This window comes from Paenibacillus sp. MB22_1 (assembly GCF_047200555.1).
GTDB lineage: Bacteria > Bacillota > Bacilli > Paenibacillales > Paenibacillaceae > Fontibacillus > Fontibacillus phoenicis.
Map to the genome: position 1 here is coordinate 2,186,589 of NZ_JBLADV010000001.1, position 57,671 is coordinate 2,244,259.

Consider the following 57,671-nt stretch of genomic DNA (forward strand, 5'->3'; position numbering starts at 1 on the left):
CGGAAAGGGTATCAGGATCAACAACGTCATCAGGAGAAAGTGAGAGAGGTTATTAAGCAAAATCTGCCAGATCTCATCACCGAAGAAAATATCATCATGTCAGACGGCAAACAGATCATTAAGGTCCCCCTCCGCAATTTGGAAGAGTACCGCTTCATTCATAACTACCAGAAACATAAGCATGTCGGCCAAGGCGACGGGAGCAGCGAGGTGGGAGACGTGCTAGGCCAGGACAGTCCGAAGGACAGCGGAAAAGGCGGGAAAGGCGGCAAGGCCGGCGATCAGCCGGGCTACGATTACGTGGAAGCGGAGATTAGCATCGAAGAGCTGGAGGATATGTTGTTCGCAGAGATGGAACTGCCTTATATCCAGGATAGAGACAAGACAGAAATGGAAACCGAATCCATCCGTTTTAACGATATCCGCAAAAAAGGCCTCATGTCCAACATCGACAAGAAACGCACCATCTTGGAAAACCTGCGCCGTAACGCCACCGCCGGGACCCCCGGCATTCACGGCATTTCTCCAGACGATCTCCGCTACAAAACGTGGGAGGAGGTCGTTGTCCCCCACTCCAACGCGGTCATTCTGGCGATGATGGACACATCAGGTTCGATGGGGGCGTTCGAGAAATACTGCGCGCGCAGCTTCTTCTTCTGGATGACCCGGTTCCTGCGGCGGCAGTACGAGAAGGTCGAGATTGTGTTTCTTGCGCATCATACCGAGGCCAAGGAGGTCAGTGAGGAAGAATTTTTCACCCGCGGGGAAAGCGGCGGCACCATCTGCTCTTCGGTATATCAAAAAGCGCTGGAGATCATCGACACCCGTTACCCGCCGTCCAGCTACAACATTTATCCGTTCCACTTCTCCGACGGCGACAACCTGACCTCCGATAATGAGCGCTGCGTCAAGCTGATTGGCGAGCTGATGAAGCGCAGCAACATGTTTGGCTACGGGGAAGTCAACCAGTACAATCGCGGCAGCACCTTGATGTCCGCCTACCGGACGATCAAGCAGGAGAAATTCATGTATTACGTCATTAAGGAAAAAGGCGAGGTTTATAACGCGTTAAAACGGTTCTTCCACAAGCGCGAAGGGGGTGCGGCCAGTTGAGCAGCGAATTAGAACAGCTCGAATACGCCATCGCGGAAATTATGGAAATCGCCGACTCGTTTGGACTTGATTATTATCCGATGCGCTATGAAATTTGCCCCGCCGATATCATATATACGTTTGGCGCTTACGGAATGCCAACCCGGTTTTCGCATTGGAGCTTCGGCAAAATGTTTAACAAGATGAAGATGCAGTACGATTTCGGGTTAAGCAAAATCTACGAGCTCGTCATTAACTCGAACCCGTGTTACGCCTTTTTACTGGAAGGCAATTCGCTGATCCAGAACAAGCTGATCGTCGCTCACGTGCTCGCCCACTGCGATTTCTTTAAAAATAACGTGCGGTTCTCCGCCACCAACCGGGATATGGTGGAGAGCATGGCCGCCACCGCCGAGCGGATTAGACGTTACGAATTGGCCTACGGTGCGGAAACAGTAGAGAGCTTCATCGACGCTGTGCTGGCGATCCAAGAGCACGTCGATCCGCAGTTAATCAAGCCGATGCGTTATGACAAACGGCGGCAAATGGAAGAGAAGCTTCGGCGGGCGAAGGAGGGGCGGCAAGGCCCGGTGAAGACAGGGACTTACGACGATCTTTGGACGCTGGATGAACATCCGGGCGGACGCACCGAGGAAGCCAAAGAGGTCACCGTCCACTTCCCGCCCGAACCGGAGAAGGATATCGTTTGGTTTATCCAGGAATATTCGGAAGTGCTGGAAGATTGGCAACGGGATATTATGAGCATGCTGCGGGAGGAGATGCTGTATTTCTGGCCGCAGATGGAGACGAAAATCATGAACGAGGGGTGGGCTTCGTATTGGCATCAGCGCATCATCCGCGAGCTCGACCTGACCAGTGACGAAACGGTCGAATTCGCCAAGCTGAACGCCTTGGTCGTTCAGCCATCGCGGCAAAGCCTGAACCCGTATTACCTCGGGCTCAAGATTTTCGAGGACATCGAGCGCCGCTGGGATAACCCGACCGAAGAGGAGCGCCGCCGCTTTGGCCGTGAGCCCGGAAAAGGCCGGGAGAAAATCTTCGAAGTGCGCGAGCTCGATTCGGACATTTCCTTCCTTCGCAGCTATTTGACCAAGGATCTCGTCCGCGATCTGGACTTGTACATTTTCGAGAAGCAAGGTCCAGAGTGGAAAATCACCGACAAATCGTGGGAAAATGTCCGCGACCAGCTGATCGCCTCCCGCGTCAACGGCGGCTCGCCGTACATCGTCGTCCAGGACGGCGACTACCTGCGCTCCGGTGAGCTGTTGCTGAAGCATCAATATGAAGGGATTGAGCTGGACCTCAAGTATCTGGAGCATACGCTACCCTACGTTTACAAGCTGTGGGGCCGCCCCGTGCACCTAGAGACGGTGGTGGAAGAAAAGCGGGCGCTCTTCTCCTATGACGGGCAGAAGCATACTCGGAAGATGCTTTGAGTTACATGACTTTTAAAGCGAAATAGAAATCGCTTTGGCCTTGACCCATCTGGAATGAATGGCCTGCTGGACATCGGAAGGATCCATCGGCGGTCTCTGCCGCAGGCCAATCGCATAACCGGTCCAGAAAGTGCACGCTAGAATCGCGATTGCAACTATGGTTAACATGAGTTGATCACTCTTTGCCAAGGTATCGCCCCCTATTATTTCTTCTATTAACTAACTAGTTGCTCCTGAAAAAGTCGATTTTCAAAAATAGTTTCGGGTTGCTGGCTGGGTTGTGAGGGGGAACTTTCCCTAATGATCGGTTTCCATGTTAGTTTTGGAGCATTTTTGCCGCTCTTTGCAGGTTGTGGGTCAGAATCCCGAAGCCGACCCAGCATTTTGAGCCGACAAAGCCCCGATACCTGCTGCGGTTCAAACCGTACTTCCGCTTGAGAAGACTAATCTTCGCTTCTCCAGCTGCACGGTAACGCTGCAAGTCTTTGAACCATAATTCGTTTTCGTACTCGGATCGGGCAATGCCTTTTTTGCCCTTTCGCGGCAAGCTAGCTCGCTTCACACCAAGTTCGGTAATGGCCGTTTCGTTCTTCTTGCTTGAGAAACCGCGGTCGGTCGCTACAGCTTGCGGCGCTTTGCCGAATTGCTTGATATGCGCCTGTACAGCGGGAACGAGCAGTTCATCATCCGAGGGGTTCCCCTCGTAGACAGCGTAGCCGGTCACAAAGCCGCTTTCCGTCTCGTCGATTCGCACCTTGTAGCCGAACTCAGTTCCTTTGGCCAGCTTACCTTTCTTAATCGGTCTTGCTTCCGGGTCAAAGAAACTGACGATCCGATCTGCGATGATTCGATTGCCGGAAACGACCTGTTTGGCTTGTTCCAACAACTTGCCGGTTAGCGTGACCGCCTCGGTCAGTTTCGTTTTACTTTGTCGAAGAGCAGCTTTGCCCTTGTCTTGCAGTTTCTCGATAACGGCTTGCGCCTTGTTCACAACGTTCTCGGCTACTTCGATTACGCTCCCAGTGATCCGGTCAACTTCTTCCCAAGATTCACGGGTGCGGCGACGTAGAACTTTCGCGATGGACAGAATCTTTTCCTTGATTTCTGCCGTACGATCTTCAAAGCCTTGAACAGTGTGGGAGGCGACTTTCCGGATTTTCTGAATCGTTCGAGTGATGACTTTTACGCCATCTTGCAACAGCGTAGCGTCTGTCGGGTGATGGATGTCGGATTCCACAACCGTCGTATCCGTGCGCAATTTGCGGGTTTTCAGAACGGCTTTTTCCTCACACTGCTTTACGAGTGCGGCATTGATGTCTTCGACGATCTTGTCGCCGTAGCGTTTGCGGGCATAGATGAGCGTAGACGGGTCGGGCATCGGTTCGTCGATGGCAAACCGGCAGAACATTCGCCATGTGATGCTGTCACCGACTTCCTTCACGAGTGACTCGTAGCCCAAATTGTATTTATGCTTCAGGACCATAAGACGGATGTACTTTTCAATTGCAAGCGTAGGACGGCCGCTTTTCTTGCCTTTCGGGTGCAACTCAGTAAACGGTTGAAGAAAACGGTCGTCGTCCAGTAATTGATCTATGATTGCAAGCTCGACCGGCAACTTTCTAACAGATTCCGGGAGAATGGCATCCCAGATGGTCAATTGCTCGTCTCGAAGTTTCAACATTTTCTTCACCTCTTGGAAGGATTCCCGAGGGCTTCTGTTGAACTCCTATAGCAAAGGAATTCTTCCCTCGGGGTGTGGAACTTTGTTATCTCGTCAATAACAATTTCCATTTTGAGGTGCTGAATTCCTTTTAATTATGCTCAAAACACCCTGACTTTTTCAGGGGAAACTAACTAACGTTATTGATTCCTTGGATGTTTCAATCTGGAAGAAGAGCCGCACGGATCAATTGATCTGGCGGCTCTTGTCTGTTCTGGGGAGCACTTAGGAGCAGCGTGCTGGTGTGTTGAGCCAGACGGAGCAGGTTCTGGTCTGCGAAGCACTTCGCCTTCGTGCAGCCATTCTTTCCTGCGGGTTCTTCAGGGGAGCGTGCTGGTCTGCGGAGCTCTTTAGTGCAGCTTCCTTACCTACGGGCTCCACAGGGCAGCATTCTACTTTGCGGATCCATCAGGACAGCAAAGCGATGACCAGCAGTTCGTAGAGAACCAGCGTTAAAATGGTCTCATCGCTAGGACTTAGCCCCCAATAAGGAGCGCCAATGGCACGCTGCCCCCCTTGCCGCGGAACAGCCAAATGCAGTAACCCGCCTTGGCAGCCAACGATTCGACCAACATGCACATGACCTTCCATCGTTTCAATGCGCACCCGCTGATTGATATGCTGCCGGCAGATGTCGTGTACCCGGTCACGAACCGTCCGCAAATGATGGACGTGTTGCGGATCAGCCTGATAAACGATACGATGCTGAGAATAACCCCATGGTTGAACACTCATTCGTTATTCGCCTCCAACGTTTCAATTCAAATTATCGTATGCGAATACCCAGTAGGCGGTGAAGCTTGGCGTGGGAATCCGGCTCCTCTTGCCAAATGCCTTCGGGCGGCGGAATAAGTTAGTTAGGAGGTTCGACGCTTGGAGTTCGGAGCTCGGACGGGAATTAGTTGTAAAAACTACTGTTAATTTTGCTCATTTTGCACTTGGGAGAAGATTAGCTGTAAAAAGTAACGTTAATTTTGGCGGTTTCGCGGGTTTGGCGAGTTTGATGCGAAATTAGAGGTACTTTTTCCAGTTAATTTACTCAAATGGCCTTCTCGGCTCGAAATTAACGGTAGAAAATCCAGTTAGTTGGGTGGAGGAGCGCGACGGGCGGGAGGTGAATCCAGTTCGTTGGTGGGGGAACGCGACGTGGAGGGACATGAATCCAAATAAGTTAATGGGAGAGCACGACGTGGTGGGACGTGGAGTGACGTGATGCACACCCAAGCACGCCAAAAAAGGTGGAGGGATCTCCCCCCACCTTACAGCTGCCACGCTTTACCGGTTCAACAAACTGCCGACATAACGCAGCAGCTCGTTGGCGCACACCGGGCAGTAGCCGTGCTCGTCGATCAGCCGCTTGCTGACCTCGTTGATGCGTTTCAGTTGGTTTTCGTCCGGCGTTTTGGTTGAGGTTGTGATTTTGACGATGTCCTTGAGGTCGGCGAACAGCTTCTTCTGGATCGCTTCCCGCAGCCGGTCGTGGTGATTATATTCAAATTTCTTCCCTTTACGCGAATACGCAGAGATGCGGATCAAAATTTCCTCCCGGAACGCCTTCTTCGCGTTTTCCGAGATGCCAATTTGCTCTTCGATCGAACGCATCAACCGCTCATCGGGATCCAGTTCCTCGTCGGTAAGCGGGTCGCGGATTTTCGTCCAGTTGCAGAACGCCTCGATGTTGTCGAGATAGTTCTCGAACAAGGTGCGCGCCGATTCCTCAAACGAGTAAACGAACGCTTTTTGCACTTCTTTCTTGGCAATCTCGTCGTATTCCTTACGGGCAATGCTGATGAAGTTCAGGTAACGCTCGCGTTCCTCCTTCGTGATGGAAGCATGCTGGTCAAGACCCTCTTTGATCGCCCGCAAAATATCAAGTGCACCCATGCAATGCAAGTCCTGCTTAATCAGCGCGCTGGAAATCCGGTTGATGACATAACGCGGATCCACGCCGGACATGCCTTCTTCCAGGTACTCGTTTTGCAGCTCCTTCAAATCGGCGTCCTTGTAGCCCTCGACTTCTTCGCCGTCGTAGAGGCGCATTTTTTTCACCAGATCGACGCCTTGCTTCTTCGTCTCCTTTAACCGGGTCAAGATGGAGAAAATCGCTGCGGACCGCAGGGCATGCGGAGCAATATGAACGTGATTCATATCGCTTTGGCCGATCAGCTTGGCGTAAATTTTCTCCTCCTGTGACACCTTGAGATTATAGGGGATCGGCATGACGATCATCCGCGACTGCAGTGCTTCATTTTTCTTGTTGGCAATAAACGCTTTGTACTCCGCTTCGTTGGTGTGCGCGATAATCAGCTCATCCGCCGAGATCAGCGCAAACCGCCCCGCCTTGAAATTCCCTTCCTGGGTCAACGACAAAAGATTCCATAGAAACTTCTCATCGCATTTCAGCATTTCCTGGAACTCCATCAGGCCGCGGTTGGCCTTGTTCAACTCGCCGTCAAAGCGGTAGGCCCGCGGATCGGATTCTGAACCATATTCGGTGATTGTGGAAAAATCGATGCTGCCGGTCAAATCGGCGATATCCTGGGATTTCGGATCCGACGGGCTAAACGTGCCGATGCCAACCCGTTCCTCTTCGGACAAGAGTACCCGCTCGACCCTGACATTCTCGATGTCGCCGCCGTATTCCGTCCTCAGCCTCATCTGGCAAACGGGGCATAAATTGCCCTCAATTCGGACGTTCAGCGTTTTCTCCACCTCCGGCCGGAGCTCATGCGGAACGAGGTGAAGCGGGTCCTCATGCATCGGGCACCCGGCGATGGCGTACACCGCCCCTTTATCGGTCCGGGAAAACTTCTCTAGCCCACGCTTCAACAGCGTCACAATGGTGGACTTGCCCCCGCTGACCGGCCCCATCAGCAGCAAAATCCGCTTGCGTACGTCGAGCCGGCGGGCGGCGGAGTGAAAATACTCCTCGACCAGCTTTTCGATGGCCCGATCGAGCCCGAAGATTTCCTGCTCAAAAAATTTATACCTTTTCCGGCCGTCTTCCTCTTCGATGCCATAGGATTTAATCATTTCATAGACCCGGGCATGGGCGGTCATCGCCGGCGAAGGGTCTTTGGCCAACAGTTCAACATAATCTTTAAATGTGCCGCTCCACGACAAGGAGTCGCTTTCCGCCCGATAAGCCGCTATTCGCTCAAAAATGTCCATGTTAGGTACCTCCTGTACTCCCGCTTTAGGGGTTCTCCCGCGTCCCCATCTTTAGAACTGACGTGACCAGATTATGGAGCATCCACGATAAAAAAGTGTATTACATACCTATGCGCCGGTGAGGGAGAAGTTGACCGTTTTTCCGATGAAAATATTCAGATGGAAAAAGTAGGAATTCGGCTTTGTGATATAATCTTGAACAGGATCATGGGAACGATGAGGAAAAGGGGATCGTCATGGCGGTACAGCATGAGACGGAATTGTACGCTCCGTTGAAGGCTTTTTTTGAGGAGCGAGGGTATGTCATTAAAGGGGAAGTGCGGCATTGCGACTTGGTTGGCGTTCGGCCTGACCGCAACGAGCCGCTGATTGTGGAAATCAAAAAGACGTTTAATCTTCCTCTGCTGCTGCAGGGGTTGGAGCGCCAGCGCCTGAGCCCCGAGGTGTATCTGGCCGTGGAGCGGAACCGCGCCAAAAAGGGGGCGCACAACCAGCGGTGGAACGAAATTACGATGCTTTGCCGCCGGCTGGGACTGGGGTTGATCACGGTAACCCGGTATAAAACGAAACCCGCCTTCGTGGAAGTCCTATGCGAGCCGGGGGACGGAGCCTTATACATGCCGGGGCCGAAGGTGGTTAAACGCCGAGTGGATAAGCTGCTGCACGAGTTCCACGAACGCAGCGGCGACTACAACGTCGGCGGCAGCACCGGCACCAAGCTGGTGACGGCCTACCGCGAACGGGCGCTGCGCGTGGCGCTCGCCATCGAGGAGGGCGGCGGCGAGATGTCGCCCAAGGACGCGCGCGACCGCAGCGGCGTTGGCAGCGCCGCCGCGATCCTACAGCGCGACTACTACGGCTGGTTCCGCCGCGTCGTCCGCGGGCGCTACGCGCTGACGCCGGCCGGCGCGGAAGGGCTGCGCCAGTACGCCCACGTCGTGGACGGGTGGCGGCGGACGGCGGCGACCGCAGAAAAGAAACAGGAGTAGGCACCTTCCCTAGTGGAGGGACCTTAAATAAGCTCAGGACATGTTCCTGAGCTTATTTATTTTGCGCTGGCTCTGGGATGGCAGTCATTTTCAGTCTCGAATCTGCCCGTTTCACTCTAATCCTTATCGCTTGGCTCTTTCGGGTCCGGGATTTGGCTAAGCCCTCTCATGAACAACAGATACACATAGATGGCGAGCCCGATACCGGCAATAAAAAGAACGAATTTACCGATTGCCCACAACGTCTCCATGGTTACTTCTCCTTTGGTAGGATTGGGGTGGTCTGGTTCTGGTTTAGTCCGCAGAGCGCGCCGTGAATTCGGCGAGGGCGGCGGTGAGACGCGCCAGCCCTTCGCGCAGCCGCGCAGGTTCATGCGCGGCGACAGTGAGCCGGATGAAGCGATCATCCGGCTCTTTGGCATAGCACAGCGTCCCCGGCAGGAACGCTGTGCCCTCCAGCAGCGAAGCGCGCAGCAGCGCTTCGCTGGAGACCCCGGCGGGCAGGCGCAACCAGAGGAACAGCCCGCCGCCGGGGTCTTCCACGCAGGCGCCGCGCCAAGCGGGCGCCTGCAGCAGCTCCAGCGCGAGCGCGCGCCGCGCGGCATACGCCGCCGCAGCTTCGGCGGCGGCGGCGCGCCCGCGCCCCGGCGGCTGGGCGAGCCAGGCGTGAAGCCGCCGGGCTCGCTCGGCCACGGCCGCACCCGCGGCGCTGGAGCTGCCAGGCGATGGAACATGGCGCAGCCGTTCCATCGTTTTCGCTTCGCCGCGCAGCCAGGCCAGCGGCAGCTGCGGCGTCAGCGTCCGCTCCAGGGAGCCGAGGCTGAGGATCTCGGCTCCCCACAGTCCCGCTTGCTGGCGCAGCACATATAGCGATGTGGTGGTGTCCGCGCCGGCCCCAGCACCGTCGGCCAAGTACTCAGCCCGGTTCTTTTCCTGGGCTTCTTCACCCTCGAACAGGCTGACTGCCTCGCTCTTGCCATCATCTCCTTCTGCTTTCACTCCACTCGGTTCAGTCCTCGGGTCCACGTCCGGTTCCCCACGTTTGCCTCTGCTCTTGTTGTCCTTCTCACTCCTATTCACCATCTCGTCCTTGTTCCCGGCTTCATTCCAATTGCCCACATCGTCCGCCTGGCTGCTGCGCTCCTGCCTGGCCTCTCTGTCCTCTGTGCTTCTTCTCTCACTCGCCGCACCGATCACTGCTTCCTTCTTTTGCTGACGCTTTGATGCATTATCCTCTAGGATGGATTCCACCTTAGACCCAGCCTTATCCTCGCGTTTGGTCGTCTCCACTACTTGGATATACTCCTGCTTCTGGCTTCCCCGCTCGCCGCCTTCGGGTTTCGGACTTGCCTCTGCAGCAGAACCCCCCATCCGCTTCATCCCGTCTGCCCTTCCTGAGGCAAAAGCCCCCTCCGCGAGCGGCACCAAACACGCCGTATCATCCTCGACGATCGGCAACCCCAACCGCTCGCTGATCTCCAGCAGCGCCAGCTTGCGCTGCCGGCTCCACACCCGGCCGGACGGGTTGGCATAATGCGGCGTCACGTACACGAAAGCTGGCCTCCCCCCGGTCGGCTCGCATTTCCGCCGCAGATCGTCCGGCAGCATGCCGTCCCGGTCACAGGCCACCGGGACCGCCCGGATTCCGCGGCGGCGCATCAGCTCCAGCGCCTCCGGCGCGGCCGGCGTCTCGACGAGCACCGTGCCGCCGCCCGGCACCAGCACCCGCAGCAACAGATCAAGCGCCCCGTCGGCGCTTTCGGCCAGCAACCATTGCTGCGGGTCCGTGCGGATGCCTTCGGCCTCTTCATAGGCCTCAGCCAGCCATTCCAGCAAGGCGCCAGCACCGCGGCGCCCTGCCTTCGATCCGCCTTGTCCTTGGCCGTCCGCAGCGGATTCCCATTCCAGCCGCACGCCGCCCCCGTTCCCTTGCAGCCCAGCCAGTGAAATGAGGCGGCCTCCCCGCACCCCGTCTTCGATTTCCCGGGCGAAGACCGGCGGCAGCCGGCGTTTTAGCATTTCCAAGCCCGTGTCCACAAGAACACCCCGCTTCCCATTCGCTTGTATCTGCAATTGTACTGCAGGACAAATTTTCCAGACAACAGGAGCCAACCCCTGCATCGTGCTTGATTTTGACGAAGGATTGCCAAATCTATCATTTTTGCGAACCTCGTGTCGACATGATAGAATGAAAGCTGCACGAAAAGCGCATGAAAATATGTTTAGAGGTGATTTCCCATGCCTTACTCTACGGAACCTGCAACCGTCACCGAACCAAGTCGCAGCAGGAGAACACGGCGGCCTTCCGTAGCCCTGATTATACTGATTTGGATTCTGCTGATCGGTGCCGGCGTCACTGCGGCCTATATGTATAGCAACCATTTGAAGCAGTCGATGATTGACCAGCTGGACGCCAAATGGCAAAGCGAAGCCGAGCAGATGAAAGCCGATTATACAGCCCAGCTCACCGCTTTGTCCGACGAAGTCCAGGAATTGCAAAACAAAGTGCAAACGTTCAACGAATTGCTCGAATTCACCAAGGACAACACCAGCGAAAAAACGGATAACAGTAACAAATTGTTTTCGCAATTAAGCGAGGTCAAGGAGCAGTTGGCCGCGCTTCAGAAAAAGATGGATCTGCTGAAATGATCACGCCAGTTAAACAAATCAACCGTTTTTTCCTGCTGGCTACTGGCCCCTTGATTGGATTGCTGATCGCTCTCTTCATCAGCGGGGCCGCGATTGATTGGAACCGGTCACCGCACCCCATCACGCCCGAAGCGGACGTCTTCCAAACCACCGCCTCCATCTCGGAAGGATTAACCAAAGCGGAGAAAGACGCCAAGACGACCATTTCCTCCATCCGAAAGACGGCCGAGCTCTACCAGAAGACCACCCAAACCATGAGCGACATCGTCAAAAATGCCAGAACCGCTTCCGCCAAACCCGAATCCATCTACGATCGGCGGATCACATCCAAGTTAGGCGTACCTTTTGAGACGATTCAAAGCGACCGGATTCGCATCGAGCTCTACAAAGTGAACCCCGGCACGTACCGCGGGTATGCGATGAAGATTCGACTCAAGTCGCCGGATGCCATGAAAATGACGCTGGGCAAAGATCGGCTGGGCGGAGCGGAAACGACTATGCAAGCGGTGCAACGCTACGGCGCGGTTGCCGGCATTAACGCCGGCGGATTTGCCGATTCTCGCGGGCAACGTTACCCCTTGAGCACCACGATCCTCAATGGGCAATATGTGAACGGCTTTGAGCCTTCCTATAAGGATTTATTTTTCGTTGGACTTAATCAATCGGGGCAACTGATCGGCGGCAAATTTCAAAACAAAGAGAGCCTGGACAAGCTGAAACCGAAGTTCGGCGCATCTTTTGTCCCGATTCTGCTGCAAAATGGAGTCAAGCTCCCGATCCCGGACAAATGGAAGACATCCCCGCTGCGAGCGCCGCGTACGGTGATCGGAAATTACAAGGATGATCAGCTGCTGGTGCTGGTCGTCGATGGCGATAACGAAAAGGGCCGTTCCGGCGCAACGCTGGAAGAACTGCAAAACAAGCTGGCAAACCTGGGCGTACAGGACGCCTACAACCTGGACGGCGGAGGCTCCTCCTCCCTGGTTGTCAATGGCCGGGTGATCAACCACCCGTCCGACGGTACACTTCGTCCTGTGCCAACGCATTTCTTGTTTTTTAAATGAGTCGCTACCAACCGTCTTCCTCCGATAACAACTCGTCTATGAAATCCATCACATTTTGATTTATTTTTGGACGATAGCCGGGTATAATAGGGGAAGGAGTACAACGTGGAGGTGTTCGGCTTGTCATTCTCTTTAACATTCTGGATTATTGCACTCGTTATGGCGATGTTTTTGTGCGGGATTTTGACTGCATCCTATAACGACGATAAAACCAAAGGCCTTTAGAGGTAACTCAAAAAGGCGGCTTCCCATCACGAAGTTATTCAAAAGAAGAAGGCTCGGCGTCGAATCTTGAATTCAGCCGGGCCTTCCGTTGCTCTCGTAGCACTTTGCTACGCTCCGCTACTCAGTCCCTAAGCTTCATCCAACCTTCTCGGTGCTGAAAACCCGCTCTTTTGACTCTCAATTGAACCGGTAACTCAAAAGGGCGGCTTCCCATCACGAAGTCATTCAAAAGAAGAAGGCTCGGCGTCGAATCTTGAATTCAGCCGGGCCTTCCGTTGTTTTCGAATCGTCTCAAGCAACGCCCACTCTCCCCCAGCTAACGGACATCAGAGACGTTATTGCTCCCATCGGTGGACTTACCGAATTCTAACGGACTGAGAAGGCCTTATTTTGAAGAAAATACGCATCATCTCTGCTCTAAAAGGCCAATAAGGTCATTGGAGTCCGTTATATTGGGAAATAACCGGGAAATCGTCAAATAAGGTCGCTACGGTCCGTTAGGATCAAAATTCCACCATCCTCCGCCCCCTCTGTGGAGACCGACCCCGTATGAGCAAATTCGACAAAATAAATAAGCTTCCCGCACGGGAAGCTTATTTAGGCTTATGCTCTGAGGCCGTTAAACGCATCAAATGTCCTGGATGGAGACTAGGACAGTTGGCTCATTTCGACCAGGCATTGATTGCAAATGGACCGCTCTTTGAAGTCGCTTACGCTTTCCATCGATCCGCAGAATACACATTTCGGCCGGTAACGCTCCAAAATGATGTGATCCCCTTGAACCAAAATCTCGACGGGATCTCCCTCGTTCATTTGATATCTCTTGCGAAGTGACTTAGGCAACACGATTCTCCCGAGTTGATCCACTTTACGGACCACACCAGCAGGTTTCATAAAATTGTACACCTCTCCTGAAAAATAGTTATGTAAGAATAGAACCAAATACCTAATCTATTATAATTCGCTATTTTTTTTGGGATTCCTGCTACAGTTCCATGTTTTTAAATTTTTTCCGGGAATGCCTGCAATGACAACTCCTTTGGCACTCCGCCAATGGCTATTGCGTCGGCCCATTCCCCGCTTGATCGCCAGCAGTTATGCCGTGGGAAAGAGATCAACATTTCAGCTGCCAATCCCTGCAACTTTGCTCTAGGTTCATCATCTGTCCTCTATCCTACACCAAGTTGCATGTCAGCGAAGGTTGATTCTTCCCGCATCAGCCTGCGGGCCCGGGAGCCAAGCAGCCGCTGGCTCCGCGTCCCCCATGCGCAGCCCCTTCCCCGCGCTGCTAATCGTATTTACTGCATCCCTGGAAAATCAAGCTGCCGCAGCGCCTCATACACAATAATCGCCGCCGAGTTGGACAAGTTCAGCGAACGAACCTTGTCGGTCATTGGCATGCGCATCGTCGTGTCGGGATGGGCTTCCAAAATCTCCGGCGGCAAGCCCTTCGTCTCTTTACCAAAGACAAAGAAATCTCCGTCCTGGAACTTGAAATCCGTATACCGCTTCTTGGCTTTGGTCGTGGCAAAGAAAAACCGGCTTCCCGCGTACTTCTCCTCCACTTCCTGAAACGAATCGTGGTATTCAATATGCACCGCATACCAATAATCCAAGCCGGCCCGCTTCAGCGTAGCATCGTCTGTCCGGAACCCAAGCGGACGCACCAGGTGCAAATGTATGCCCGTCGCGGCGCACGTTCTCGCGATATTTCCCGTATTGGCCGGAATTTCCGGCTCCACCAGCACAATATGTAAGGCCATGATGATCGAACTCCTCGTCCTAGAAAAATAAACCCGGCCCGTCATAGACCGGACTTGATCATTATATCAAATTTTGACTGTAAAAAACCCCGAACCGCCTGCGAGCAGGCGAGTTGGGGGTTCTCAGGAATAGCAGGGGTCTTCCAGCGGAAGCCCCGCTGCGATCTTTATCCGTGCGTTTTTTGGAAGTGTTCCATGAATTCGACAAGAGCCTGAATGCTGGCTTTCGGAACCGCGTTATAAATCGAAGCGCGCAGGCCGCCGACGCTGCGATGGCCTTTGAGTCCCACGAAGCCTTCCTTCTCCGATTCCTTCACGAACAGCTTCTCCAGCTCATCGTTCGCCAGACGGAAGGTCACGTTCATGATCGAACGGCTCTCCGGCCGGACACAACCACGGTAGAAACCGCCGCTAGCATCAATCGCTTGATACAGCAGATCGGCCTTGTCCCGGTTCTTCTTCTCGATCCCCTCAAGCGAACCTTGCTCTTCAATCCATTTCAGCACTTCGTTCACCATATAAATCGAGAAGGATGGCGGAGTATTGTACAGCGAGTTGTTCTCAGCATGCGTATCGTAACGGAACATCGTTGGCAGATGCTTTGGCGACTCCCGCAGCAACTCCTCGCGAGCGATCACCACAGTTACGCCAGACGGTCCCAGGTTCTTCTGGGCTCCGGCATACACCATGCCGAACTGGGTCAAATCAAACGGACGGCACAAAATATCGCTGGACATATCGGCGATCAACGGAACGCTGCCGGTGTCCGGGAACTCGCGGAATTGCGTGCCTTCGATCGTTTCGTTGGAAGTGACATGCAAATACGCGGTATTCTCCGGCAGATTCAAGTTGCTCAAGTCCGGGAGGGACATGTACTTATCTTCCTCCGAGGATGCGGCAACAAACGTCTCGCCGATGAGCTTGGCTTCCTTTATCGCTTTGTTCGCCCAGCTGCCCGATTTCACATAACCGGCCGTCTTGCCTTCCGTAAGCAGGTTCATCGGGAGCATGGCGAATTGGGTGGAGGCCCCGCCTTGCAGGAACAGCACCTGATAACCGGACGGTTGGCCGAACAGCTTCAGCAACCGTTCAGCTGCCTCGTTATGAACCGACTCATAGACGGCTCCCCGGTGGGACATCTCCATAATCGACATGCCTGTCCCGCGGAAATCAACGAACTCGGCCTGGGCCCGTTCCAGGACCTCCAGCGGCAACGCGGCTGGGCCCGCATTAAAGTTATAAGCTCTGTTACTCATTTCTCCCCATCCTTCCCTTTACAATCGATGTCTGGTTTCGAATACAATTATCGATTATCATAGCAACTATTCGATCTCCCAGCAAGCCGTTATTTCGCAAAAATTCACCATTTTGCAGAATTGACACATTAACGCTTCATCAAGGGAAAGGGGTGATCGGTTTTTCCAGGTCTTGCTGCATCGCTGGCCATGTGAACTTCACTAAGATCGATCACTCAAGGAATCTCACTAAACTCATAACTTCGCGTCCAGCTTTGCCGTTCCCCTGGTGCCACATGGACCGTAACGAACATTTCCGGGGAAATGACATGGCCGTGCCCCCAAACAGCGGCTGAGCTTAACGGAAGCTTGCTCCGCTCACGTACAGTCAGTCCGCTGGGCCGATGCTGCAGCTCCCACAGCCAAGGGGTTTCACGCCCGTCGAAGGGGGTCATTCGGAAATAGAAGTCCTTCTCTGGACGGCGCTCCCAGGTCACTTGATCCCCCTCAAACACCAAGCCCTCCAGCGTCGATGGATCATCGCTCCAGATCTCCGGAGCAAACGGCAGCTTCAGCACGTAATCCGGCCCGACCGCATATCCGTCAATACCGAGAAAGTTATGGCTGTATTCGTCGGTCATAATCACTCGGCTCCCAGTGTTCTCCAATATGTAAGTGACGGACAGAAGGTTGCCGGAGATTTTGATGCTTTTTTGCATACGCATGGCGTATCCCCGGCATTCCACAGGCTCGGTCGTAAAACAAATCTGCTGCTCACCACTTTGCTCCACCCGAGTCTCAAAACGCTGGCAGGCGTAATCCCTGTAAAAAAAGTACTCCGCATCATCCGGCCGTGTGAGCAAGCCTACACCCAGCTTGGGGAACCGTTCACCCACCTGAGTTTCCTCATACCCAATCGCTTCCTTGATGCCAAATTCGCTGCAAATTCCAATGCCTCCTGTTCCGGTTCCGGGTGTCAGGCTTTCCGGCACGCAGAATTGATGTTGTCCGTCCAGCTTAACGCCTGTGATGATTCCGGCCCCGTCGAACCGGGTGCCTTGGTACACTTCGCCGAGTTCGGCAATTTCAACGTGCAATCGGTCGTTTTTTAAATGATAAGCCATGGGTTCCCTTCCTATCTATTACGCGGTTAACGTAATTTCTATCCGGTGAACGGCTCCTTCCTGCAGCGCCTCGATCTCTTGACGCGGAATAAGGCAGCCCCCCTCACGAGAGCTGGAATCCAGCGATACGCCATTTACGGTAACGTGACCGATTCGATACTTCCCGTATTCGGCACGCTCCAGGTTACGATAAACGATCTGCAACTTACGTCCGGCGAAGCTGGTGATCACCGACGCTTCTCCCGCTGCATCAAATTGCTCTGCAGTCAGCTTCGGTTCCAGACGCAGATCTCCGTAATCGCCTTTGACCCCATATACTTCCGTCAGCAGCGTCAACAGCAGCCAGCTGGCCGATCCCGTTAAATAAGTATACATGCCGCGGCCCCGTTCGTTAATATATTCCGGAATCCCGGGATACATCCGACTGCGTTCAAAATCCGCGGACAAGCGGTAAACGGAATCCAGCACCTGCTTGCCAGCCTGGACGAATCCGCGCTTATAGAGCGCATTGGCGTACATCACCGTCATGTGGCTGAACATCGCCCCGTTTTCTTTATGGCCAAAAGCAAACCCAAACGCCCGCCCCAGATTCTGTTGAATTTCACCAAACCGTGAGTTCAGCCGGTAACCGATGCGCTCATCCTTGAGATACCGATCCACCGCTGCTGTGATTTTGCCAACTTGCTCCTCGGTCGCAATGCCGCCCATGATTGTAAACACTTGACCGGTTAACGTCATACGTACCCCGTTTGGATGGTCTCCTTCCACCCGTACGGCATCGTTGTTGTAATATCCGTTAAACCACTCGAACCCTTCCGCACTGCGGATCCATTCCTGCTTCCGTAAATGTTCAAACGCCCAATCCGCTTTCCGCCGAAGATCCTCCGCCACCTGCTGCACGCTAAACTTCCGCTTCCGCCCGCTGACGGCCGGCACAACGGAGTCAAAATAACGTTCCAGCAGCTCCTGCTTCGCCGGAATGCTGTCGTAGTTAATCGGCGTTCCCAGGCTATCCAGCAACACAGCGATTTCTTCGGCAATCTCGATCGTATCCGTTCCGCCCGGCGCTTGTGCTAACCGAGGAATCAACTCGGAGAGCTCCAGCAAATTGCTGGCATAAAATGCTGTAAACGCAACGCTCTCTCCACGTGCCGGCGCCATATCCAGTCCGTCGTTCCAGTCCGCGCCTTCCAGCTTAATATTGCCATTTTCGCCTACGTTAAAGAACGCCACGATATTTTGCAGCAGAATATGCTCCAAAATGCTCCCTTCGTAAATACGCCCATCTTGCGACAACAGCTTGTTCCCCTGCTCCGGCGTCCAGGCAAGATCACGTTCCTTACAACGTTTGGTGAAAATATCGCGGAAATACGTCTGCGGCTTCAGCAAAAAGCCAAGGTCCCCGCTTTGATGAATATACAGTAGCGTCGTTAACAGCGGCCAAGCCCCATGGTCCATCCATACCCGCGGAATATTGTTGCGGTCAGCGATAAATTCGCCCGGTTTCGCGCCGATAATCGTCGCATTACTGCCGTCGATCCGCACGCCGGCATAGTTGTTGTAAAGCAAATGCCCCACTTCATCCGGCTCCATCACCAGCAAGGCCAGACAGTCCTGCCATAAATCGCGCCAGCCTCGTCCGCCGCGCCCATAATCGTGATACGGGAGGAACGAGTTTCCATATAAACGGCGTAAAATCGGCTGTAGCGTCACCCACTTCAACCAAAGATCATGTTGTTCATCTCCGGATTGAAAAGCGAGCGTATCCAGCTTGCCCCGCCAGTAAGTTTCGTTTTGTTCCAGCAGTTCATCAAATCGGGCCTCTGACAAATATGCTGCAGCAATGCGCTTCGTATCGATCCGGTCATCAGCGATCATCATGGCTACAACATAGGACACCGATTCCCCCGGCGCTAGCTGGGTTGTGGCAAACTTGAGCGCACCAACCGCTTCATACCCCTCGATTTCGGCGCCTGCTTCAACATCCGGCTGACGATTGGCGACCACCGCCTGCGGCCAGTCTAAAGCCCCGCCTTCGCCGATGAAGTCTTCGATCACCGGGAAGAATCCAATCGGAGCAGTCCCATCCTGCGCGGCTCCAAATACGCCGTAGGCCGTTTTGTTCACGCGATGCCCGCGCTCATCGAACGACAGTGCCGGTTGAACCTCTACGCCGTGAGCGGAGGTATATATCCGGTGGAGCAACGAGGTAACATGCCGGTGATCCCGCAGATCGTCAGCAGAACGCGCATACAGCGGAATCGCCGCGGTAGGTGTAATGGTGAGTTCCGTATCCCCGGTATTGGTCAGCCGAACCTTCATCAGTTCGATTTTATCGTCCGTCACGGGAACAAAGCTGGTGCTTTCGGCTCTCAAGTTCAGATTGGCACTTTCCCGCGTGATCTTATGCCATAAGAACCCGGCCTCCAGCAAAGTCTTCTCTTTCTCCTCTGAAAATAACGCCGCGTTTTGCCGCGCCGAATTCCCCGTCACGGACCAGGCCCCATAACCATCAAGATAGATCCAAAAATTCCGCGCCGCTTTAGAGTTATGCAAACTCTCCACCGAGATCGGCTCCAGCAGAAATGAGTTATGCCCCGTTGTCGCTTGCCCATGCAAATTCGGTGATACCGAGGACATCATCCCCGCATCATTAACCAAAGGAAAATACAAATAACTGCTTAACTCAGGCTGTTCAAGCCGAAACACACCCTCCTTCCCATGGAATTTCCAGCCGCTTGTCGCCATTTCCCTCATCCTTTCCGTTGAAATCAGATGTTCCGAAATGATTCGGAACCCCAAATCATCCAAGAGTTCAAAAAACCAATTTCATAAAGCAACGAAACCGGTTTCGATATCTTCATTATCTGATCTATTCCTCGGTTTGTAAAGGGTTTCAGTTCGCAAAAAAATAAACCTCCCCATCCAACGGATAGAGAGGTTGTTCGTATGATAGCTACTCGGCTTACAGATCGTAATAAAGACCAAATTCGTAAGGATGTACACGAACTGCAACAGCTCTGGCTTCGGCGCGTTTCATTTCCACGAAGTTGTCGATGAACGCTTTCGTGAAGACTCCGCCTTGAGTCAGGAACTCATAATCGCTTTCCAAAGCGTCCAGCGCTTCGTCCAGGGAGCCCGGAACGCTGCGAATCGATGCTTTCTCTTCATCCGACAGCTCGTAAATGTTCTTGTCGAACGGTCCGTAGCCCAGTTTCACCGGATCGATTTTGTTCTTGATGCCGTCGAGGCCAGCCATCAGCATAGCGGAGAAGGCCAAGTACGGGTTAGCCGTGGAGTCTGGCGTACGGAATTCGATACGGCAGCCTTTTGGCGTTACGGCAGCAACCGGAATCCGGATAGCAGCCGAACGGTTCCCCTTCGAGTATACCAGGTTTACTGGAGCCTCGAAGCCAGGTACCAAGCGTTTAAACGAGTTCGTGCTTGGGTTCGTGAAGGCGATGATCGCCGGTGCATGGTAGAGGATCCCGCCGATGTAGTTCAGGGCGATTTCGCTCAGGTTAGCATAAGCACCTTTTTCGTAGAACAGTGGAGTATCGCCGTTAAAGATCGATTGGTGTACGTGCATCCCGCTGCCGTTGTCACCAAACAGCGGCTTAGGCATAAACGTTGCCGTTTTACCAAATTGAGCGGCGGTATTATGCACGATGTATTTGTAAACCATCAGGTTGTCAGCCGTTTTCAGCAGCGTGTCGAAACGGAAGTTAATTTCCGCTTGACCGGATGTTGCTACTTCGTGGTGGTGACGTTCAACGCGAATGCCGGCTTCTTCAAGCAAACGGCACATTTCGCTGCGGATGTCTTGTTGCTTGTCGGTTGGTGCTACCGGAACGTAGCCGCCTTTAACCGGCACTTTATAACCCAGGTTGCCGCCTTCTTCTGTACGGCCGGTGTTCCAAATCGCTTCCTCGGAATCTACCGAGTAGAACGTTTTGTTCATACCGCTCTCGAAACGAACATCGTCAAAGATAAAGAATTCGGATTCCGGAGCAAAGTATGCCGCGGTACCGACACCGCTTTGTTTCAAATACTCTTCTGCGCGAACCGCTACGCTGCGCGGGTCACGCTCATAACGTTCGCCGTCCGGCGTATAAATATCGCAAAATACGTTCAACGTCGGATGTGCGGTAAAAGGATCAACAAATACAGAACCATGGTCCGGCATCATCACCATATCCGATTCTTCGATACCGCGGAACCCAGGGATCGAGGATCCGTCGAAAGCAACGCCGTTTACGAAGGTGTCCTCATTCACTTCTTTCGCCGGAAGCGTAATGTGATGTTGACGTCCCGACAGATCAACAAAGCGGAAATCTACCCACTCGATTTGCTTTTCCTTGATTGTTTTTAAAACGATCTCTGCTGACATACTCTTTCCTCCCAAAATCACGAACATTAAATCTTATTTTTGCGTTTAACGTTCATCCTTTAGTATGATTATGTCGTCATTATAGGACTATGAAGGCGAAGTCGTCAATACTTATGTAAGGTATTTTTACATGCGATATAAGGTATTATTACGCATAGTACAAATTAATAGACAAATAGTATAAAAGCCCACTCACCGCATGGCGAATGGGCTTTCGGATTTTGTCTATTCTGTGAAAGCGCTGCACATGTCCGTCTATCTTACACGCGAAGTGCAGCTTTTGGGGTATCAAAACGTTTACCTACCAATGGTGCCAATTTCTCCAAATCTTGCAGTAATGCAGCGAATTGATCCGGGAACAAAGACTGTACGCCGTCACCGGTCATCGAGTTGTCTGGATCGGTGTGCATTTCGATAATTAGACCGTCTGCCCCGGCAGCCACGGATGCTTTTGTCATCGGTTCCACCAGCTCACGGCGGCCCGTGCCATGGCTCGGGTCAGAGATTACCGGCAAATGGCTCAAGTTCTGCAGCACCGGAATGGCCGACAGATCCAGCGTATTGCGCGTGTACGTTTCAAATGTACGGATCCCGCGTTCGCATAACATAACGTTCGGGTTCCCGCCCGCCAAAATGTACTCGGCCGCGTTCAGGAACTCGTCATAGGTTGCGCTAAAGCCGCGTTTCAATAGAACCGGCTTGTTGCAGGTGCCCAGCTTGCGCAGCAAATCGAAGTTCTGCATGTTGCGCGTACCCACCTGCAAAATGTCCGCATATTCAGCACACACATCCACGTATTCCGGCGTCATGACCTCCGTAATGGTCAGCAGACCGTGCTTCTTGCCGGCCTCCGCCATCATGATGAGGCCTTCCACACCGATGCCCTGGAAGCTGTAAGGACCCGTACGCGGCTTAAATGCACCGCCGCGCAGCACCTGTCCGCCGGCTGCTTTCACGAGACGCGCAATCTCGTCGATTTGTTCCGGCGATTCTACGGCACAAGGGCCGCCCATGACAACCAGCTCGTCTCCGCCAATCTTAACGTCGCCGATCGAAATGACCGTATCCTCAGGATGGAAGTCCCGGCTAGCCAGCTTGTAAGATTTCGAAATTTTAATGACGTTCTCAACGTCCTTCATTTGACGAAGGTGCTCAGCAAGCTTTGGTTCAATCGTACCGATCAATCCGATCACAGTCCGATCTTTCCCACGAGATACATGAGTCTGCAGGCCTTCCTTCTCGATGACAGCGATAATTTCCTGAACGCGCTCCTCTGGGGTTTGGTTTGAAGTAATAACGATCATTTCGATCCCATCCTTTCTCCTATTAGGCGATGCGTGTACGAGCTAAAAACAAATATTCGAATGCACAATCACTGTTTCGCTTGAACGCTTGTGCGCTTTTAAGCTTTTAACCACTAAAGTAACTATAGCCGAATTTACCTCGCCCGTCAACCCTAATCGGCGTAGGTATATGTGGAATAAACTGAGCTTTCGCGGAAACTCCTTCATGTTTCAGACTCTTTTACCCTATTATCCCGTTTAATCCGCGTAATCAGATGATCCAGGAAGAGGCACAACACGGAAAACACATCCTCCTACGCCAATCCATTTCTGGCTCCCTTATCGAAAGGGATAATGGTGTAAAAAGGGGGCGGCGAGCCACTTCCCCGCCTCGTTCTCAGCCGCAACCGCACATAAAAAGGCCGGAGAACAATTCTCCGGCCTTTCGCTTATATCCTTATCTTCCTACGAACTCCTGTGCCCAATACCCATTGTAGTAGCCAACCCCAATCAGGTTGTAGTTGGCGTTCAGAATATTTGCACGGTGTCCTTCACTGTTCATCCAAGCTTTTACGACTTCAGCCGGCGTTTTTTGCCCCATGGCAATGTTTTCGCCTGCGTAGCTGAATTGAATACCAAACTTCTTCATCATGTCAAATGGCGAGCCGTACGTTGGAGACGTATGACTAAAGTAGTTGTTATCGCTCATATCCTTCGCTTTAGCCAATGCCATCTTGTTCAGTTCCGCGTCACCGGTGAGCGGCTTAAGGCCTTGCTTCGCGCGCTCCTGGTTCACCAGTTGGATAACCTCCGTTGCAAATTGCGACTTGTCGGTTACCGCACTTTGCGTATTACCGGTTGTGCCTTGCGTAGTACCTTGAGTTGTTCCTTGAGTTGTTCCTTGAGTCGTACCTTGCGTATTTCCGGTTTGCGTCTGGCCGCCCGTAGTGCCTTGGTTACCGCTTTGGACTGGCTTCGTTGAATAATATAGATACCAAGGAATTGTAAAATAGTTCGTCCAAGTATTCGTATTCGTGCCGTAAGTTGTATAAACCTTATATGTCGTATAAGTTTTATTCGTCGTCGTATTCGAGGCCGCCGAGGCCGATGCTGGTACAACAATTGCTGCTGCCAACATAGCAGTAAGTCCACCTGTCACCAAACGTTTCAGTCGATTCGATTTCATTCTGTCATCTCCTTCGTTGTAGTTAATAGCTTAGTTACATTTTTGTAACCTTTCTACAACGAGTATAACATGAATCGACTCCTATTGAACCCCGCAAATGTTGGTAAATGCGCGAAAACCGCGATGGGACGCGGTTTTCAGCTCTATAAATCTATGTTTTATTCTCCTCTGCTTCGAGCTCCGACCTTCACTGGAGGTAACAACTTCGCTAGATTTACCGTACGAACGATTTCCCAAGTTGCCGGGTCTTCCGGATCATATTGTTCCAGATATTGAATGACTTCCTTCGTAATTGGCGTCGGCGTTGATGCCCCCGAGGTGACCGCTACTTTGCGGACCCCTTCCAGCCACTCGCGCTTCAACTCCGTGATATCCGCGATGCGGTACGCCTTCACTCCAGCAATCTCCTCAGCCACCTGGGCAAGCCGGTTGGAGTTGTTGCTTCGCGGATCGCCGACAACGATCACGAGGTCAGCCTGACCCGCCTGTTCCGCAACCGCCTGCTGGCGCAATTGGGTCGCTAGACAGATCTCATTGTGCACCTCTGCGCCCGGATATTTCTCCAGCAATTTTTTCATAATATGCTTAATATCCCACTGGCTCATCGTCGTTTGGTTGGTAATGACGATTTTGTCGGCGGTCAGATTGAGCCGATCGATCTCTTCTTCCTTCTCGATCAAGTGTACCTTACCTGGAGCCACCCCCATCGCGCCTTCCGGCTCAGGGTGTCCTTTCTTGCCGATGTAGATGACCTCATATCCCTCGGCAACCTTCTCCTCGATTAACACATGGGTCTTGGTAACGTCCGGGCAAGTGGCATCCACTGTGGTGAGCCCTTTCTCCCGGGCCAGCTTGCGAACCTCTGGAGACACCCCATGGGCGGTAAAAATTACCGTCCCGCTCTCTACCTTATTCAAAATCTCCAGGCGGTTCGGACCGTCCAGCGTAATAATTCCCTCGTCCTCGAAGGAGTTCGTGACATGGCTGTTATGCACAATCATGCCAAGTATATAAATCGGCCGCGGCAGATCCAGGTTCTGCGCCGCCTGACGAGCCAGAACCATCGCGTCTACGACCCCATAGCAATAACCGCGCGGTGAAATTTTAATGACTTCCATCAAATATCCCTGCTTTCTAATCCCCCAGATTCCTGACGGAGGGGAGCCTCTCTATTATAAACTATTCCGGCAGGGCATTAAAGACAATGGGAAGCCAGATGATAAACGTCGTCCCTTCGCCGCGTTTGGTCAACACTTCCACCGAACCTTCATGCTCGTCGATGATCCATTTGGCGATCGATAAGCCCAATCCGGTCCCTTGAATCATCCCGCGAGACGGATCCGCCCGATAAAAGCGTTCAAAAATATGCGGCACCTCGCTGCGGTCCATTCCGATGCCCGTATCCGCAATGCGGATGCCGATCTGTCCCCCAGATCGAATCGCATCGATGGTGACGCTGCCCTGCTCGGTATATTTAAACGCATTTTCAATAAAAATAAACAGCATCTGCTGCAAATAATCCTTGCTGCCGTTCACTGTCACGCCGTCCAGCGCTTGCAGATCCCCCTGGACCCACTCCGCTTTCCTCGGCAAAAATTGCGCCCGGCGGACCACTTCCTCCACGACCGGGGCCAACTGGATCGGTTCCTTCGTTAACGTTTGCCCGGCATCGGCCCGGGCCAGCGACAGCAGATCGTTCACCAGCCGGCTCATCCGCTCGGACTCCGCAGCGATGTCGTTCACCGCCTCCAATGAGAAGCTGCGAACCCGCTCCTCCTCGCTTGGATCGCGCTGCTCCACATCCTGGGACCACATCCGTTTTAATAAATCAACATTACCGCGAATGGTCGTAAGCGGCGTCCGCAATTCGTGGGAAGCGTCCGACACGAACCGGCGCTGTGCAGAATAAGCTTCATCCAGCTCCCTGTAGAAGCCTTCGGTTCGGGCCAGCATGTTATTGACGGTCCCGATCAGTTGGCCGATTTCATCGTTCGGCCCCTCGTAGTCAATTCTTACACTCAAATCATTCCCGGTCTGGATGCCATTCGCTGCCTCAATGACTTTACCGATGGGTGCCATCGATTTGCGCGCAAGAAAGTAACCCAACGAGCTGGCCGCCAAAATGGTAACGATGGAGCCAAATAACAATACGGTACTCATCCGGCTCATCAGCTTGTCTTCGGCGCCCGTATACGCCGCTAACTGGATTAAACCAATCAACTGGTTATCGAGGGTAATCGGGAGCTGGTACAGCAAGAAGGAATGATTATATAACTGCACCCGTTTAAATCCCGCAATTTTGCTCGCCGAATCCCCGGTGGGAACCGGAAATTTCATATTCCAATTCAGCAAATTTTGCGAATACCGCGTGTGACCGTCCGTATAATTGTGAATCTGCACAAACAGCTGGGCGTCCTCCAACCGATTCGCCTGCATCGGATCCAAATACAAATCCAGTCCCTGGGTGATGCTGTAGCTTTGGGAGTTCTTGATCCGATTGGCCTGATCCTCCAACCGGTTTCTCACTTCCAGATACGTATTGTATCTGACCAACCCATAAATCGAAGCGCTGAACAGGATCAGCGTTACGGCCAAAATTCCGGTATACCATGCAGTCAGCCGCAGCCGGATCGACATACTTAAGCCTCTCCTCTCAGGATGTAACCGGCCCCGCGGATCGTCTGAATAACGCGCTTGCCGCCGTGTTCCTCGGTCTTCTGACGAAGCATGGCAATATATACCTCCAGCACATTCGATTCCCCGCTGTAGTCGTAACCCCAAATTTTATCCATAATTAAATCACGTGTGAGCAGGCGTTTCGGATTTTGCATGAACAGATGGAGCAGCTCGAATTCCTTCGCCGTCAGCTCCAAACGCTGACCAGCCCGCGTCACTTCACGGGAGTCCAGATCCATGATGATGTCCTCAAAAATCAAACGCTGGCTGCCGGATCGGCTGCCCGAGTCCTTACGCCGGAGCAATGCCCGTACCCGAGCCAGCAGCTCCTCCAGCGCAAACGGTTTGACGAGGTAATCATCGGCACCGATATCCAGGCCTTTCACCCGGTTCTCGACCTCGTCCTTGGCGGTCAACATCAGCACCGGTACGGTGCTTCCGCCCTCGCGCAGCCGCCGGCAGACCTCAAATCCGTCTACCTTGGGCATCATCACGTCCAAAATGATCAAATCCGGGTCGGCGCTCAGCATCATCGACAGCCCTTCCGCTCCGTTCTGAGCTGTATACACGTCATACCCCTCAAATGCGAGGCCGCGCCGCAGCATCGACGTAATTTTCTCATCATCATCTATGACCAAAATCGCCGATCTCACGAGCTATCTCTCCTTTGCCTTTCGCTTGCTGGCAGCAAGCTCTACTGTCTCCATTGTACCAAAATAAACGGTAAACCCGCATCTGGAAGCCAAAAAGGCGGCAGGCTGCTCCTGCCTGCCGCCTTTACCGCCTTGGCTGCTTCCCGTGCGAATTAGTTTACGTTGGTAAACTCGTTTTTATCGCCAATCGTAACCTCAAGGTCAATGTTCTTGCCGTTACGTACGACGTTCAACGTCACTTTCGCACCGACCTGCTGTTTCTGAATGAACTCAATCAATTTCTCTTTGGTAGCATATTTGGTACCGTTAGCCCCGACTATAATATCGTACGGCCGAAGATCAGCGTTATAAGCCGGCGATTTGAACACGATGTCCGTAACAATAGAGCCTTCTTTCACGTCGGTTTGCATTTGCTTCGCAACTTCCTCGGTCATCGTCATCAAAGTCGCGCCGATGAATGGTACCGGTTTTTGTGGAATTTTCTCGTTGTTTTTCAGCTTATCCAACACTTCGGTAACTGTGCTGGTCGGGATCGCAAAACCAATGCCCTGCGCATCCGAGCTTACAGCAACGTTAATCCCGATCACTTCACCGTTCAGGTTCAAGAGCGGACCGCCGGAGTTCCCGGGGTTAATCGAAGCGTCGGTTTGCAGCAAATGCTCGTACTCGCGGTCCTTCTCACCGTTTTCCCCGGCGATCGTGATGTCGCGTTCCTTCGCACTCAGCACCCCGGCCGTCACCGTATGGTCAAAGCCTTGCGGGTTCCCGATCGCTACCAGCCATTCCCCAACCTGCGTGTTGTCCGAGTTGCCCAGCGGAATCGACGGGAAGTTGCTGTCGCCGTCGATTTTCAGAACGGCCAAGTCAAGCTCATAGCTGGTGCCAAGTACTTTGGCCTCATAAGGCTTATCTGTGCCTTGGACCGTGACCTGCACAACGTCGGCGTTATGCACAACGTGTTCATTCGTTAAGATGTAGCCCGTTTTATCGAAAATAAATCCGGATCCGATCCCCGTCGGCACCAGTTGGCTCGAGCCGGAGGAGGAGCCGCCGCTGCCGTTGTTGCTGCCATTGCCGCCAGAGCCAAAGAAGTCATCGCCAAAGAAGTAACGGTAGAATGGATCGTTGCTGTACGGGTTGCTGCTTCTTTGCTTGCTGGCATCGGTTAACGTTTCGATTTTAACAACGGCCGGCCCAGCTTGATTCACGACTTTCGTCACCTCACCGGAATCCGTTACCGGGTACAATGCAGTGGTTGCCTTGCCGGACGATTCAGTAGTACCACTGCTATTGGATGCGTTGCTCGATGCCGGCACCGAAGAAGATGCGGCTTGATCCGGCGTAAACAGGTTCGCGCGGTCCGCATAAAACATCGCGCCGGTCATAATCAGCATGCCGGCCAATACACCGGCGATTACCGAACGAACGGAGGATTTACGCTGCGGTTTGCTGTTGTATTGCCAGTTCACACTCTTGGCTGCCGGCAAGCTGCTGCGTCCGTCTCCATTGGAACCGTTCGTTGGTTCAGCTGAGCTGCGAATCATTTCATAGGAAGAAGGATAAGGTTTCAGCGGCTGCGGTCTCGTCACTTCTACTTCTTGAGGTTGGCTTTGCGAGTAGCCGGTTGCTTGGCCGGATTCCTCGTTGTTTTTTCCATAGGATTGAAAAGGTCCGTAAGAATAATAATAGGAAGAGCTCGACTCCGAAGATTCTTGACGCTTAGGTTCATTTGCATTGGCGTTGGCGTCGTCTTCAAAAGGTTGGCCCGATTTATTTCTTTGATCATCCATATTCATTGACCTCCTTCCCCCGAGTGGTTCAGGGGTAACTTGTTTTTCTTGTTTTCTTGATTTTTATTCTGTACCAGAAACCTTAAACATACATTAAAAACAATTAAAAAGGAGATAAAAGCTAGAATTGCTGATCTAAAGCCATTTTCGAGATCTAACCGAGCCGTGCCGAAGCATCAAAAATAGCGCCCCATCAGGCGCTATTTCCGTTAAAGGCGGTCCCAACGTATGGATAACGCCTCATTTTACCGATATGATGATAAATCTATGAACGCCCTACCCATCCTTGCCGGTGGGCATAGATTGCTAGCTGCGTGCGGTCCTCCAGCTCGCATTTCATCAGCAGGTTGCTGACGTGGGTTTTGACCGTTTTAATGCTGATATGCAGCTCCTCGGCGATGTCCTTGTTGCTTTTTCCCTCGGCGATTAACAGCAGCACTTCCTTCTCCCGCTCGGTCATCCCCGAGTCATCCCCTTGTACGGTTCGCTGACGGAGGCCGCGCGTGAGCGCCTGGGCCACTTCGCCCGTCATCACCGGCATCCCGCGGTATGCCCCTTGCAGCGCGTAAATCAGCTCCTCGGCTGAGACCGTCTTCAGCACATAGCTGACCGCACCGGCTTCAACCGCCTGCACGACGAGATCATCCTCCAAGAAGCTGGTGAGGATCACGATTTTCATATCCGGAAACCGGCTCCGCACTTCCTTGGTTGCTTCTGCTCCGTTCATGCCCGGCATCATCAAATCCATCAGAATGATGTCGGGCTGCCCCTCCCGAAGTCCTCGCTCCAATAACTCTACCGCCTCACGACCATCTCCGGCCTCGGCGATCACCTCGAATCCCGGGTCTTGCATCAAATACGTCTTTAACCCCATCCGTACCATGTCATGATCATCGACGATCATCACCTTGATTTTGCTCATCCGCAGCTCCCCCTTTCCCTTCCTCAAACTTCGGAATATGCACCCGTATCGTTGTTCCTGCCCCCGGCTTGCTAATGATTTCCGCATTGCCGCCAAGCTTCTCCGCCCGCTCCTTCATCGTCGTTAGCCCGTAGGAGCCCTGCTTCTGATACGTGCTGCTGAAGCCTTGTCCGTCATCGCTGATGCTCAACACCACTTGACGCGGACCTTCTCGCAACGACAAGCTGACCATACTAGCCCCGGCATGCTTCACGATATTCGCCATCGCTTCCTGGATGATGAGGAACAGCTGATGCTCTTTCGCTTCCGACATATCTCCCTGGATGTCCATATCCTTAATCCCTTTGAGTCCGTTTTGCCGGCAATAGTCGGGAAACCACTGATCGAGCGCCTCGGCCAACGATTTGCCAACCAGCTCCATCGGACGTAACTGAGCGATGAGTGCCCGCATCTGCTTTTGCGCCGTATTCGACATCTGGATCAGCTGATTCAGCACCGTTTCTGCCTGAGTAGCGTTATTCTCCAGCACCTTTGGCAAAGAGGAAGCCGCCATATGAATGGCGAAGAGCTGCTGGCTGACGGTATCGTGCAAATCGCGGGCCAGCCGTCTGCGTTCCTCCAGCACCGCTTTTTCCGCTGCCTGCTCCTTCTCGACAACCTCTTGCTCGCCAAGCTGTTGAAGCAGCTGCATTTTTTTCTCCATGGCATCAATCATGTTGTTAAATTCCTGGTACACTCCGTTAAAGGTTTGGTCCGCCGTTTCCGGCATCCGCACCGATAAGTTCCCCTTGGCGACTTGCAGCATGTTCAGGTGTAAGTGATCGATCTTCCCCTGGATGCGCCGACCGGCGATATAGCCGATAATCAGCGCCAAAACGGCGATGCCTGCCATATCGTAAATCCACACCCAGGAATCGCTGACCACGATCACCCCGGTAGTCGTTCCGATATAGAAGGCAACCGCCGTCAGGCTGCCGGTGAGCAAGAAATAACACAACAGCTCCCACTTCGTATTCATCAAGATCCGCCGCACAATCATGGGTTACCCTACCATGTTCACTTTAACGTCGCCCACAAACACGCTGACAATCAGCTTAATCCGCTTGCTGGCTTCACCGTAATACGGAGATTCGGCGGTGACGCTGCTCATGAAGCCGCCTTGCTTCTGCGTCAGCACTTTCAAATCGCCGATGAACGCGCTGGAGGTGGCCACAATACCGATGTCCATATCGTCGGGGATGAACACTTTCACGTCGCCGATGAAGGACGAAACATTAATTTTCGTTTCCCCGTAAGGAATTTGCGCCTTGGTCAGATCAATGATCGTATCGCCGATAAAATGGGAGATATTCATCGGCTTCAGCTGGAAATAATCCTGACCCAAGTGAACATCACCGATAAATCCGGATTTCTGGATGACCGATCCATGGCCTCCTGAACCACCTTCATGATGGTGGTGCCCGAAATTAGGATGGGAAAAACGCGGTTTTTCCTGCTTAGCTGCTTCTTCCTTCTCTTTCTCCTTCTCCATCGATCCGAAAATCGAATCCAGCGGAGACTCCATCTCCGGATGGAACGTTGGTGGCGGAGGATCGAGCGGCGGCATCGGAGGCGGCGGAAAATCGTCGCGCCGTTTGCGCCGATGCGGATCACGCGGTTTGAACAGGACGAACAACCCGCCGATGATCAACATCACCGGAAAGAAGAAGCGGAAAAAGTCGCCCGGACTTAAGTCAATTAAATTCAGATTGCGGCCCAGGAAATACCCGCCGATCAGCAATAATACGACACTGCCGACAAAGTTACCGCCCCGCCAGCCGCCGTTGCTTAAGTTCACCAACCCTCCTAAAATCAGAAACAAGGGCCAGTATGTCGCGAACATTTCGCCGATGCTGAAATCGGTCACCCCGAACTGATTCAGAAGAAAAACTGCCCCGATACCGATCAGCACCATCCCTCCAATAAATCTTCCAAATAAGCCATTTCTCATCTCGTTACCTCCAATGGACTGCCTCTTACTAATGCCAGTTTACCTGAAGCGTAAGGTGATGAACAGCGGCGCGGGATGGAAAGCTTGATCGGTCCCAAGACCGAGGGGAAAGGGAACTAGAGTAAAGGGCAGAATATTTCTGCCCCTCCTCATCAAACCGTACGTGAGGTTTTCCCTCATACGGCTTTCCGATGTTCGTCATTCATGTGCGTACAGATTACAAAAGCGTCTTGAGTCCATATTGTATGGATAATGATTTCACTTCGCGTAGTGAACTCAACCAACGAGCACGTTGATGCTTCTTGGCATACCACTTTGCGAACCGCTGTAGGATGTACCAATCTAATTTTGCCATCTTCTTTTGGCTGTAGGCTGTGAAGTAATAGTTACGCCACCCTTGTATTTTTGGGTTCAGGTATTCTAGGTGTTCCTGGAATGTTTTGTGGCGCATGCTCGGTGGGGCTAACCGCTCCTTCACGACTTCCCGTATCCGCTCCTCGGCCTTGCGACACAACCATTGTTGTGTTGTGTAGTACACTTGGCCCTTGGAAGTTTCGGCTTTGGTCTTTCGATGGTGCATACCTAAGAAGTCGAAGCCATCTTCTCCTGTCCATAGTCCGACAATGCGCGTTTTCGTTGGATGAAGGGTTAGTTCAAGGCGTTCCATAATCGCTCTTATGAGTTCATACGCCCGGTCCGCATCCTTCTTTGTTTTGCAGATGACCACTAGATCGTCCGCGTAACGTGTGAGTTCCCCAACCTTACTGCCATGCCGTTCCCACAAGAGATCGAAGTAATTCAGGTAGATGTTCGCCAAGAGCGGTGAAATGACCCCACCTTGCGGTGTTCCTAAATCTGAACGTCTGATCTTTCCTTCCTCCATTACTCCCGCGCCTAACCACTTCCTCACCAGTTTCAGGATTCGCCTGTCACTGATTCGCATTTCGACCAGCTTCATAAGCTTCTCCTGATTGATGTTGTCGAAGTAGCCTTGGATGTCGACGTCGACCACCCAATTCCCTTTACGGTTGCATGCTTTCCGGATGCGATCTAGCGCTTGCTTCGCACTTCTCTTTGGCCTAAACCCGAATGACGTTTCTTGAAAGTCTGCCTCGAAGATGGGTTCAATGACTAGTTTAGTTGCCATCTGAATGACGCGGTCTCTCACCGTGGGAATACCCAGCGGTCGCTGTTTGCCATCTTTCTTCGGAATGTAGTGGCGTCTTACAGGTTGCGGATGGTAGTTACCTTCCTTTAGAAGACGTTGACATTCGTGCACAAACAGTACTTCTCCCTGTTTCTCGATGTCTGCCAGCGTCTCTCCGTCAATTCCTGCCGACCCCTTATTGGCTCGCACTCTTTGCCATGCCTCCCAAAGGATGTCTAGCCGGTAGACCTTGTCGTACAGCGCGTGAAACCTTCGCTTCTTGCTTTCCTTGGCCGCATGACCTAGTTTCTCTTGGAGTTGTTGAACGTTTTCCTTTGGTGTGGTTAGCCGTTTGGCATTCACTGACTCGTACCTCCTTCAGAAACTTGAACAAAGCAGGGCTCCTTCCCTCCCGTAGGTTGTGTTGTCCTGCGGTTCCTTGGTAGTATGAGCCCCTCGGACTCCCTTCCTGCAGCACGCTCACTTCACCTTTCGGGTTTATAGAGCGACTCTTTACGGTTTTCAAAAAAAAATTACCGTGCAGGGGAGGGTCTCCCCAGTTCACTGCATCCTCTTTCATACCATGCCGTTCCCTTTACACCGGAGGATTCTTCGCTGTCGCTCCAAGTTCTGAACAGCTTCCATGGCCTTCGTCCATATACACGAGACTCGGCTTCCTCTTTTCCCTCTTGCGAGGCCTTTTTGACGATGCGGCAGGATTCACTTCATGTTACGGCCTGATATGTCGCTCGCCCTGTCTCTGACAGATACTTTCGTCGATACGCTTCTACGCACAGATTTCGCCATACGCAGGTATCCTAGCTACGCGGGGGCTTGGCCCCTCCCGCGACCGGACTTTCACCGGTTAGAAGATGCGTGCTTAGCTGGGCACGCTATATGTAAAAAGCGTCCCTCAAGGGACGCTCTTTTCGCTTTACGCGATCATTATTGTTGTTTGTTCACTGAAGTCGTTGCATTGCGAGAAGCTTTCGCTTTCTGAGCAACGGTTGCTGTGCTTTCTTCAGCAAATTCCTCATTAAACTTCTCGTTCGGTGTTTTGTAACCTGGAGAAGCGGCTTTCTTTTGATTTGCCATGATTCTTCACCTCCCTCTCGCATACGCCAATTTTGTGGATTCGTCGGCGTTTTCGCAGCCCCTAGTCGTGGACCACGAACCTTATTATGCGAACTGGGAAGATGAATTATGCGAGCGAAAAAGCGAAAGTGAGCGAAGCTTAAATCGCCTTATCCCAAAGGTTTTCGGGAATTTCCTTGTTCACTTCCATCGCTTTGCCAAGCTCCTTCAGCATCTCTTCGGTTAACTTGCCGTCTCCTTTGCGGACCACCTGGACCTCAACCTCTTTTTTGCCCCATTCCTTATAAACCTGCTTGATGGTGTCAAAATAAAGGTCGATTTTGTGCCCGCGGATTGCTGAGCCTTTATCAGCAACAACACCGTAGCCATACCCCGGAATATAAAGGATCGTACCAATTGGAAAAATCTTTAAGTCGGCAGCAATCGTCGAGACGGTATCTTTGTCACGCCGCACCCGAACACCTGAATACGTAATGCCGTATTGCGGATGGTTGGGCTTCTTGCCGGTGGATTCATAGCCGGCGGTATAACCGGTTGCCAGTACTTTGACGGTTTTCACCGCTTTTTTCTTGCGTTCAGGCTGAGCTTGTTCAGCCTGTTTATGTTCCGGATTCATCATGATGCCCCGTTGATATTGGTATTGTCGTGTTGTTCTTACCGCTTGCAGTTGCTGCGATTGCTTCAGCTCCAGCCATTCTGCGTAATTCCGATACTGCTGGTTGGCGTATATGCTTTGCGGCTGGAAGCCCCCAGCCGGCAGATCTGCTGCCATCATAAATACAAGCAATCCTGCAAGCAAACAGCGTGTACTAAACTTGTGCCAGAAATGAAATTGGCGCATGAGAAAACCTCCCCCTTATTCGAAAGGTTTTCCACATACGCCCAATTCTATACATCCTGGCTTTTGAGCACGAATCCATTCCATGCTCGCATCTTGCTCCCAACTGCAAAAGTGCAGTTCATTTTACTAAATTCCCTCACTTTGGGCTTCTTAAATGTAAAAACACAGTTCGTTTACGCACAAATCCGCCGATTCAGCCAAAAAAACCTCAATAAACTGCACTTTTACATTTCAGAACCCTAAATACTGCAATTTTGCCCATGATGAACTGCACTTTTGCAGTTAAAGCGTTTGAGGCAGAGGATATTCCAGCGAATCCCGCAAAATAAAGAGGCTAAAATGTTGTACGAAATACAACATCTTAGCCTCTACGTTTTAGCTCACCAACTAAATCACGTGGTTGCGGATTTCCTCCTGCAATTGAGCAATCACTTCATCCACCGCTTTGGCGCCAAGGTCGCCTTGGCCACGTTTGCGGACGGAAACTGTGCCGGCGTTTTGCTCGTTTTCGCCTACGACGAGCATGTACGGCAGCTTCTCAAGCTGAGCTTCGCGGATCTTATACCCGAGCTTCTCGTTGCGCAGATCGCTTTCGGCGCGGATGCCGGCAGCCCGCAGCTTGTCTTCGACCTGACGAGCATAAGCGTCGAAGTTGCTGGACACCGGAAGCACCTTCGCTTGAACCGGAGCGAGCCAGAGCGGCAGATTCCCTGCAAAGTTCTCCAGCAGGAAGGCCGTGAAACGTTCCATCGTCCCGAGGATCCCGCGGTGCAGCACGACCGGACGATGCTTCTGGCCGTCGTCGCCAACGTACTCCAGCTCAAAACGTTCTGGCAACAGGAAGTCGATTTGCACAGTCGACAGCGTTTCTTCCTTGCCAAGCGCCGTTTTGATCTGCACGTCGAGCTTCGGTCCGTAGAACGCCGCTTCGCCTTCTGCTTCAAAGAATGGCAAGCCGGCTTCCTCTACAACCTCGCGGAGCATCCGCTGCGCCGTATTCCACATCTCGTCGTTTTGGTAGTACTTCTCCGTATCTTGAGGATCACGGTAAGATAACCGGAACCGATACTCATGAATCCCAAAATCGTTGTATACCTGTTTGATCAAATCCAGGACGCGCTTAAATTCATCTTTGATTTGATCCAAACGGCAGAAAATATGAGCGTCATTCAGCGTCATAGAACGCACGCGGTGCAACCCGGTTAATGCGCCGGACATCTCATAACGATGCTGCATCCCCAGCTCGGCGATGCGGATCGGCAAGTCCCGGTAGCTGCGCATATCACTCTTATAAACCATCATGTGATGCGGACAGTTCATCGGACGAAGCACGAATTCTTCCGTATCGATCGCCATTTTCGGGAACATGTCTTCTTGATAATGCTCCCAGTGACCCGATGTTTTATACAAATCCACGTTCCCCAGCACCGGCGTGTATACATGCTGGTAACCCAGTCTTTCTTCGATATCAACGATATAACGCTCCAGCGTCCGACGAACCGTCGCTCCCTTCGGCAGCCAAATCGGCAAGCCTTGGCCGACCAGGTTGTTGAACGTAAAGATGTTGAGTTCCTTCCCCAGCTTCCGGTGGTCGCGTTTCTTCGCTTCTTCCAGCATGTGCAGATGATGATCCAGGTCCGCTTTCTTCATAAACGCGGTACCGTAAATCCGCTGCAGCATTTTGTTGTTGCTGTTGCCGCGCCAGTACGCGCCAGCCACGCTCAGCAGCTTAAACACTTTGATTTTCCCGGTCGAAGGCACGTGCGGCCCGCGGCACAGGTCGAAGAACTCGCCTTGATCATAAATCGAAATGACGCTGCCTTCCGGCAATTCGCGAATGATCTCCAGCTTATACGGATCATCCAGCTCCGTATAGATCGCTAACGCTTCTTCACGGCTAACCTCGCGGCGGGTAATCGGCAGGTTTTCACCGATGATGCGTTCCATTTCTTTTTCGATCTTTTGCAGGTCCTCTGGATTAAGCGGATGCTCCAAGTCCATGTCATAGTAGAAGCCGTCTTCGATGACCGGCCCGATCCCCAGCTTCACTTCCTTGTTGCCAAACAAGCGTTTCACCGCTTGAGCCATCAAGTGGGCACTGCTGTGACGCATGATTTCCAGACCTTCTTGGGAATCCCCAGTAATGATCTCAACTTTGGCGCCATCCACCAGCTTCGTGTTTAAATCCACCGCCACGCCATTGATTTTTCCGGCCAGCGCATTTTTGCGCAAACCACTGCTGATCGAAGCAGCGACATCCTCCAGACTGCTGCCTTCCGCATACTCCCGAACCGAACCGTCCGGCAAAATAACAGATACTGCCACCTTGATTTCCTCCCTAAAATATGTGATTGTTTACCGGAAGCGGACAAATCAAAAAACGCCCGTCCCGGAAAGGGACGAGCGTTAAATACCCGTGGTTCCACCCTCATTCGGCCAATCCGCAGCACTCACCCGTGCATCACAACTCGGAAACGGCCCTTAATTCGGCATTCGTTAACGGGAATGAACCGGTATTCCTTACTTCACGAAGGTTCGGGAATACAGCTACAAAGGGGTAAACCAAAAGCGAATCCGAAGGGAATTCCAGCCAAGTTCCCTCTCTCTGTACCGTTCAAGCCTTCTGGCTCATGTCTTTGTCCACGCTATTTAAGGTTGTTCACTTAATGGAAGTAATTATAATGCGAACTTCCCGGATCGTCAAGAAACCTCTTCTTCATGTCAGTGTCAAGCTAGCGTGGGCAGTCATTTAAGATGCCTGGAACGCGAACCCCGAAGGAACCTCTTCCTTGTAAGCGCTTTGCTTCGTTCTTTCATCAAACACAAGTGATTTGTCAGAATTTTTTGCCGTTATCCGCGAAGTGCTTTGAGTGCCATACCCGTTGTGCTGCTTTGCTTCGGTCCTTGCAGCATGCGAATCATTCCAGCGATACAACCCTTGACCGGTTGCGTCACGTTCTTGAGCAATTGCCGCATGTTTATCGACTGCTGCGGCGTTGCCTGCTTACTCGCTTGTCCTTCAACCGTTCTTACCACCGTGCCCGCTTCTTGAATCCTCATCATCGTCCTCAGCATCGCCCTGACGCCTCGCTCACTCCAACTGTACCCGCCACGCTTCGTCCGCTTGGCGAATATACGCATCTGCGATTCCGCGCTTCCCATCGGGCGCATGCCGCTTGTGTCAATCCCCTTCGCCTGGAGTGTTTTTCGGTAGTCGTCCAAATGCTTCTCATGCCGCTTTAGAAATCTTTTATACGGCTTCCAATCCTTCCGGTTCTCTTCCGCTATCTCTTGCTCCGACACGCCTTCCAGGACCGCCATAAGCGCGGCTGCATCCTGTTTGGCCAAAGACCGTCTCACTCTCTCCCACACCTGCGGCAAATGACCGACAAAGCGTTTCAAATCACGCGCCACATGAAAGCGGTCCAGCATGTACAGACATTGGTGAAAGTAGGATGTACATTCCCCGATCCACGCCGCGCCGTCTCCGTTCACCACAAGCCACGTGTTCTCGTCGATTTCGTAACGCTCCACCAGAAAGTCCCCGAACCCTTCCCAGAAGTCGCCGCCGCTCGTATGCAGGTAATGCTGTTTGTTCTTCAGCTGTACCCGCTTGCCGTTCTTCTCCCAGCCTTCGTGTACGACTGCAATTGCGTTCTCCATCCCGCGCTTTTTGCTCCGCTGCAGCTTCGTGTACAGCCCATCCACTTCCACGAACAGCACGCGGGCAGCGCGCCGTTTCACCGCTGGCATCGGCTGTTGCGCACGCTCCATCAGTTTTTCCCTGATCGCTTGGTGGCTCAGCACATTGTAGCCCAAAAGCTGCTCCAGCCGCTTTGCGCTGTCCCGGTACGACGGTCCTTGGCTTGCGAATGCGATGGCTGTCTCTTCCAAATGCGGACTGACTTTCCCGCGCCCTTCGAATTGCAACAGCTGATCCAGCAGATACACGTGTTTGCCGCTTCTGCGGTCACAGTACAATCTCCGCTTGAAGCGCACATTCCCGAACACTGTGTTGACGCTTGTTTCACGCTCGTCCTTTACTCGATAACGCTCTCGGTCCCGTTGCTCCAGGATCTGCTGATCCAGCGCCTCCAGCACCTGCTTCATCGCACGAGCGAATTCCTCCTGCATTTTCCGGAAAATCCATTGCTCAATCTCTTTCATCGTCGGCATTGTTGTGGTAAAGTGGCTCACAGGAGCTTCCTCCTTCTTGGTGTGTTGTGCGCAAACATCACTTTACCAAGGGAGAAGCTCTTTTTCTATATCCGCTTTTTCCAATTCCTACACCCACAGAGATTTTACACTATCCTTCTTCATTACCCTTGATCTAGACGCCGCGTCTCCTGATGGAACAGCTGGCAATGCGGGCAAAGCAAGCAGATTTCCACCCGATCGCCAAAAATCCGCGAGATCGTCGTAATCACCTGGGCATCAGGTTCCTGGGTATGAATCAAAATCCGGTCCGGGGACAGGGAGATCAAGGTGCTGACAATCACGTCCTCCATCTGCATCTCCTGATCGGCAATCCGCGCGACAACCCCGCCAGAAGCCGGCACACGAATCGGCGTAAATTGCTCGTTCAGAATCGCAAATTCATGATCGTGCTTATGCATCAAATGAACTAACGGGGTCAAAGGCTCCTGAAAATACACGAAATACTGCAGCAGCCCAATAAATTCCTCATACTGCTTGTCGAGCAAAAACTCGTCGACGGCATAATCTACGATTTCGCGCAGCTTGTCCTCGTAAGCCTTGAGGCGAAACCAGACGAACCCTTCCAGATGGAGGTCGGAGGAAGACTGCAAATACTCGCGTAGCGCTTCTTGTACCAACGCTTTGCGTTCCTCTCGGGCACAGCCGGTAACAGCTTCTTCGGCCAGAAGCCGGTCCACCATGTCATGAACCTGCTGCGCTTCCTCGCGGGATTCGAAGCTGTAATCCCGTCTCATGACTCGAGCGGCGACCTCTTCTTCCTTCTCGCTGATGATGTATTCTGCGATGCCAAGCGACAAAAGGTCGATCAGTTGTGGATCGCAAGCAGCTTGCCCCCCGCCGCTGGAGTCTGGACGTCCGATAAGCACCGCCTCCAGCATCCCGCCTTCGGCTGCTTGAAAGCTAAGCCGAACCTCGCGGTTATGTAAGCTGCTGACGGCCTCCTGTATCAAAGCTTTGAACCGTTCCTCCGATTCGGCGGAACCACAATTGACGCGTACAGTAAAAAAATCCATGAATCTGGCCCCCCTTCCGCTTCCTTCTCCAAGTATATGGTGGGAAGGTAGCGGATATACGGGAACCGTTCATGGAATGAAAGGCAGTTCTGCCAGCAATATTTTATAGGAGAATCAAGTTAGTTTTGCATAATAAAATCGCGTTCGACCGTAGCTTCTTCATCAAACACACGTAAAATCTCATATTTGGTATTGCGTTGAGCCGGAACTTTGCCTGCGGAACGAATGATCGACAGGATCGATTCGATGTTCACTTTATGCGTCGCACCGGCGGACGATACAACGTTCTCCTCGATCATCGTGCTGCCGAAGTCGTTACAACCGTATTGCAGCGACAGCTTGCCGACTTCAGGACCCATCGTCACCCAAGAGGACTGCAGGTTTTTGATGTTATCCAACACAATTCGGCTAATCGCTACCGTTTTTAGATAGGCTTCCGGCGTTTGCCGTTCGGCTTTCAGGTTCGTGTTGTCCGGCTGGAACGTCCAAGGGATAAAGGCCAAGAAACCTTCCGACGGATAACCGTTCTGGATGCATTCATCCTGTGCTTCCCGCACGCGCAGCAGATGCAGCGCCCGTTCTTCCATCGACTCGCCAAACCCGATGACCATCGTGGCCGTCGTGTTCATTCCGATTTTATGGGCGGTTTGCATTACGTCCATCCAGTCTCTCCAGGAGCCTTTCAGGCGGCTGATTTTGCGGCGTGTCCGGTCGTCCAAAATTTCAGCTCCGCCGCCCGGCAACGAATCAAGACCTGCTGCATGGATTTCGCGCAAGACCTCTTCCAGCGAAAGCCCATCGGACACTTCCTTCATCTTCATGATTTCCGCAGGTGAGAACGAGTGCATCGTGATGTTCGGGAACCGCTCTTTAATCGCCTTCAATAAGTTCGTATAATAGCTAAATGGTAAATTCGGGTTGGTTCCACCTTGCATCAGAATCTCTGTGCCGCCTACGTCCACCGTTTCCTGGATTTTTTGAAAAATCACTTCGTCCGGAAGCACATACCCTTCCTCAGAACCTGGCCGGCGGTAAAAAGCACAGAACCGGCAATATACGTCACAAATGTTCGTATAGTTGATGTTCCGTCCGATCACAAACGTCGTGATCGGTTCGGGATGCTTGCGCTCCATCAAAATGTTGGCGGTATGCCCGATCTTCTCCACTTCGTCAGATTCGAACAACCGGATCGTATCCTCCAAATCCAGGCGTCCGCCCTGCAGCGCTTTGTTTAATATATCATCGATTGCAGTCATATCACTGCCTCCTCGTATAGTATCTTTAAAAAGCTCTTTTAGGTTCATTTCCATCCCCCCGGGGGATGGAAAACAGCCTCCAAATTTCCAGCTTGTTCTTTGAAAATTCCATCAGGGACTGGACTTTCCGGTATGCCTCTGGACAATGGAACGTAGGGTCCATTCGGGGAAATCCTTCTGCCTCCAGTAGCATCGTCTACTCCTTAAGTCTGTTTCTCCGGTACGCGTCTGAGCTTCTTACCCGCTGGCTGTTCCCTTCGGCATCCCATGCCCGGTTTTAGCAGATCCGGGGCAGCTCATGGCCCGAAGTGTGTCCTCATACGCGAGGGTGATAGATCTGCGCGTGCGCCGGAGGCATCCCGGAGCGTCCATTCCCTGAATCCCTAGCGAAAGGAGGAATTTCACTTGAAGCTTTTTGTCGGTATTGACGTGAGCTCGCAAGAGCTCGAAGCGTGTTTCATGAACGCTGACGGTGACAAGCTTGAGACACTCACCGTCAAAAACAATTTGAATGGCGCCTCGCACTTGCGTGACCAAATCGTCGCTGCAGCGGACAAGTTGGCCGTCACCGAGATTCACATCGGCTTGGAAGCCACTTCCGTCTACAGCTGGCACCCTGCCATGTACCTGCATCAGGATCCAGCGCTTCGAGAGCGCAAGGCCAAGGTGTTCACCTTGAACCCCAAGCTCATCAGCAAGTTCAGAGAAGCCTATGCGGATATGGACAAGACCGACCGGCTCGACGCCTGGGTCATTGCGGATCGCCTGCGCTTCGGCCGCCTGACGACCACCATCGTCATGCAGGAGCAGTATGTCGCCCTTCAACGCCTCACGCGCATGCGTTTCCACTTGGTCCATAACTTGGCTCGCGAGAAGCAGTACTTCTTGCAGAACCTGTTCTACAAGTGCAATGCGTTTACAACCGAGGTCGACAGCTCCGTGTTTGGCCATGCGCTCATGGAGATGCTCTCCGAGAAGTTCAGCCTCGATGACATCGCCGAGATGGACGTGGCCGATCTGGCCGACTATCTGCGGGACAAGGGACGCAATCGTTTCCCCGATCCCGAGCGGGTCGCCCGCTGCATTCAGCAAGCTGCCCGCGCCTCCTATCGGCTGTCCAAGGTCGTGGAGGATTCGATTGACCTGGTGCTCGGCACCTCCATCGAATCCATCCGCAGCATCCAGAAGCAGCTCAAGGATCTCGACAAAGCGATTGAGCGGGTCCTCGACGGCATTCAAGGCGCTCAGTGCTTGCTGTCAGTGCCCGGCATCGGCAAAGTCTATGCAGCCGGTCTGCTCGGCGAACTCGGCGATATTGAACGGTTCAAGGATCAAGCCGCCGTCGCCAAGTACGCGGGTCTGACGTGGCGCAGGCACCAGTCCGGCGTCTTCGAGGCGGAGGACACCGCCCGCATCAAATCCGGCAACCGATTCCTGCGCTACTACCTCGTTGAAGCTGCCAACTCGGTTAGGATGCGCGATGAAGAATTCGGTGAATATTACCGGAAGAAGTATCACGAAGTGCCCAAGAATCAACACAAACGCGCCCTCGTCTTAACGGCAAGAAAACTCGTGCGTCTGGTCGATGTGCTGCTACGCAGCGGCCAACTCTACACGCCTCGAAGGAAGGTGAATAGCGCCAAGGATTAACGCCTCCTTTGCCTTAGTCCTTCACGAATTCCCAGTAAAAATCTGGTATCTGACATGGTTTTTGGCTGGGTTTGGTTTGATGCGCCCTTTTTTCGTGACTCCGCGCTCAACAGGCACGGGAAATTTCCAATTCGATTAAATCAACAGCTTGACATCATACCGCTGGACTTAGAACAAATAAATGAATCCCAAGCGATACCTGAAAATTTAAAATGTTAATTCAATCGTAACACAGTCCGCCCAGGAAAAACAGCACCCAATCACGGCGCAGACGCCGAAGAAACGTTGACACATACAGAGGAAAATGCCAAAAAGGCCGCATACCGCGGCCTTTTTATCCGTTCACGAGCCTATTCAGCTATTTGCAAGCGCCTCGTCCAAATCGGCAAGCAAATCGTCGATGTCCTCCAGCCCGACGGAGAAACGCAGCAGCCCGTCGGTAATGCCCCGCTCGCCGCGAACTTCCGGCGGCATCGAGGCATGCGACATCATCGCCGGGTAAGAGAGGATGCTCTCGACGGCACCCAGGCTGACCGCAACGAGCGGCAGCTTCACCCGATTCAGCACCCGCTTGGCCCGCTCGCCTGAACCAACGTCGAAGGAGACCACCGCGCCATAACCGGTGGATTGCTTCTCCTGAACCTCGCGGCCGGGGTGATCCGGCAAGCCAGGATAATACACGGCCGCGATGTCGCTCCGGCGGCTCAGCCAGTCGGCCAGCTTGCGCGCGCTCACTTCGCTGTGCGCCATCCGCGCCCCCAGCGTCTTCATGCCGCGCATCAGCAGCCATGAATCCTGCGCGCCAAGGACGGTGCCCAGCCCGTTCTGCACATATTTCAGCTGACGGGCCAATTCTTCCGTCCGGGCCACCGCCAGGCCGGCCAACACGTCGCTGTGTCCGCCGAGGAATTTCGTTGCGCTGTGCAGGACGATATCTGTCCCCAGCTCAATCGGGCGCTGGTAATACGGCGTCATAAACGTATTGTCCACGATGCTAAGCAACCCATTTTCTCGCGCCCACGCGGAGATTTCCGCGATATCGGTGATTTTTAACGTAGGATTGGACGGCGTTTCCATATAGACGGCTTTCGTGTTGGCTTTCAAAGCCGCCTTTACCTGCTCCGGCTGCGTCATATCGACGAACGTCGTTTCGATGTTCATCCGGGTTAAAATATTGGACAGCAGACGATAGGTCCCGCCGTACACATCTTCGGTCACGATAATATGATCGCCGGCCGAGAGCAGCATCAGCGTTGTGGAAATGGCGGCCATCCCGCTGGCAAACGCGAAGCCTTGGACCCCGCCTTCCAATACCGCAATGTAATCCTCCAGCGCCTGCCGCGTCGGATTGCCGGAACGGCTGTAATCGTGCTGCGGCGGATTAAAAATATCGTGATGATGGAACGTCGACGCCTGATAAATCGGTACACTGGACGCGCCGGTAGCCTCGTCCACCTCGCTGCCGAAGTGAATCAGCTTCGTTTCAAATTTGTTTTCCCGTTTCTCCTGCCCGCTCATGCGCCTTGTCCCCCTTCGACTTCCTGCCGCGCCGCTTCCAGTGCATTACTCAGGTCCGCAATCAAATCATCAACGTGCTCGATGCCAACGGAGAACCGCAGCAACCGATCATCCACGCCCACCGCATTGCGGATCTCCTCCGGAATGTCAGCATGCGTCTGCACTGCAGGATACGTCATCAGCGATTCCACGCCGCCGAGACTTTCGGCAAATGCAATCAGATTTAGATTGCGCAGCACCGGCTCTACGTACCGAGCATCCGTGACTTTGAAGGAGAAGATCCCCGTATTGCCGCTCGACTGCTTCCGTTGCGTCGCGTACCCTGGGTGATCCTCCAATCCCGGGTGGAACACCTCGGCTACCTGTGGATGTGTCTGCAGGAATTTGGCGATCGCCAGCGCGTTGCTTTCGTGCCGCTCCATCCGCAGCGCCAGCGTCTTCATTCCGCGCATCAGCTGATAAGAATCGGACGGGCTGAGCACCGCCCCAATCGAGTTGTGCAGGATCGCCATCTCCTGAGACAGCTCCTCGCCTTTGGTGATGATCAGACCAGCCAGGACATCGTTATGGCCGCCCAAGTATTTTGTCGCGCTGTGAACAACGATGTCCGCACCAAGCTCAATTGGCCGCTGGAAATACGGCGTCATCAGCGTATTGTCGACGATCGTCAGCAAGCCATGGGACCGCGCCCATGTCGATACCGCTTCAAGATCGGTGATCATCATCAGCGGATTGGTTGGCGTCTCAATAATAACCGCCTTTGTATTCTCTTGACGTACACGTTCGAGTGCATCCAAATCGTTCGTATCCACATAAGTTGCGGTTACGCCAAATTTGGACATGATCCGCTCCAGCAAACGGTATGTGCCTCCGTAAAGATCCAACGATACGATGAGATGGTCGCCTTGAGAAAATAACGTAAATACCGTCTGCAGCGCGGCCATCCCGGAGCTACAGGCAAACCCGGCATCGCCGGATTCCAGAGCGGCCGCTGCGTCTTCCAGCACTTTGCGGGTAGGGCTTTTCGTACGGATATAATCGAAGCCCGTGCTTTGCCCCAGACGCGGATGCCGAAACGCCGTGGCTTGATAAATCGGATAATTTACCGCGCCTGTGACCGGTTCTTCGACCGATCCGATTTGTGCCAATCTACTCTCGATGCGCCATTCCTTGTTTCTCTCCCCCACCTGCAATCCCTCCACTTTTAGATCTCATATACAAAATCGGCCGTTTGATCGATATCGTACGGTGTTTCTTGATACACATAGTAGTTTAACCAATTGGAAAATAATAAGTTTGCATGGGCACGCCACGAAGAACGCGGGGTGCGAGTCGGATCGTTATTCGGGAAATAGTTTACCGGCAGATCGATTTCCAAGCCTTTGGCAACATCCCGGTCATATTCCCATTTGAGCGAATCCGGATCGTATTCGGAGTGCCCGGTCACGAAGATCTGTTTACCGTCGCGGGTGGCGACCAAATAAATGCCGGCTTCCTCCGATTCCGCCAGAATCTGCAGTTCCGGCACTCGTTCGATGTCCGAGCGTTCCACGTCCGTATGACGAGAATGCGGCACTTGGAACACTTCATCAAACCCACGCAGCAGCTTTACCTTCGGATCGTTGACCGTGTGGGAGAAGACACCAAAGCACTTTTTCGCCAGTGGAACTTTACGAACGCCATAGTGGTAATACAATCCGGCCTGCGAGGCCCAACAGATGTGCATGGTCGAAGTGACATGGGTTTTGGACCACTCGAAGATTTCCTTCAACTCTTCCCAGTAGTTCACTTCTTCAAAATCCAACTGCTCGACCGGTGCCCCTGTCACGATCATGCCGTCAAAGCGGCGATTACGAATATCGCCAAACGTTTTGTAGAACATCTCCAGATGCTCTGCGGACGTATTTTTCGAGGTATGCGTGCTCGGATGTAGCAGGACGATTTCCACCTGAAGCGGCGTGTTCCCCAGCAAACGTAAGATTTGTGTCTCCGTCGTTTCCTTGGTTGGCATCAGGTTCAGAATCGCGATCCGCAGCGGGCGAATGTCCTGATGGTATGCACGGCTTTCATCCATCACAAAGATGTTTTCGTTGGCCAACACGTCCTTGGCCGGTAAATGGTCCGGTACTTTAATCGGCATGTGGTTTCACTCCTTTAATCGTAGCGTCATCCTTAATTCATCATCCGTTTCGAGGGGCCGTTTATACAAAAATGACCTCTCTCACGGGGAGAAAGGTCATTACGTATTCGGTATGCGCCTCTCTCATCTCTCAGAAGCCGTCCAGCGTTCGAAACGGACGGTCCTGCAAGAATTAGCACCGCTGCGATGGGTTTCATCGCCGGTTGCCGGGTATCATCGGGCTAGTCCCTCCACCTGCTCTTGATAAGATTTCGCTGTATTTAGTTATTTTCGGGGGCCTGGGCCATCGCCCGTACTCCCTGACATTCACTTTAAAGTATCCGATGGTATTCCGTCAAGAACTCTGCGAGAAAAATCACACGGTGTTCATGGACCGCTTGAATCCAGTGCACATAGTATACTTTTGGGTTGAAACATTTCATTCGCTGGCGTTATACTAGACAAGTGCCTTTAGGCCCAGACGGGCCTAGGGTTTGACGCATATTCATGTAACCTGATCATAGCGAGGTGAAACCGAGAATGGAAGGCGACCCGAGTCCGCAGAGGAACACCCAGGTCAAACAATTGCATAGGAAACCGACCCGCTGGGTGCCTGCGGAATGTAAAGGGCACTTTCGTTTCCCGGTATTTGCATAAACGCCTTTTTGACCGTTGCCGGGCGAACCCGCGGTTGGTCCCTTTCCTATGCTGCAACAAGAGCATCCCAGGCCTTCAGGCCCGGGGAAAGGAGTGAAAGCATATGAAAATCCGTCATGTTCTAGCCGGCGTATTTACCCCCGTAGAGGACGTGGAGTTGACAACCACCCCTCCGGAAGAAGGCTTCTATTGGATCGACGCGGGCGTGGATGACCTTGCCCTGCTGCAGCCTTTATTTTCACTGCACGATCTGGCTGTGGAGGACTGCTTAAGCGAAGAAGAGCAACGTCCTAAGATCGAAACCTACGACAACCACTATTTCATCGTCGTGAACAGCATTCGGTATGATGACGAGGAAATTTTCCTGCGTGCATTGAACATTTTCTTGGGACGGCATTATATCATTACAGTTACTAAACAGAAAATCAACGAGCTGCGTGCGGTGAAGCCGATCCTGTGGGAGCAAGAGGTCAGCGAGCCCGACCGGTTCCTGTACCTGCTGGTCGACCTGGTGGTTGATAACTACTTCACCGTCGGCGATCGGATTGAAGTGAAGATCGAGAAGCTGGAAGAAGACATCCTGATGCATACCAAACGTTCGCACCTGAACGAAATCATCGGGCTGCGAAGTGAAATTTTGTGGCTAAAGAAAGTGCTGGGTCCGCAGAAGGAAGTCATCAACATTTTGAACAAGAAAGACCTTCGTCTGATCGACGACCAACTGCAAAAATACTTCAGCGACATCTACGAAAACGCCGTGAAGATCTCCGAGAACTTCGACACGTTCCGCGAGCTCGTCGGCAACTTACGCGAGGCCTATCAGGCCGCCATCGCCAACCGCGCCAACGAAATCATGCGCGTGTTCACCGCGATTACGACGATCTTCATCCCGCTGACGCTGATCACCGGGATCTACGGGATGAACTTCGACTATATGCCGGAGACCCATTCGAAGTACGGCTACTTTATCGTCCTTGGCATCATGGCCGTGCTCGGCCTCGGCATGTACTACATCTTCCGGAAGAGAGATTGGATATAGACAGTAAGGCCAACACGGGCTGGAATCCGCGTTGGCCTTTTTGGTTGGGCGAGACGTTTGCTAGGAAGCCTAACCCTTTGAAGGTGCGAGATGTGTGTGCGCGGGCGTTAGGCTGACGCTTGATAATGCGCCGTTTAAGTTGCGGCTTTGGCCATTTGAGAACGGCAAGACGTATTGCACTAGCCCCTTGTTGGACGTGCGCCTGAATTCCCCTGACCGTTTAAATTAGGCGAGTCGAGCGTGAACTGCAAAAGTGCAGTTATTTTGCCGCGATCCCCCCCTAAATCGACTCTTAACTGCAAAAGTGCAGTCTTTTTTCGATAAATGGGCTGCTTTCCGCAAAATCTCCCGAAATGAACTGTACTTTTACAGTTAAAATGCATTTTGGCGGCATTTTCGGCCGGATCAACTGCACTTTTACAGTTCATCCGGCCGTCGGCGGTCAAACACTTCGAAATTCCCTCATTACCTGCTGCATTTGCGACTCTTGCGAGTAGCAACACGTACCACTCTTACGGCACCAACAGTCACTACCGCACTACTGCACTTACCACTCGTCCCCCAACTTACTACCCTTACCGCACTACCACACTTACCGCCTTACTGCCCAAAAGCATCCCTTGCCGCCTCAACCCGCGTGCCGGGCGTTCTCGCGCTGGCGGCGGTACCGGATGCGGATCAGGCGCAGTCGCTCGTACAGCGTATCGAGGTTGCCGCTGCCGCCTTCACTGGCTTCGGGCCCGTACACCTTTTGCAGAACCGGCTTCAGGAGCGTGTCCCCCAGCTCTTCGTAAGCTTTCCATACGGCCTGCTGCTCCGCTTCGGGCATGGCCTCAAGTTCGGCACTCACCAAATCCTCGGTGTTGTAGCCCTCCTTCTCCAAGCTTTCCAGCAGCTCCACCGCATCCCGCCGCTCGATGCCCGTACGGGCGCAAATATCCTCTACCTTAAGCCCTGCGGCCAAGGCTTCGAGCACCGCTCGACGGACGTTGAACTTTTCCATTTCCGCCCGGTATTTCACTTCCTTCTGCTTATACAGCCAAGTACGGAAAACCTCGTCGTCGATTTCCTGCTCGACCCAATCCAGCGGGAACCCGCGCTTCCGCTCGGCCGCCCGAGTGATCTCCAGCAGCTCGGCGCCATATTCGCCGGCCTTGTTCTCACCAACGCCCGGCAGCTGCAACAGCTCATCCACGTTCTGCGGCAGAAATACGCTGATCATCCGCAGCAACCGATTGCTGGCAATTAAGTAAGGCGCTTTGCGCTCAGACGAAGCTTTTCTCCGACGCCAGGCCGTCAACTCGTTGTATACCGGTTCATTGCTGTTTAATTCGCTATAGCAAAACAGCTTCTGCGCCGCCATCCCCCGTCCGGTTAACGCTTCCTTCTCGTCCCAGATTCCCTCCATTATGGGGCGAAACCCCTCGCCTAGCTTGGCGGCCAATCGATGGCGGTAAATATGAAGCATCTCCGACCATGAAGCCCCTTCGTACCAAAGGTCCTCCTGCTCACTGTCTGCTGTCACCTCATTCCAGCCCATCCGCCAAACGCCGTCCTCCTCTCCAATCCACACCTGGGCCCCCCGAATCATGGCCCCGCCGTCCTTCTTCTCCAGACTGTTCAAAAATACAACCCGCATCAACCTGTCCCTCCTTGAAAAATTTTCAGCTACGAAGGAGTCATTTCATCTTTTTGCGCAAAACAAAAAGCACCTCTTCTGCGAAATTCGCAAAAGAGGTGCTTCCTCCAAACGTAACCTGTTATCCCTAATAATACCATAATCAACCAAGCTGTCAATGCATAGGACCTGAATCCGTGATAAAGGTTCTTTGAAAATTAAAGATAATTGAAGGAAAAAGCACCTCCGGTAAAGAAATTAAAAGAAAATCATAACTTTTCCAATTTCACCTGAGAGGTGCTCTATGAAGATCCAATTTGTCCGCTCGAAAGAGTTAATTCTCTCTACTCACGCCGGTCTTGCAACCGTTGGCGCTTTGCTTGCGCATACTGGACTTAGAAAGCGCCTGAATCATACAAAGATCAAAAGTATGAAAACACCGATTCATTCCCACGCCGATGTCATGAAGAGCTATCTGGGCCTGCTCTGCCAAGGCAAGAGCGACTTTGACCATATTGAGCCGTTTCGAAAAGACGATGTATTCACAATCTGCCTTCAGCTCCAAAAAGTCCCCTCCAGCCCGACTCTTCGCCAGCGTCTTGACGCCGCAGCACAGACGCCGGAATGGAACCGGATTTTACTTGAGGAATCCGCTGATCTCATTCGCAAGGTAAAGGCTCCATTAACAGGGCTGACAGCAGGTGAAAAGGCTTATGCGCCGCTGGATATCGACGTATCTCCTTTCGACAATTCCGGCACAAAGAAAGAAGGCGTATCTCGTACTTACAAAGGGACTGACGGCTATGCTCCCATCTTTGCCTACCTGGGCCAAGAAGGCTATGGCGTTAATGTGGAACTGCGTGAGGGCAGTGTGCATTGCCAGAAGGGAACAGCCGCATTTTTAGAACAGAGCATCGCATACGCCAAACGTGCAACGGACCTGCCGCTGCTCATTCGCATGGACGCTGGAAACGACAGCGCCGAAAATTTGCATGTTTGTCATCGCGAGAAAGCCGACTATATCATCAAGGCCAATCTCCGCAGAGAACCGAAGGAAATGTGGCTGCGCATTGCGGAAACGACGGGAATCGCCTGCCAGCAGCGCGAAGGAAAAGTCGAATATATCGGCGCGATAGAATTTCGCGAAAAGGGATTCGACCGCCCCCTTCGCCAAGTGTTCCACGTCATTCATCGAACGATTGATCGGGATCGACAAGTGTTGCTGTTCCCGGAAATTGAAGTGAGCGTCTATTGGACGTCGCTTCGCTGTGCCCCGTCACGAGTGATTGAGCTTTACCGCGATCATGGGACAAGTGAGCAATTCCACAGCGAAATCAAAACCGATTTGGATTTGGAGCGTCTGCCTGCAGGAAAATTCGCAACGAATGATCTCGTACTGCATGCCGGCTTGTTTGCCTATAACCTTCTTCGAATCATCGGCCAGGAGAGTCTGCGTGAGCATGACTCGCCGATTCGAAACAACGTGCAGCGTCGCCGTATTCGTACGGTTATCCAGAATATTATTTACATGGCGGCAAGATTGGTTCGACATGCGCGAGGTATTCGATTCAATTTCGGCTGCAACAGTCCGTGGTTTCCCGTTATCCGTCGTATTTACTGTGCCTTTACCTGACAGGATGGAATGTTATAGGGGTCAATAAGGCCTTGTCAGCCAAGGTCTGTTTGATCATGCGCTCCATCAGAGTGCGATCTCATTAAACAGTTTGTCAGCGTCAAAAATCGCACATTTTACAATAACAACCAGATTTTCAATCGAGCAATACAAAGCGTCACGGATTCAGGTAGGAATCATTTTCCCATTGTCTTCCGTTTTCCGGTATAATAACTAGAGACATTCCGAAATAAGGGAGGCATTACAGGATGAGCGACCCGCATCAAGAGCTTGATTTCCTGTCCGACAGTACCGAAAACACTTCGACCCGGTTCGTCACGTTCATCGGCGGATCGCTGAAGCGTTATGACCTGGCGGTCACCACGACCAATCGTTTCTATGGGAAGAAGCTGGTCACCGACCTGCACAACGGCCGTACGGCCATTCTTGGCACCGACGACCTGGAGGAGGAAGGGTACCTCGAACATATTTATAACCTGAACGAGGAGGAAGGCACCGAACTGCGCACCTTTCTGTACCAGGTATTAGGTGAACCGTACTTCACGGATTAAAGTTGCACGCAAAACCGCAAAAACAGCAACCTGCGTAATGGACCGTATTGCTCTTATTCACCTATTTCCCGGCAATTTCTCGGTGTAACGGACTCCATTGACCTTAATGGCCACTTTTAAACGACACCCATCCAGGCGCTGATGCTGGCCATCTCCAGTTCCTCGAACTTGGAGATTACCTGCGCCGGATTCAGCTCAAACCGGCAGGTCTCTACATCGCATTCCAGCTCAATGTCACAGCGGATCTTGGCCAGCTGCCGCGAGAGATGCAGCATATCGAGATCCGCTTCGATTTTGGCCCGGACCGATTTGGACAACTGGTCCAGATTGGCCAGGATGCCTTCCACCGAGCCGTGCTCCTGCACGAGCTTCAAGGCGGTTTTCTCGCCGATGCCGCGCACGCCCGGATAGTTGTCGCTCGTATCCCCCATCAAGGCCTTCAGGTCCACGATCTGTTCAGGCCTTAATTGCTTCTCCTCCATCAAGGCCTCCGGCGTATACACCATGTAGTTGCCGTGGCCTTTTTTCATGATGATTACGCTTGTCCGCTCGCTGACCAGCTGCAGCATATCGTGATCGCCCGTCAGCACCAGCACGTCCATCTCCTGACCAAAGCGAGCTGCCAGCGTTCCGATGCAATCGTCCGCCTCATAACCCGGTGAGCTGATGTTCGGAATCCCCAAGCTGTCCATCACCTCGCGGATCATGGAGAACTGCGGAATCAGACCCTCTGGCGCGTCCGCACGATTTCCTTTGTAATCGGCAAACTGCTCCGTCCGGAACGTCTTGCTGCCCAAATCCCAACAGCAGGCGATATGCGTCGGCCCAAACTTCTGCACCGCGTCCCAAAAATAACGCATAAACCCGTACACCGCATTGGTCGGAACGCCCGCTTTCGTCCGCCGGATATACCCGGTTGCGGCCGAAGCGTAATAGGCGCGGAACATTAACGCCATTCCGTCCACTAGCAGAATCGTATTTTTACTGCTTTGCGCCAAATCCACGGTTCACCCAAGCCACCCTTCTCGTTCAAATTTATTGGCCCCAAGCCCGTACATAGGCTTCTTCCTTGTAACCGACAGTTACGGTCTTTCCGTCCGTCACGATCGGGCGTTTGATCAGCATGCCGTTCGAGGACAGCAACTGAAGCTGCTCCTCCCGCGACATCCCCGCCAGCTTGTCCTTTAAGCCCATTGTCTTGTAAACCTCACCGCTCGTATTAAAAAACTTCTTCAATTCCAACCCGCTGAGTTCCACCAGCTTATCCAGTTCGGCAGCACTCGGCGGCGTTTCCTTGATATGATGCAGCTCCAGTTCATGCCCTTTGGCCTGCAGCGATTTAATTGCACTTCTACATGTCCCGCATTGCGGATAATGATAAACCTTCAGTTTGCTCACGTTCCTTATTCCTCCTTACCACTTTCCTAAAAACTCGCCCTGCGCAGCATCGCTTCCAGCTTGAGCATATCCTCTGGCAGCTCTGACTTAAAGGTCAGCGCCTCACCGGTAAGCGGATGGCGGAAGCCAAGCTCTGAGGCGTGGAGCGCCTGTCGCCCGATCGCCGCATCTAAGCGGGCGATTCGTTCGCGTGCAGGTGCCGGCAGCTCCGCGAGCCCCGGCATTCCGTAGAACTTGTCGCCGATCAGCGGGTGGCCGATCGACGTCATATGCACGCGGATCTGATGCGTCCGTCCTGTACCGAGACGCAGCTCAACCCGAGCCCCGTCGCCGTAGGCTTCCGCGACCTTATAATAGGTCAACGAGGGATAGCCCGACGGGGTGACAATCCGGCGGTGAGGTTCGGCAGGATCGCGGTCGATCGGGCCGTCGATCGTTCCTTCCGGCACCGCCGGACAACCGTGCACCAGCGCCGTATATTTCTTGGTGACCTCACCTGCGATCAACTGCTCGGAAATATGCTGGTGCACGTAGGCATTTTTGGCGATGGCGATCAAGCCGCTCGTCTCCTGGTCCAGCCGGTGCACGGGGCGGAAGCGGAATTTCTCGCCTTTCTCCTGCCAATAATACACGACGCCGTTGGCCAGCGTCCCCGTGTAGTGACCATGCGTCGGATGCACGATCAATCCCGCCGCTTTATTGACGATCAGCAGCGCTTCATCCTCGTAGACGATATCAAACGGTATCGGCTCCGGCAGGATGTCGGTTGACGTTTCCTTTTCCAGCGAGACGCTCACCGTATCCCCGGCCTTCACCGGGACGCTGATGTATACCCGCTCCCCGTTCAGCATCACCCCGCGCTCGGTCAGCTTAATCCGCGACAGCAGCTTGCGGGAGATCCCCATCCGGCGTTGGAGCACGCTTTTGACCGTCCAACCGTCCTCCGCTGCAGGGACTTGATATTCAATCGGATCATAATATTCGGAACTCACTTCTTGCCAAACACCTTCCCGCTCCGCACGTATTCGATATCTGCCACCTGCTGGCGATGATTAGCCATGCGAGCCGCTGCAAAGAAATAGTCCGACAACCGGTTCAGATAGATCAGCACCTCGGCATTAATCTCCTTGACCCGGCTCAGCGTAACGACGCGGCGTTCGGCGCGCCGGCATACGGTCCGGCAAACGTGCAGGGCCGAAGCCAGCGGCGTTCCCCCAGGCAAAATAAACTTCTCAAGCGGCGGATTGTCCGCTTCGTAACGATCAATCCATGCTTCAAGCCGCTGTGCGAGCTCCGGCGTCACCTTGTAGCGGCTTTCCGACAGCTTGACGTAGGCGAGATCGGAGCCGCAATCAAACAACTCCTGCTGGATCTCCAGCAGCTGTTCACGAAGATCGCCAAACGTCACCTCGTCCGATAAACTGACTGCTTGTCCCACGAAACTATTCAGCTCATCGATCGAACCGTAGGCTTCAACCTGCGCATCATCTTTTGTTACTCGACCGCCGATGACCGTGGTTAGCCCTTGGTCGCCGGAACGCGTATAGATCGACATTCGTTTTTCCTCCCCGTGACATACTCTCGTACCATCTTACCATAAATCACAGCCCGGCTGGTCATGCAACTGCTGGAACCGCAAAAAGGAGACCCGCAAGGCGGATCTCCTTCAACTTCAAGGATCAAACAAGGTTAACGTCGAATGGATTTTGGAGTGGTTTTCATAGTTTTCATGAATTCATTAATTTTCAGGTCCAATAAGCTGCTGATTTCAATCACGATGTCCGATGTAAAGGATTTTTCTTGCAGAAATAGCCGTTCCATCTTGCTGCGAAGCAAGTGAATTTCATCCTTCAGCGTTACGGCTTGCGGTGAATGCGGCCGTTCCTCTTGATCCATGCACGGGCTCATGACGCGGCCATCAGTAAATAAAGCGTTATTGTAAGGCACGTTGTACTCACCGCACAAAAGAAATCCCTCCCTGAGAAACTAAAACCTTCTTCCAAAATCAAATTATACCATGTCCATTAAAATTAAAGCAATTAGAAAATGAAAGAATTGTTAATTAACCCCATTAACTCCATCTTCTCAGGTAGGTCTTAAGTAATTTGCAAAATCAGCCTTGCTTCAATTTACGGACGAACTGCTCCATTCGATTTAACGCCTCGTTGAGCTGATTCACTCCTGTCGCATAGGAGCAACGTAAGAACCCTTCCCCGCCGGCGCCAAAGACATTCCCCGGAACCGCCGCCACCTTCGCCTCCAGCAGAAGGCGTTGGGCGAATTCCTCCGAGCTGAGTCCGGTAGACGCGATGCTAGGAAACGCATAGAACGCCCCTTGTGGCTCGTGACATTCCAGGCCGATGTCGCGCAAGCCCTGAACGATCAAGCGGCGGCGCTGATTGTAGGATTCAACCATCTGGTCTTTCTCCTCCAGCCCGTTCTTCAGCGCCTCGAGCGCAGCCACTTGCCCCATAACCGGAGCGCACATCACCGTATATTGGTGAATTTTCAGCATGGCATAGATCAAGTCCGGGTGTCCGCATGCATAACCCATCCGCCAGCCGGTCATCGCAAACGCTTTGGAAAACCCATTAACCAGAATCGTCCGGTCCTTCATTCCCGGAATCGAAGCAAAGCTAACGTGCTTCTGCCCATAGGTGAGCTCCGCATAAATCTCGTCGGAAATGACGATGAGATCGTTCTCCTCGACGATTTTGGCGATCGGCAGCCAATCTTCGTACGTCATGATGCCGCCCGTCGGATTGCTGGGATAATTTAAAATTAGAACCTTGGATTTGGGCGTAATCTTCGCTTTCAGGTCTTCGGCCTGGAGCTTGAAATCGTGCTTGGCGTAAGTCTCGATTTCGACGGGCACCCCTCCCCCGATCATGGCAATCGGCGAGTAGGAGATATAGCAAGGCACCGGGACGAGAATCTCATCGCCCGGTTCGATTAACGCCCGCAGCGCCAGATCAATCGCCTCACTGCCGCCCACAGTGACGAGGATTTCGTCTTTCGGGTCGTATTTCACCTGATAACTCGTGTACAAATATTCAGCGATCGCTTCCCGAAGCTCAGGCGTTCCCGCGTTGGACGTATAGCTCGTATACCCGCGTTCCAGGGAGTAAACGCATGATTCCCGGACATGCCATGGGGTGATAAAATCCGGTTCGCCCACGCCTAACGTGATAATATCCTTGCTTCCGCTAGCCAGATCGAAGAAGCGGCGGATGCCGGAGGGTTGAATCTCGCGGACCCGCGGAGCCAAATACGATGTCATCGTTTTACTCGATTGCTCAGCACGCTGTGATTGAATACTCATAACATTACTTCCTTTACGGAGATATCAACAAACGGCGGTCTTCTTCGGGATCTTCGAAGATGATGCCGTCTTGCTTGTATTTTTTTAGAATAAAATGGGTCTTCGTCGACAACACCGACTCCAGGGTGGACAATTTGTCGGAGACAAAGCTCGCCACTTCCTTCAAGTTGCGGCCTTCGACTTCCACCAGCAGGTCATATGCGCCGGACATCAAAAATACCGATTTGACTTGGGGAAACAGGTATACCCGCTCCGCGATCGTATCGAAGCCGCGTCCCCGTTCGGGTGTAATTTGCACTTCGATTAACGCCGTCACCTTCTCGTCTTCCAGTGCACTTGAATTCACCACGGTCGCGTATTTGACGATCACGTGATCTTCCTCCAATTCACGGATCGCTTGCGCCACTTCCTCCGCCGTTGAGCCGACGAGCGTCGCCAGTAAGTTCGCATCCCGGCGGGCGTCCTCTTTGAGGAGGTCCAGCAGTTTGAGCTTTAATTCGCTTAGTTGTTTCATCCCTCATCCTCCAGCGATGCCCCGCAGCCCTTCATTTGAGCGGTCTGCAGAACAAATTTAATACTTATATTACATGAATTTTGGGCGTCTGCATAGAAAAACCGTCCACTCCAAGTAAGCTCTTGGATAGGACGGTTAGGCATTTAGATCGAATACGGCGGAAGTACATTAGGTTGATGCTCCTCCACGTTAGCCTGATGGGCATGGGGCGTCCAGCGGGAAGTTCGCCGTTCGGTAAACTGACGCAGCTCCTGCTGGGTTTTCTCTGCGTCTTGCAGCTTCTTGTCCAACAATTGGCGCGGTGCCGGTGCCGGCGCTGAGTAAATGCCTTGGTGCTTCATCAGTTCATACAGCGTTCCCTGCAATCGCAAGGTGCTGTTCGTCAACTCGGTAAACATCTGCCGTATGGCCGGACAGGACGACTCCGTCGTAGCGGTCGTATATTCTCGAACAGTACGGCGTAAATCGGCCAAAATCGATTTTAACAAATCGTTCTGGGGTAAGAGCTCGTGGATGTCCGTCTGATTCATCGGGATATTCCTCCTCGAAAGCAAAATTAATTTGGGGTTGAAGCCGGAGCCGCCATTTGATGCTGACGCAGCGCATCCGTTAACAGGTGCAGATGATGCTCATGGGCACGGATATGCTCCAGCATCGCCTGTTCGATTTCAAAATTTTGCGAGACGGCGGCTGCCGCTGCGCA

Annotated in this window: 50 protein-coding genes and 1 riboswitch (2 of these 51 cut by a window edge); of the genes, 9 read left to right on the forward strand and 41 right to left on the reverse strand. The window is 52.9% G+C overall.

Features of this window, described 5'->3' with window-relative positions:
* Both yhbH and ACL02P_RS10340 read left to right on the forward strand, forming a co-directional pair.
* Positions 1–1,113, forward strand: the 3' portion of a protein-coding gene (yhbH, locus tag ACL02P_RS10335; RefSeq protein WP_009227138.1) for a sporulation protein YhbH. 57 nt of this gene lie to the left of the window's left edge; only the last 1,113 of its 1,170 coding nucleotides appear in the window; its start codon lies off the left edge, out of view; the stop codon is at positions 1,111–1,113.
* On the forward strand, positions 1,110–2,549 hold the full coding sequence (locus tag ACL02P_RS10340) for a SpoVR family protein (protein ID WP_009227139.1): 1,440 nt from the start codon (positions 1,110–1,112) through the stop codon (positions 2,547–2,549). Before yhbH ends, ACL02P_RS10340 begins: the two co-directional genes overlap by 4 nt.
* A gap of 12 nt (positions 2,550–2,561) precedes the next feature.
* On the opposite strand, the gene ACL02P_RS10345 is transcribed toward ACL02P_RS10340, so the two are convergent.
* The 4 genes from ACL02P_RS10345 to ACL02P_RS10360 all read right to left on the reverse strand — a co-directional run bounded on the left by ACL02P_RS10345 (position 2,562) and on the right by ACL02P_RS10360 (position 7,440).
* On the reverse strand, positions 2,562–2,738 hold the full coding sequence (locus ACL02P_RS10345; RefSeq protein WP_009227140.1) for a hypothetical protein: 177 nt from the start codon (positions 2,736–2,738) through the stop codon (positions 2,562–2,564).
* A gap of 127 nt (positions 2,739–2,865) precedes the next feature.
* Positions 2,866–4,230 (reverse strand): ISNCY family transposase, encoded by a 1,365-nt coding sequence (locus ACL02P_RS10350; RefSeq protein ID WP_019007868.1) that lies wholly within the window; start codon positions 4,228–4,230, stop codon positions 2,866–2,868.
* A 447-nt stretch (positions 4,231–4,677) separates the two neighbouring features.
* A complete protein-coding gene (locus ACL02P_RS10355; protein WP_412837212.1) occupies positions 4,678–5,004 on the reverse strand; it encodes a hypothetical protein in 327 nt (108 codons plus the stop codon).
* Positions 5,005–5,544: 540 nt separating this feature from the next.
* Positions 5,545–7,440, reverse strand: coding sequence for a PrkA family serine protein kinase (locus tag ACL02P_RS10360; RefSeq protein ID WP_412837213.1), 1,896 nt, complete (start codon positions 7,438–7,440; stop codon positions 5,545–5,547).
* A 236-nt stretch (positions 7,441–7,676) separates the two neighbouring features.
* Between ACL02P_RS10360 and ACL02P_RS10365 the strand changes: the two genes are divergently transcribed.
* Positions 7,677–8,429, forward strand: coding sequence for a DUF2161 family putative PD-(D/E)XK-type phosphodiesterase (locus ACL02P_RS10365; RefSeq protein WP_339301860.1), 753 nt, complete (start codon positions 7,677–7,679; stop codon positions 8,427–8,429).
* A gap of 116 nt (positions 8,430–8,545) precedes the next feature.
* On the opposite strand, the gene ACL02P_RS10370 is transcribed toward ACL02P_RS10365, so the two are convergent.
* The gene (locus ACL02P_RS10370; protein WP_339301858.1) at positions 8,546–8,680 is read right to left on the reverse strand and encodes a hypothetical protein; all 135 of its coding nucleotides are present in this window, start codon (positions 8,678–8,680) and stop codon (positions 8,546–8,548) included.
* A 43-nt stretch (positions 8,681–8,723) separates the two neighbouring features.
* The gene (locus tag ACL02P_RS10375) at positions 8,724–10,502 is read right to left on the reverse strand and encodes an aminotransferase class I/II-fold pyridoxal phosphate-dependent enzyme (RefSeq protein WP_412837214.1); all 1,779 of its coding nucleotides are present in this window, start codon (positions 10,500–10,502) and stop codon (positions 8,724–8,726) included.
* A 165-nt stretch (positions 10,503–10,667) separates the two neighbouring features.
* On the opposite strand from ACL02P_RS10375, the gene ACL02P_RS10380 reads away from it, so the two are divergent.
* A complete protein-coding gene (locus tag ACL02P_RS10380; protein WP_009227011.1) occupies positions 10,668–11,078 on the forward strand; it encodes a hypothetical protein in 411 nt (136 codons plus the stop codon).
* On the forward strand, positions 11,075–12,142 hold the full coding sequence (locus tag ACL02P_RS10385) for a phosphodiester glycosidase family protein (protein WP_009227012.1): 1,068 nt from the start codon (positions 11,075–11,077) through the stop codon (positions 12,140–12,142). The genes ACL02P_RS10380 and ACL02P_RS10385 overlap by 4 nt, the downstream gene beginning before the upstream one ends.
* Before the next feature lie 873 nt (positions 12,143–13,015).
* Here ACL02P_RS10385 and ACL02P_RS10390 read toward each other — a convergent pair.
* From ACL02P_RS10390 to mqnC, 22 genes are all read right to left on the reverse strand, one after another.
* Positions 13,016–13,261, reverse strand: a complete 246-nt coding sequence (locus ACL02P_RS10390) for an AbrB/MazE/SpoVT family DNA-binding domain-containing protein (RefSeq protein WP_009227013.1) — start codon at positions 13,259–13,261, stop codon at positions 13,016–13,018.
* Positions 13,262–13,665: 404 nt separating this feature from the next.
* A complete protein-coding gene (gene trmL, locus ACL02P_RS10395) occupies positions 13,666–14,130 on the reverse strand; it encodes a tRNA (uridine(34)/cytosine(34)/5-carboxymethylaminomethyluridine(34)-2'-O)-methyltransferase TrmL (protein WP_009227014.1) in 465 nt (154 codons plus the stop codon).
* Between the two features lie 167 nt (positions 14,131–14,297).
* Positions 14,298–15,386, reverse strand: a complete 1,089-nt coding sequence (gene serC, locus ACL02P_RS10400) for a 3-phosphoserine/phosphohydroxythreonine transaminase (protein WP_009227015.1) — start codon at positions 15,384–15,386, stop codon at positions 14,298–14,300.
* A 215-nt stretch (positions 15,387–15,601) separates the two neighbouring features.
* On the reverse strand, positions 15,602–16,489 hold the full coding sequence (locus ACL02P_RS10405) for a hypothetical protein (protein ID WP_009227016.1): 888 nt from the start codon (positions 16,487–16,489) through the stop codon (positions 15,602–15,604).
* An 18-nt stretch (positions 16,490–16,507) separates the two neighbouring features.
* A complete protein-coding gene (locus ACL02P_RS10410; protein WP_009227017.1) occupies positions 16,508–19,237 on the reverse strand; it encodes a GH36-type glycosyl hydrolase domain-containing protein in 2,730 nt (909 codons plus the stop codon).
* 217 nt (positions 19,238–19,454) lie between these two features.
* Entirely contained in the window at positions 19,455–20,879 is a 1,425-nt protein-coding gene (gene glnA, locus ACL02P_RS10415) for a type I glutamate--ammonia ligase (RefSeq protein WP_036646655.1), read from the reverse strand.
* A gap of 260 nt (positions 20,880–21,139) precedes the next feature.
* On the reverse strand, positions 21,140–22,183 hold the full coding sequence (gene aroF, locus ACL02P_RS10420) for a 3-deoxy-7-phosphoheptulonate synthase (RefSeq protein WP_009227019.1): 1,044 nt from the start codon (positions 22,181–22,183) through the stop codon (positions 21,140–21,142).
* 436 nt (positions 22,184–22,619) lie between these two features.
* Positions 22,620–23,348, reverse strand: a complete 729-nt coding sequence (locus tag ACL02P_RS10425) for a CAP domain-containing protein (protein ID WP_412837215.1) — start codon at positions 23,346–23,348, stop codon at positions 22,620–22,622.
* Between the two features lie 158 nt (positions 23,349–23,506).
* Positions 23,507–24,466 (reverse strand): 4-hydroxy-3-methylbut-2-enyl diphosphate reductase, encoded by a 960-nt coding sequence (locus ACL02P_RS10430; protein WP_036646656.1) that lies wholly within the window; start codon positions 24,464–24,466, stop codon positions 23,507–23,509.
* Positions 24,467–24,527: 61 nt separating this feature from the next.
* Complete coding sequence (locus tag ACL02P_RS10435; protein WP_009227022.1) at positions 24,528–25,985, reverse strand: sensor histidine kinase; 1,458 nt, start codon at positions 25,983–25,985, stop codon at positions 24,528–24,530.
* Between the two features lie 2 nt (positions 25,986–25,987).
* Positions 25,988–26,677 carry a response regulator transcription factor gene (locus ACL02P_RS10440; protein ID WP_009227023.1) on the reverse strand — a complete coding sequence of 230 codons (690 nt, stop codon included), beginning with the start codon at positions 26,675–26,677 and terminating at the stop codon, positions 25,988–25,990.
* Between the two features lie 152 nt (positions 26,678–26,829).
* Positions 26,830–28,467: a S1C family serine protease gene (locus ACL02P_RS10445; protein WP_260071059.1), complete on the reverse strand. Its 1,638-nt coding sequence runs from the start codon at positions 28,465–28,467 to the stop codon at positions 26,830–26,832.
* A 265-nt stretch (positions 28,468–28,732) separates the two neighbouring features.
* Entirely contained in the window at positions 28,733–29,389 is a 657-nt protein-coding gene (locus tag ACL02P_RS10450; protein ID WP_323076124.1) for a response regulator transcription factor, read from the reverse strand.
* Positions 29,358–30,428: a sensor histidine kinase gene (locus ACL02P_RS10455; RefSeq protein WP_009227026.1), complete on the reverse strand. Its 1,071-nt coding sequence runs from the start codon at positions 30,426–30,428 to the stop codon at positions 29,358–29,360. The genes ACL02P_RS10450 and ACL02P_RS10455 overlap by 32 nt, the downstream gene beginning before the upstream one ends.
* A gap of 3 nt (positions 30,429–30,431) precedes the next feature.
* Positions 30,432–31,379 carry a cell wall-active antibiotics response protein LiaF gene (gene liaF, locus ACL02P_RS10460; protein WP_009227027.1) on the reverse strand — a complete coding sequence of 316 codons (948 nt, stop codon included), beginning with the start codon at positions 31,377–31,379 and terminating at the stop codon, positions 30,432–30,434.
* 217 nt (positions 31,380–31,596) lie between these two features.
* On the reverse strand, positions 31,597–32,889 hold the full coding sequence (ltrA, locus tag ACL02P_RS10465; RefSeq protein WP_020815955.1) for a group II intron reverse transcriptase/maturase: 1,293 nt from the start codon (positions 32,887–32,889) through the stop codon (positions 31,597–31,599).
* A 582-nt stretch (positions 32,890–33,471) separates the two neighbouring features.
* On the reverse strand, positions 33,472–33,621 hold the full coding sequence (locus tag ACL02P_RS10470; RefSeq protein ID WP_198136242.1) for a hypothetical protein: 150 nt from the start codon (positions 33,619–33,621) through the stop codon (positions 33,472–33,474).
* 139 nt (positions 33,622–33,760) lie between these two features.
* On the reverse strand, positions 33,761–34,462 hold the full coding sequence (locus tag ACL02P_RS10475) for a 3D domain-containing protein (protein ID WP_412837216.1): 702 nt from the start codon (positions 34,460–34,462) through the stop codon (positions 33,761–33,763).
* A gap of 387 nt (positions 34,463–34,849) precedes the next feature.
* The gene (gene thrS, locus ACL02P_RS10480) at positions 34,850–36,787 is read right to left on the reverse strand and encodes a threonine--tRNA ligase (protein WP_009227029.1); all 1,938 of its coding nucleotides are present in this window, start codon (positions 36,785–36,787) and stop codon (positions 34,850–34,852) included.
* Between the two features lie 525 nt (positions 36,788–37,312).
* Positions 37,313–38,659 carry an ISLre2-like element ISTco1 family transposase gene (locus tag ACL02P_RS10485; protein WP_260072014.1) on the reverse strand — a complete coding sequence of 449 codons (1,347 nt, stop codon included), beginning with the start codon at positions 38,657–38,659 and terminating at the stop codon, positions 37,313–37,315.
* A gap of 122 nt (positions 38,660–38,781) precedes the next feature.
* The gene (locus tag ACL02P_RS10490) at positions 38,782–39,693 is read right to left on the reverse strand and encodes a putative sporulation protein YtxC (protein WP_323076120.1); all 912 of its coding nucleotides are present in this window, start codon (positions 39,691–39,693) and stop codon (positions 38,782–38,784) included.
* A 119-nt stretch (positions 39,694–39,812) separates the two neighbouring features.
* Positions 39,813–40,949, reverse strand: a complete 1,137-nt coding sequence (gene mqnC, locus ACL02P_RS10495) for a cyclic dehypoxanthinyl futalosine synthase (protein WP_009227031.1) — start codon at positions 40,947–40,949, stop codon at positions 39,813–39,815.
* A 405-nt stretch (positions 40,950–41,354) separates the two neighbouring features.
* Here mqnC and ACL02P_RS10500 point away from each other — a divergent pair, with 405 nt between their 5' ends.
* Positions 41,355–42,599: an IS110 family transposase gene (locus tag ACL02P_RS10500; RefSeq protein ID WP_016310842.1), complete on the forward strand. Its 1,245-nt coding sequence runs from the start codon at positions 41,355–41,357 to the stop codon at positions 42,597–42,599.
* Between the two features lie 354 nt (positions 42,600–42,953).
* Here ACL02P_RS10500 and ACL02P_RS10505 read toward each other — a convergent pair whose 3' ends face one another.
* From ACL02P_RS10505 to metA, 3 genes are read right to left on the reverse strand one after another with little or no spacing between them, the layout of a single operon-like run.
* The gene (locus tag ACL02P_RS10505; RefSeq protein WP_009226678.1) at positions 42,954–44,117 is read right to left on the reverse strand and encodes a trans-sulfuration enzyme family protein; all 1,164 of its coding nucleotides are present in this window, start codon (positions 44,115–44,117) and stop codon (positions 42,954–42,956) included.
* Positions 44,114–45,304, reverse strand: a complete 1,191-nt coding sequence (locus ACL02P_RS10510) for an aminotransferase class I/II-fold pyridoxal phosphate-dependent enzyme (protein ID WP_009226679.1) — start codon at positions 45,302–45,304, stop codon at positions 44,114–44,116. Before ACL02P_RS10510 ends, ACL02P_RS10505 begins: the two co-directional genes overlap by 4 nt.
* Before the next feature lie 17 nt (positions 45,305–45,321).
* Entirely contained in the window at positions 45,322–46,257 is a 936-nt protein-coding gene (gene metA, locus ACL02P_RS10515; protein WP_009226680.1) for a homoserine O-acetyltransferase MetA, read from the reverse strand.
* A gap of 120 nt (positions 46,258–46,377) precedes the next feature.
* Positions 46,378–46,507: riboswitch (SAM riboswitch) on the reverse strand.
* Between the two features lie 489 nt (positions 46,508–46,996).
* Between metA and corA the strand changes: the two genes are divergently transcribed.
* Entirely contained in the window at positions 46,997–47,932 is a 936-nt protein-coding gene (gene corA / locus ACL02P_RS10520) for a magnesium/cobalt transporter CorA (RefSeq protein WP_009226681.1), read from the forward strand.
* 628 nt (positions 47,933–48,560) lie between these two features.
* On the opposite strand, the gene ACL02P_RS10525 is transcribed toward corA, so the two are convergent.
* Positions 48,561–49,571: an HRDC domain-containing protein gene (locus ACL02P_RS10525; protein WP_412837217.1), complete on the reverse strand. Its 1,011-nt coding sequence runs from the start codon at positions 49,569–49,571 to the stop codon at positions 48,561–48,563.
* 283 nt (positions 49,572–49,854) lie between these two features.
* Here ACL02P_RS10525 and ACL02P_RS10530 point away from each other — a divergent pair, with 283 nt between their 5' ends.
* Both ACL02P_RS10530 and ACL02P_RS10535 read left to right on the forward strand, forming a co-directional pair.
* The gene (locus ACL02P_RS10530; protein ID WP_412837218.1) at positions 49,855–51,183 is read left to right on the forward strand and encodes an IS1380 family transposase; all 1,329 of its coding nucleotides are present in this window, start codon (positions 49,855–49,857) and stop codon (positions 51,181–51,183) included.
* Between the two features lie 248 nt (positions 51,184–51,431).
* Positions 51,432–51,734 carry a DUF3055 domain-containing protein gene (locus ACL02P_RS10535; RefSeq protein ID WP_009226683.1) on the forward strand — a complete coding sequence of 101 codons (303 nt, stop codon included), beginning with the start codon at positions 51,432–51,434 and terminating at the stop codon, positions 51,732–51,734.
* Positions 51,735–51,850: 116 nt separating this feature from the next.
* On the opposite strand, the gene ACL02P_RS10540 is transcribed toward ACL02P_RS10535, so the two are convergent.
* From ACL02P_RS10540 to ACL02P_RS10580, 9 genes are all read right to left on the reverse strand, one after another.
* Complete coding sequence (locus ACL02P_RS10540) at positions 51,851–52,732, reverse strand: 5'-3' exonuclease (RefSeq protein WP_036646443.1); 882 nt, start codon at positions 52,730–52,732, stop codon at positions 51,851–51,853.
* 37 nt (positions 52,733–52,769) lie between these two features.
* Positions 52,770–53,132, reverse strand: a complete 363-nt coding sequence (locus ACL02P_RS10545; RefSeq protein WP_412837219.1) for an arsenate reductase family protein — start codon at positions 53,130–53,132, stop codon at positions 52,770–52,772.
* Positions 53,133–53,158: 26 nt separating this feature from the next.
* Positions 53,159–54,124, reverse strand: coding sequence for an RluA family pseudouridine synthase (locus ACL02P_RS10550; protein WP_009226686.1), 966 nt, complete (start codon positions 54,122–54,124; stop codon positions 53,159–53,161).
* A complete protein-coding gene (locus tag ACL02P_RS10555) occupies positions 54,121–54,687 on the reverse strand; it encodes a cob(I)yrinic acid a,c-diamide adenosyltransferase (RefSeq protein ID WP_009226687.1) in 567 nt (188 codons plus the stop codon). The genes ACL02P_RS10550 and ACL02P_RS10555 overlap by 4 nt, the downstream gene beginning before the upstream one ends.
* 134 nt (positions 54,688–54,821) lie before the next feature.
* A complete protein-coding gene (locus tag ACL02P_RS10560) occupies positions 54,822–55,040 on the reverse strand; it encodes an aspartyl-phosphate phosphatase Spo0E family protein (RefSeq protein ID WP_050769825.1) in 219 nt (72 codons plus the stop codon).
* A 205-nt stretch (positions 55,041–55,245) separates the two neighbouring features.
* Positions 55,246–56,454: an aminotransferase class I/II-fold pyridoxal phosphate-dependent enzyme gene (locus ACL02P_RS10565; RefSeq protein ID WP_412837220.1), complete on the reverse strand. Its 1,209-nt coding sequence runs from the start codon at positions 56,452–56,454 to the stop codon at positions 55,246–55,248.
* A 13-nt stretch (positions 56,455–56,467) separates the two neighbouring features.
* On the reverse strand, positions 56,468–56,968 hold the full coding sequence (locus tag ACL02P_RS10570) for an Lrp/AsnC family transcriptional regulator (protein WP_009226690.1): 501 nt from the start codon (positions 56,966–56,968) through the stop codon (positions 56,468–56,470).
* A 143-nt stretch (positions 56,969–57,111) separates the two neighbouring features.
* A complete protein-coding gene (locus tag ACL02P_RS10575; protein ID WP_009226691.1) occupies positions 57,112–57,498 on the reverse strand; it encodes a spore coat protein in 387 nt (128 codons plus the stop codon).
* A gap of 26 nt (positions 57,499–57,524) precedes the next feature.
* Positions 57,525–57,671, reverse strand: the 3' portion of a protein-coding gene (locus ACL02P_RS10580) for a hypothetical protein (RefSeq protein ID WP_260071053.1). It continues 90 nt past the right edge of the window; 147 of the gene's 237 nt are visible here — the last part of the coding sequence; the start codon falls outside the window, past its right edge; the stop codon is at positions 57,525–57,527.

What these genes read in the sequence shown, in the direction of transcription:
- ACL02P_RS10350 (WP_019007868.1), bottom strand. Translation starts at nt 4,230, where the DNA reads ATGTTGAAACTTCGAGACGAGCAATTGACCATCTGGGATGCCATTCTC.
- ACL02P_RS10355 (WP_412837212.1), bottom strand. Translation starts at nt 5,004, where the DNA reads ATGAGTGTTCAACCATGGGGTTATTCTCAGCATCGTATCGTTTATCAG.
- ACL02P_RS10360 (WP_412837213.1), bottom strand. Translation starts at nt 7,440, where the DNA reads ATGGACATTTTTGAGCGAATAGCGGCTTATCGGGCGGAAAGCGACTCC.
- ACL02P_RS10365 (WP_339301860.1), top strand. Translation starts at nt 7,677, where the DNA reads ATGGCGGTACAGCATGAGACGGAATTGTACGCTCCGTTGAAGGCTTTT.
- ACL02P_RS10370 (WP_339301858.1), bottom strand. Translation starts at nt 8,680, where the DNA reads ATGGAGACGTTGTGGGCAATCGGTAAATTCGTTCTTTTTATTGCCGGT.
- ACL02P_RS10380 (WP_009227011.1), top strand. Translation starts at nt 10,668, where the DNA reads ATGCCTTACTCTACGGAACCTGCAACCGTCACCGAACCAAGTCGCAGC.
- ACL02P_RS10385 (WP_009227012.1), top strand. Translation starts at nt 11,075, where the DNA reads ATGATCACGCCAGTTAAACAAATCAACCGTTTTTTCCTGCTGGCTACT.
- ACL02P_RS10390 (WP_009227013.1), bottom strand. Translation starts at nt 13,261, where the DNA reads ATGAAACCTGCTGGTGTGGTCCGTAAAGTGGATCAACTCGGGAGAATC.
- trmL (WP_009227014.1), bottom strand. Translation starts at nt 14,130, where the DNA reads ATGGCCTTACATATTGTGCTGGTGGAGCCGGAAATTCCGGCCAATACG.
- serC (WP_009227015.1), bottom strand. Translation starts at nt 15,386, where the DNA reads ATGAGTAACAGAGCTTATAACTTTAATGCGGGCCCAGCCGCGTTGCCG.
- ACL02P_RS10405 (WP_009227016.1), bottom strand. Translation starts at nt 16,489, where the DNA reads ATGGCTTATCATTTAAAAAACGACCGATTGCACGTTGAAATTGCCGAA.
- ACL02P_RS10410 (WP_009227017.1), bottom strand. Translation starts at nt 19,237, where the DNA reads ATGGCGACAAGCGGCTGGAAATTCCATGGGAAGGAGGGTGTGTTTCGG.
- glnA (WP_036646655.1), bottom strand. Translation starts at nt 20,879, where the DNA reads ATGTCAGCAGAGATCGTTTTAAAAACAATCAAGGAAAAGCAAATCGAG.
- aroF (WP_009227019.1), bottom strand. Translation starts at nt 22,183, where the DNA reads ATGATCGTTATTACTTCAAACCAAACCCCAGAGGAGCGCGTTCAGGAA.
- ACL02P_RS10425 (WP_412837215.1), bottom strand. Translation starts at nt 23,348, where the DNA reads ATGAAATCGAATCGACTGAAACGTTTGGTGACAGGTGGACTTACTGCT.
- ACL02P_RS10430 (WP_036646656.1), bottom strand. Translation starts at nt 24,466, where the DNA reads ATGGAAGTCATTAAAATTTCACCGCGCGGTTATTGCTATGGGGTCGTA.
- ACL02P_RS10435 (WP_009227022.1), bottom strand. Translation starts at nt 25,985, where the DNA reads ATGTCGATCCGGCTGCGGCTGACTGCATGGTATACCGGAATTTTGGCC.
- ACL02P_RS10445 (WP_260071059.1), bottom strand. Translation starts at nt 28,467, where the DNA reads ATGGATGATCAAAGAAATAAATCGGGCCAACCTTTTGAAGACGACGCC.
- ACL02P_RS10450 (WP_323076124.1), bottom strand. Translation starts at nt 29,389, where the DNA reads ATGAGCAAAATCAAGGTGATGATCGTCGATGATCATGACATGGTACGG.
- ACL02P_RS10455 (WP_009227026.1), bottom strand. Translation starts at nt 30,428, where the DNA reads ATGATTGTGCGGCGGATCTTGATGAATACGAAGTGGGAGCTGTTGTGT.
- liaF (WP_009227027.1), bottom strand. Translation starts at nt 31,379, where the DNA reads ATGAGAAATGGCTTATTTGGAAGATTTATTGGAGGGATGGTGCTGATC.
- ACL02P_RS10470 (WP_198136242.1), bottom strand. Translation starts at nt 33,621, where the DNA reads ATGGCAAATCAAAAGAAAGCCGCTTCTCCAGGTTACAAAACACCGAAC.
- ACL02P_RS10475 (WP_412837216.1), bottom strand. Translation starts at nt 34,462, where the DNA reads ATGCGCCAATTTCATTTCTGGCACAAGTTTAGTACACGCTGTTTGCTT.
- ACL02P_RS10490 (WP_323076120.1), bottom strand. Translation starts at nt 39,693, where the DNA reads ATGGATTTTTTTACTGTACGCGTCAATTGTGGTTCCGCCGAATCGGAG.
- mqnC (WP_009227031.1), bottom strand. Translation starts at nt 40,949, where the DNA reads ATGACTGCAATCGATGATATATTAAACAAAGCGCTGCAGGGCGGACGC.
- ACL02P_RS10505 (WP_009226678.1), bottom strand. Translation starts at nt 44,117, where the DNA reads ATGAGCGGGCAGGAGAAACGGGAAAACAAATTTGAAACGAAGCTGATT.
- metA (WP_009226680.1), bottom strand. Translation starts at nt 46,257, where the DNA reads ATGCCGATTAAAGTACCGGACCATTTACCGGCCAAGGACGTGTTGGCC.
- corA (WP_009226681.1), top strand. Translation starts at nt 46,997, where the DNA reads ATGAAAATCCGTCATGTTCTAGCCGGCGTATTTACCCCCGTAGAGGAC.
- ACL02P_RS10525 (WP_412837217.1), bottom strand. Translation starts at nt 49,571, where the DNA reads ATGCGGGTTGTATTTTTGAACAGTCTGGAGAAGAAGGACGGCGGGGCC.
- ACL02P_RS10530 (WP_412837218.1), top strand. Translation starts at nt 49,855, where the DNA reads ATGAAGATCCAATTTGTCCGCTCGAAAGAGTTAATTCTCTCTACTCAC.
- ACL02P_RS10535 (WP_009226683.1), top strand. Translation starts at nt 51,432, where the DNA reads ATGAGCGACCCGCATCAAGAGCTTGATTTCCTGTCCGACAGTACCGAA.
- ACL02P_RS10555 (WP_009226687.1), bottom strand. Translation starts at nt 54,687, where the DNA reads ATGTCGATCTATACGCGTTCCGGCGACCAAGGGCTAACCACGGTCATC.
- ACL02P_RS10560 (WP_050769825.1), bottom strand. Translation starts at nt 55,040, where the DNA reads ATGAGCCCGTGCATGGATCAAGAGGAACGGCCGCATTCACCGCAAGCC.
- ACL02P_RS10565 (WP_412837220.1), bottom strand. Translation starts at nt 56,454, where the DNA reads ATGAGTATTCAATCACAGCGTGCTGAGCAATCGAGTAAAACGATGACA.
- ACL02P_RS10570 (WP_009226690.1), bottom strand. Translation starts at nt 56,968, where the DNA reads ATGAAACAACTAAGCGAATTAAAGCTCAAACTGCTGGACCTCCTCAAA.
- ACL02P_RS10575 (WP_009226691.1), bottom strand. Translation starts at nt 57,498, where the DNA reads ATGAATCAGACGGACATCCACGAGCTCTTACCCCAGAACGATTTGTTA.